We start from the raw sequence: 55,386 nt of genomic DNA on the forward strand, positions 1-55,386 counted from the left end.
GAAGCCGGCGCGAATCCCTCACGCAGTAGCAATCCGCAATCGCGGCGATTGCTCGCGAATCGGCAGATTCGCCATGGCCGCTAGCAACGCCAGCGCCATGTCCGCGTACCACATCCACGTGTAGTCGCCGAAGGTTTCCAGCGCCACGCCACCGAGCCAGGCGCCGAAGAAACCGCCGATCTGGTGCGAGAGCAAGGTGAGGCCAAACAGCGTGCCGAGATGACGCGGCCCGAACAGCTTGCCGACCAGCCCGGCCGTCGGCGGCACGGTCGCGAGCCACGTGAATCCGAGCGCCGCGGCGAAAATGTAGAACGTCATCGGCGTCGGCGGCGAGATCAGATACAGCGCGATCATCAGCGCGCGGCTGCCGTACATCGCGGCCAGCAACCACTTCATGCGGTAGTGCTGCCCCAGATAGCCGACGATCAAACTGCCGGCGATGTTGAACGCGCCGATCAGCATGAGCGCGGCCGCCGATACGCTGGCCGGCAATCCGCACAGCGCGACTTCACCCGGCAGGTGCGTGACCAGGAAGGCGATGTGCACACCGCAGGTGAAGAAGCCGATGTGCAGGCACCAATAGCTGCGATCACGTAGTGCGATGCGCAATTGCGCGCGCAAGGAAAGCTCGTGCCCGGCTTCTGGAGTCGCAGCCGGACCGGCCGGAGCATTCACCGCCGCTTGCGATGGCTTGCGACGCAGCGACCACGCCAGTGGTAACGCCAGCAGCGAGGACGCGGCGAGACCGAACATCGTCATCGCCCAGCCTGCCGCCGTGATACCGAATTGCACCAGCGGCGCGAACACGAACTGTCCGAGTGAGCCGCCGGCATTGATCACCCCGGCCGCGAACGAGCGCCGCTCCGGCGCCAGACGCGATGCCGTGGCGCCGATCAGGATCGAAAAGCTACCGGCGCCGGCACCCGCGGCCGTGAGCACGCCGAGCGTGATCACCAATCCCCATTGCGACTGCAGGAACGGCGTGAGCGCGAGCCCCACCGCCAGCAACAACGTACCGGCCCACACCACACGCACGGGGCCATGGCGATCGGCGATCGCGCCGAACACCGGCTGCACCGCGCCCCAGACGAACTGACCAACCGCGAGCGCGAAGCTGATCGATGCGATGCCGAGACCGCTGCTGTCGTGGATCGGCGCGACGAACAGACCGGTGGTCTGACGCGCGCCCATGGTGAGCATGAGGATCGCGCTGGCGGCCACCAGCAGGCCCCAATGCGCGCTGGGCTTCGCGTGCGCGCCCACGCCCGTGGGCGCACTCACGATGCATGCTCCGCGGCCGTCGACAGGCGTTCGTGCAGCGCGTTCAAGTCGTGATGCAAGCGTTCGATTCCGTCCTGGCCGAACAATGCTTCCACGCGTTTCTGCGTGCGGCGCCAGTGTGGTAACGCCGCATCGATCCGCTTGCGCCCGGCCGGCGTGATCTCGATGACGCGCCGGCGCGCATCGTCCTCGGCGCGGCGCTCGCGCAGCCATCCGGCCTCGTACAGCGGCTTCAGATTGCGGGTGAGGGTGGTGCGGTCCATGCCCAGTTCCTCGGCAAATTCGCCCAGCACCTTCGGCTCCCTGGAGGCGCGCTTGAGGATCGAATACTGGTTTAGGCTCAGGCCCAGCGGCGCCAGCTCGCGATCGTAGAACTGCGACACCTGGCGCGCGGTGCGGCGCAGCAAGAAACAGGTGCAGTGACTAGGAGGAGAAGCGGTCATCGGCGGGTCTCGGCTTCGATGGCCGCATTTTATGTGTATATGCACCTATTTCGTCAAGAAGAACCGCGGTCAGCTCCAGGACCGCCGAGAGATTCGGTCCAAGAGCTGCCGCGGCGGGGGGCGGGTGGCCGGATCAGAAGAAGATGCGAACACCTCCGCTGACACTGCGTCCGGGCAGCGCGACGACATCCTTCAGGAACGAGGTATGCACGTGCGCTTCCTGATTGGTGAGATTGCTGCCATCGACGAACAGTTCCCAGGCGAGCCGGCCGCCGTCGAAGTGATAAGCGGCGTGCGCATCGACCAGGGTGTAGCCGTCGGTCGGTGTTTCGTTGGCGGCGACCTTGTCCTGCTTGTTGTAGCGGGTCGCACCAAGCGAGGCACGCCAGCCGTTGTTTTCCCAGCGCAGCTGCGCGCCGAGGCGCGAAGGCGCGATGCGCGGCACGTTGCCGCCGCCATCGGCCAGCGTCGCGCGCACCGTGTCGCCGAACGTGCGCAGATCCCACCGGCCATTGTCGTTGTCGGCGAGATGGAAGGTGGCTTCACCCTCGAAACCGCGGAACGTCGCGTCGCGCTGCGACCACTGCCGGATCGGCAGGAATTCGTCTTCTTCCTCGAAGTGCCACTGTTCGCCGGTATCGACGAGATAGATGAAGTCCTTGAAGCGGTTGTAGTAGGCCGACACCTTCGCGTCGACGAAGTCCGACTTGTATTGCAGGCCGAATTCGATCTGGTTCGCGGCCTCCTTGTCGAGATCGGGATTGCCGATTTCATAGGCGAGCGTGGCCAGATGCGGGCCGTCGGCGAACAGTTCTTCCTCGGCGGGCGCGCGTTCTGCGTGGTCGAGGTTGACCGTCAACCGCCAGTTCTCGTCGAGCTTGAAACCGCCGGCGACCGACAGGCTGACCGGCGTGAAATCACGCTTGTCCAGACCGTCGGGCTCGGCCTTCACCTTGTCCACGCGCGCGCCGAGATCGAGCTGGAATTCCTTGCCCGAATCCATATCCCACGACTTGCGCGCCACGCCGAACACGCCGAGTGCGCGCGTCGTGGTCCTCGGCACGAACGATTCCTCGCCCACTGCGGAGAACGTGCCGTCACTGCCTTGCAGGCCGACCGCGCCCTTCCAGCCATTGCTGGCGCTGTAGGAGGCTTCGAGGCGGCCTTCGTTGGCGTCTTTCTTGAACGTGGTGCCCGGTTCGTCGCCTTCGAATTCGATGTGCTTGTAGTCGGTGTGGCTGAAGCTGAAACGCAGGCCGCTGCCTTCGCCCCACGGATCGGTCAGGCCGCCCTTGAGGTCGTAGCGGTTTTGCCGCAGTTGCAGATGCACGCCGCGTTCGCCCGCGGCGAGATCGCCGGCTTCGCCGGGATTGCCGTAGTCGTCTTCGAAGCGCGAAACGGACATGCCGACGAAACCCCAGTCGCCCAGCAGCGAGCCGCCGACGGAGCCCGTTTTGGTATCGATGAAGGAATTGGGCTGCTTGCCGTCTGGCGTGTCGTAGTCCTTGGCGTTGCGATATACGGCGTCGGCATGCAACGCGAAGCGATCGTTGCCGCCGTCGATGCGCGCCATGTCGGTGCTGCCGCTCTGGTCGCCGCCGTAGAAGCGCGCTTCGGCACGGCCGCTGAAACCGCCTTCGATCGGCGCTTCGGGAATGCGGCCGTCGACGACGTTGACCACGCCGCCGATCGCGCCCGTGCCGTAGAGCAGGGTGGATGGGCCCTTGAGCACCTCGATCTGATCGGCGAGGAAGGATTCCACCGCCGGTGAATGGTCCTGGCTGACCGTGGACACGTCTTCGGTCGACATGCCGCTGCTGAGTACCTCCACGCGCGGGCCGTCGAGGCCGCGCAGGATCGGCCGGCCGACGCCGGGGCCGAAGTTCGAGCTCTGCACGCCGGGAATGCTGGAGATGGTTTCGCCCAGGCTGGCGGCGCGGTTTTCGTCGAGGCGTTCGCCGGCCAGGACGTCGGTCGGCTTGCTCAGCTGGGCGGCGGTGTCGCGCAGCGGGCTGGCGGTGACGATGACCGAATCCAGGTCCTTGACGTGGCGACCCTTGGCCGCATCTTGGGCATGCCGCGTGTCACTGGGCGGGGAGGCACCTTCGTCAGCCGGCGCCGTGGAAGGGAGGTCGGCGGCGTAGGCGGGCGTCAGGATGGCGGCGAGGGCAAGCGTCAGGCCATTGCGGAGCGGGGAAGAGAGGGGGCGGGACATCAAGTGGGGTTCCGAGGAGGGAGAGACAGCGTGTTTAAAATGTTATAACATAACCAAAAGCAAAGCCGGCCCGTGCCGGAAGTCATTCATTACGAATCCGTCATGTCCTCCCGTTTCCAAGCATTGCTCGATCGCTTCGGTGCCACCGGCTCGCTGATCTGCGCGCTGCATTGCGCCTTGTTGCCGCTGGCGCTGGCGGCGATCCCGTCATTGGGGCTGTCGGTGTGGCTGGGCGATGGATTCGAGCGGAGCTTCGTGCTGTTCGCCACACTGATGGGCGCTTTCAGCTTGGTCTGGGGCTATCGCCGGCACCGCAAGGTCCGCGCCCTGGGCGTGCTCCTGCTTGGCCTGGCGGCGCTGTGGGCCGGCCTTCTCTACGATCCCTGGCATCACGGCTCGGTCACCATGCATGCGGCGGTGATGACCTTCGGTGGCACCCTGATCGGGCTGGCCCATCTGCTCAATCTGCGGCTCAACCACGGGCATGTGCACGACGCGACCTGCGCGCATTGATTCCAAATGCTTTGCATTGGAGTCAATTCCAAAGTTTGCGGAGCAAACTTCGGGCCCCGCGGCGCGGCTTCCAATCCCCGCCCCTTTGGGCGCTCCCTTACTAAGGGGACTTTTCCCCAGATACAGTCACCGGGCAGTAAAAGGCTGGCTGCGTGCTAGACTTCGCGGTTTCTGATCAGCACGTTTCCAACGAACTTCGGAGCACGAACATGGGCAAGGGCGACCGTAAGACCGCCAAGGGCAAGCGCTACAACTCCAGCTACGGCAACGCCCGTACCTCGGCGACCAAGAAGGTCGCGGGCACGGCTTCGGCCCCGGCAGCGAAGAAGACCGCCACCAAGACGGTGACCAAGGCGCCGGCGAAGAAGGTCGTGGCGAAGAAGGCCGCTTCCAAGGAGTAACGGTTTCGGCTTCGGCCGAGCTGGTGTAGTGAAGAAGCCCCGCGCCGCGGGGCTTTTTTGTGCGGAATGATCCGTCTCTCGATGCTCGCCGCCGACAAGCGAGTCCACTGTGCGCAAGATTCTTTTCATTTGCAGCCGTAACCGGTTGCGCAGCCCGACGGCGGAACAGGTGTTCGCCGATTGGCCCGGCGTGGAAACCGCGTCTGCCGGACTCGATCACGACGCTGACAATCCGCTGACGCCGGAACTCCTGCAGTGGGCCGATCTGGTATTCGTGATGGAGCAAACGCACCGCAACAAGATTTCGAAGAAATTCCGCGCCTATCTCAACGGCAAGCGCATCATCTGCCTCGATATTCCAGACGAATACGAATACATGGATGAGGGGTTGGTGAAACTTTTAAAAGTGAAGGTGCCGCGGCATTTGCCGGCGTACTAAGATTTACGGCGTTCAGCGCCAGGTTTCGAAAACATCAATCTCGTTCGGTCCCGCAGGCTGCGCAAAGCTTGGCTTCCGGAGTGCGAAGAGGCTTCTTGCATTTTTTGCACGGCGGGCCGTAGAACGATAGGCGGTGGTGCCGGATGGCGTTCACGTTCGTCTCATGAAAACCGGTCAATTCTTGATACAGCTTAAGGGCGCGTTCCCCGAAGCCATTCCTCATGGCTTCGGGCAATGTTTCCCCGTGCGTCACCCGACGCTGTTGGAGGTCCGAGGTCGCGAGTGCCAGCGCCGGTTCGATGATCTCCGCCCATTCTTTTTCGTCGAGCATGGGAATGACCATGTCGCAGCGCCAGCAATAGAGATCCTGAGGCATACAGGAGTTTAGGGCTTTCCCGAGCCTTTCTCGATCTCTGCCCACACCCGCAGCAAATTGCCACCCAGAATCTTGCGGATATCGGCATCGGCATAGCCGCGCGCCTGCAATCCGGCGACGAGATTGGGATAGTCCGCGACGGTGCGCAGCGTGTCCGGCAGTTCGCCGTCGACGCCATCGAAGTCGGAGCCGATGCCGATGTGGTCAACGCCGATCAGTTTGACGCCGTAGTCGATCTGATCGAGCACGGCATCGATCTTCGTTGCCGGCGCCGGATGCGTGGCGGACCAGGCCTTTTCGAAGGCATCACGATCCTCTTCCGGCTTGCCGGCCGCCTTCAGTTCGGCATTGCGCTTGTTGAAATCGTTGATCGCGCGGAAGTGCGCCTGCGTGTCGGCCGCACCCTTCGGATTGACGAATGCGATGCCGAACGGAATCTGCACCACGCCACCTTTCGCCGCGACAGCTTTCGCAAGCTCATCGCTGATGTTGCGCTCGAAATCCGGCGTGAAATGCCGGAACGCGGAATGGCTGGCGATCACCGGCACGCGGCTGAGTGCGATCGCATCGCGCGCCGACTCGTCGGAAATGTGCGAGACGTCGACCATGATGCCGAGCCGGTTCATCTCCGCCACCACCTGCTTGCCGAACGGGCTCAGGCCGTGCCACTTGCGTTCCACGCCATACGAGGAATCGGCGATGCGGTTGGCGGCGCTATGGGCGAGGGTGATGTAGCGGACGCCGCGATCGAAGAAGAACTTGAGGTTGCCGATGTCGTCGCCGATCGGTGCGCCGTTCTCCATGCCCAGCGGCAGTAGCACGCGATCGCCCTTGCGCAGGCTATCCACATCCTTCGGCGAGCGAAGCAGCGCGAACTTGTCGGGATGGCGTTCGACCAACGCTTCCACGGAATCGATCATGGTGTTGGCGATCTGCCAGGCGCTGCCGTCGACATCCTGCTGGGCCGAGGTGTAGATCGACATGAAGGCGACATCGAGCCCGCCCGCGCGCGCCTTCGCGTAGTCGAACTCCCGGCCTTTCGCTCCGTTCTTGTCGGTACTGGCTCCCAGGTCCATCCAATGCTCGGTCAACATGCCGGGCGCATCGATGTGGGTGTCGACGATCACGGCATGCTGCGCCAGCGCGCGCGCTACGTCCGAGCCGGTGTTGTCGGCCGCGAAACAGATGGCCGGGAGGAAAAGAAGCGGAGCGATCAAAAATGCACGGTGCATGGCGGGTTCCAGCTCAAGATGAGGTCAGCAATCGTCCATCGGCATAGACGCTCGCGGCGAGCCTGCCGCCGAGCCAGTAACACAGTTCGGCCGGTTGCCGGATGCGCCAGCGCACGAAATCGGCGCGCAGGCCCGGATGCAGCACGCCACGGTCGTCCAGGCCGAGCGCGCGCGCGGCATGGGTCGTGGCGCCGCGCAATGCCTCTTCCGGTGTCAGACGGAAATGCGTGCAGGCCAGCTGCATCGCCTGGCGCAACGATTGCAACGGCGAAGTGCCGGGATTGCAGTCGGTGGCCACCGCCATCGCCACGCCTTGCGCGCGGAATTCCTCCAGCGGCGGCAATTGCGTTTCGCGCAGCACGTGGAAGGCACCCGGCAACAGCACTGCGACGGTGCCGGCGCGAGCCATCGCGGCGACGCCCGCCACCGAGGTGTATTCGACGTGATCCGCGGACAGGCCACCGAATTCAGCCACGATTTCGGCGCCGCCGCCGTCGCTGAGCTGGTCGGCATGCAGTTTCACCGGCACGCCGAGCGCGCGCGCGGCGGTGAAGACGCGCCGTGTCTGCTCCTGATTGAAGCCGATGCGCTCGCAGAAGCCGTCGACGGCGTCGACCAGGCCTTCGGCATGCAGGCGCGGCAGCCAGTCGACGACAGCGTCGATGTAGGCGTCGGCACGTCCGGAAAATTCCGGTGGGAGTGCATGCGCACCGAGGAAACTCGTGCGCACGCCGATGCCGAGTTCGTCGGCGACACGCTTGGCGACGCGCAGCATCTTGCGCTCGTTTTCGTAGTCCAGGCCGTAGCCGGATTTGATCTCGAGCGTGGTCACGCCGTCGTCGCGCAGCGCGCGGGCGCGTGGGAGCGATTGCGCGAGGAGCGCGTCCTCGCCGGCTTCCCGCGTGTGCCGGACGGTGGACAGGATGCCGCCGCCGGCGCGCGCGATCTGTTCGTAGCTCGCGCCCTGCAGGCGTTGTTCGAATTCGCCGGCCCGATCCCCGGCGAAGACCGTGTGGGTATGGCAATCGATCAGGCCGGGCGTGATGCAATCGCCGCCGGCGTCGATCGCCGTGGAGTCGTCGACATCCGCGGGCAATGCGGAACGAGGGCCGACGAAGCCGAGGATGCCGTCGCGCCAGGCCAGGGCGCCGTCTTCGATCAGGCCATAACCGGCGTCGCCGTCGAGGGTGACCAGGGTTGCGTTGACGATCAGGCCGTCCTTGCGTTCAGTCGCCACCGCCACCTCCGTCACCGCCGCCATCGCTACCGCCGTCCCCCGCGGCATCTGAATCGTGTCTGCGGTATTCGCCGAAGCCATCGCCGCCGGTTCCGGTTCCACTGCCGTCGCCGCCGCCATCGGATCGTTTGCGCCGCGAACCCGAAGAGCGCACGACGAAGATGAAAAGGAGCACGGTCAGTGCCAGGAAAGCAATCAGAACCGTGAACGTGGTGGCCGCGGTCATGGGTGTGCGCGATCTCCGAAAGCGTTAGCCTAATCCATCCGTTCCCCAAACGCAGGAGCAAGCATGCCGACGCCGCAGCGCTGGACGCCACGAGGCTGGACCGATGCGCCGAACGCCGCGGGCTGGCAGCTGCCAGGCATCGCCAACCTGCACTCGCATGCCTTCCAGCGCGCGATGGCGGGCTTGGCGGAGCGGCGGACCATCGAAGCACGACCGGCCCGACCTGGCGACGCGCAAGATTCGTTCTGGACCTGGCGCGAGACGATGTACCGCTTCGCCGCGCGCTTCGATCCGGACACGCTGCATGCCGTGGCGTCGCAGCTCTACGTCGAAATGCTGGAGGCGGGCTACACCACCGTTTGCGAGTTCCATTATCTGCATCATGCGCCGGATGGGCGGCCCTACGACGATCCGGCGGCGATGTCGCGGGCGCTGATCCGTGCCGCGCACGACACCGGCATCCGCCTGACGCTCTTGCCTGTGCTGTACATGAGCGGCGGATTCGACGGACGTCCGCTCACCGAGCGGCAGCGTCGTTTCGGTCACGATGTCGATGCATATCTGCGGCTGCTCGATGGGCTGCGCGCGGAAGTCGGTGATGCCGTGCGTGTGGGGTGTGCCCTGCACAGCCTGCGTGCGGTGCCAGCGGATGCGATGCGCACGGTGTTGGCGGCCTTGCCGCGCGACAGCCGCGTGCATATCCACATCGCCGAGCAGATCGGCGAGGTGCAGGATTGCCTGGCGGTCCGCGATGCGCGTCCGGTGGAATGGCTGCTGGACAATGCCGAGGTCGACACGCGCTGGACGCTGGTGCACGCGACCCATCTCACGCCCGACGAGGTGCAGGGTATCGCCCGCAGCGGTGCGACCGTGGCCTTGTGTCCGACCACGGAAGCCAATCTCGGCGACGGTCTGTTTCCCCTTCGCGATTACCTGGATGTGCGTGGTGCCTGGGGCATCGGCTCGGATTCGCACATTTCGGTGTCGCCGGTGGAGGAGTTGCGCTGGCTCGAATATGGCCAGCGCCTGGCGACGCGGCATCGCAATATCGCCGTTGGCAACGATTCGCCAAGTGTCGGCGAGACCCTGCTGCGCGAGGTGACGAAGACGGCGGCGAACGCGACGGGATTCCAGGGCGTCGATGATGTCGTCGTGCTGGATGCGCAATCGCCGCAGTTCGCGGGCGCCACCACCGAGGATGCCGTCGATCGCTGGATTTTTAGCGGCAATCGCAATCCTGTGCGCGAGGTCACGGTCGCCGGCGTGCGGGTCGTCGCCGAAGGACGACATCAGCATCGCGATGCCGTTGCCACCGGGTATGCGGATGCGATGCGCCATCTGATGGGGTAAGCGGTCCCGGCTAGCCCACACGGCTGACCAGGGCGAAAGGACCGCCTGAAAAAAATCGCCCCGGCCCGCGACCAATGGAGAAAGGGCCCCAGAACGCGTCGTCATGACCGGAACCGACATCGAGCAGGCTTTCGCCGAGATGCTGCGCGACAACCAGGCCGCACTGGTGCGGCTGGCGCGTCGTTATGCCGGGCCGGACGACTACCGGGACCTGCTGCAGGAGATGCATCTGCAGCTGTGGCGCAGTTTCTCCGGATTCGATGGTCGCGCGCAGCTCGGAACCTGGGTCTATCGGGTGGCGCTCAACACAGCGCTCAGCCACGCGCGGAAACCGAGACGCGAGCACCAGCCTTTGGAGGAAGCGGTCAAGCACGGCGACAGCGGCGACCCACGTGATCCGATGAGCGTGCTCGACGCGTTTCTCGCCGGTCTGGATCCGGTGCAGCGCGGCGTGCTGATGCTGGATCTCGAAGGGCTGTCGCGCGAGGAGATCGCCGATGTGATGGGGCTGACGCCCAATGCCGTGGCCATCCGCATGACGCGGCTGCGCCAGGCGTTCGAGGCGCGATTCCTGGAGGATCGATGATGAGCGGAAAAGCGATGGATTGGAGCCAGATCCAGCAGCAATGGCGGCGCGATTCCGCCGTGGCTCCCGCGATGTCGCTGGCCGAAGTACAGGCGCAGGATCGCGTGCTGCACAAGCAGATCCGTGCGCGGGACAGGCGGGAAACCGTGGTGGCCATCGTGGTGGCGCTGTTCTTCGGCTACGTCGCTTGGAGCGAGGCGGGCCGCCATGCCTGGATGGGCGCTGCTTTTGCGGCGGAATTGGTGTTGTGGGCGATCTGGGTGCCGTTTCGATTGCGCAAAGCCCGCCGCGATGCGCCGGAGCCGCGTCACGATCTGCCGTTGCGGAGTTATCTCGTCCATCAGCGCGACATGTTGCTGGCGCAGGCGCGAATGCTGGAGCGAGCGTGGCTCTGGTATGTCATGCCGTGCATGGTCGGCGTGATCGGTCTGACCCTGTCGCATGCGGATGGCGTGTGGACGGTGAAGAACGACATGGTCGGCATGAGTATCCGTCTCGTCTTTTTCTCTTATATCGCTGGCGTGATCGCGCTCGGTGTCGGCGTCGCCTGGCTCAACAGGTATGTGGCACGAACAAAACTGCGCACGCGCGCCGAACAACTCGATCGCCATCTCGAATCGCTTTCACCGGAGGACGTGGAATGAAACGTATGACCGGATTGTCATTCCTGCTTTTGTACGGCTTCACCTGCTGTGCCGTGGCCGCGGACGATCAAGCGATGGCTTGGGCTCGTGAACAGCAGGACAAGGGCGGCCTCGCGGGAGCGGTCGTCATGGAGGTGCATGGCAAGGATGTCGCCACGCATGGATTCGGTGTTGTTCGTCCTGGCTTGGATGCCAAGCCGGGTGCCGACACGCAATTCCAGATCGGCTCCGTCACCAAGGTGTTCACCTTCATGCTGCTGGCGGAGATGGCCGCGCAAGACAAGGTCGACGGGTCGACCACGATCGGATCGTTGCAACCGGAATGGAAGTTACGGAACCCGGAGGTCGCGAAGATCACGCTGGATGCGCTTGCCACGCACAGCAGCGGTTTGTCCCGCCTTCCCGCGAATCTGGCGCCCGCTGATCCGCAGGATCCGTACGCCGATTACGACAATGCCGCATTGCGAGCCGGTATGGAGACGACGCGCGCGGGACAACCGCTGGGACATTTCTATGCTTATTCCAACTTCGGTGCCGGTCTGCTTGGCTGGTTGCTGGGCGAGGTGGATGGCAAGGGCTATCGCAAGGCCTTGGAGGATCGCGTGATCGAGCCGCTCGGTCTGCGCCATACCGCTTTTGCACCAGGCGAGAATGCCGCGATCGCCATCAGCGGCGGCAAGCCGGTACCGATCTGGCATATGGATGCGCTGTCCGGCGCCGGCGCGCTTTGGAGCAGTGGCGGTGATCTCGCGCGACTGCTGCAGGTATTTCTTGGGACGATACGTTCGCCGTTGCATCAGGATTTGCAGCGCGACCTCGATATCGTGGTCGAAGAGGCCGATGGCTTCTCGTTGAGCCGCGTCTGGCATGTCGGGCGCGCGGGAGGGGCGCCTGTGTACTGGCACAACGGTGCGACCGCGGGGTTCCACAGCTTCGTCGGATTTCGTCCCGACGAAAAGCGCGGCATCGTTGTGCTCGTCAGCGGCGATGCGGATCCCACAGCAGTCGGGTTGGCTGCATTGGGTGTCAAGTCCGTCGCACCGAAAGCGCGGGTGATTGATCGTGGTGTGGCCGGCCAATATGCGCTGGACACGGTGGGGCTCGGCATCTTCGAGCGCGACGGTCTGCTGATGGCGCAATTGGCGGGGCAGCCGGCATTGCGATTGCATCCGCTCGACGGCGATTGGTATGCGCTATCGGAGGCGGATGCCGGTTTGCATGTCGTCCGCAAGAGCGGCCGGGTGCGAGCGGTGGAGCTAGCGCAGAACGGCAAGACGCAGGTGTTCGCGCGGACCGGAGACGTCGCGAAAACCACGTTGCGCCGCGAAATCACTCTTGAACCGGAGGTTCTGCAAGCCTATGTCGGCAAGTACAGCTTCGCGCCGCAGGTAGTGCTGACGGTGAAACTGGAGAGGGGACAATTGCAGGCGCAGCTCACGGGGCAGTCATTCCTGCCCTTGTTCGCGAGCGAGCGCGATCGCTTCTTCTACAAGGTGGTGGACGCGGAGCTCGTGTTCGAGCGCGATGCACAGAAGCGTGTCGTGGCCGTGGTCCTGCATCAAGGCGGCGCCGTGCAGCGAGCCGTGCGAGAACAGGCTGGCGAAACGCCCTGATTTCCCGATTTGGCTCGCTAACTCGCCTGCGCGAACAGATCATCCTCGTCGCGCAGGACGCCTTCCAGCGTCAGCAGGAAGCGTTTGGTCGGCAAACCGCCGCCGAATCCGGTGAGCGAGCCGTCGCTGCCGATCACGCGATGGCAGGGCAGCACGATCGGGATTGGATTGCGGCCATTTGCTGCGCCGACTGCGCGGGTAGCGGTTGGCTGGCCGATGCGGTGCGCCATCTGCGCGTAGCTCCAGGTTTCGCCCCAGGGAATTTCCGCGAGCGTGCGCCAGACCTGCATCTGGAACGGCGTGCCGTGCGGGGCGAGCGGCAGGTCGAAGTCGCGGCGCTTGCCGGCGAAGTATTCGCCGAGCTGTGTACGGGTGACTCGCAGGACGTCGTCATCGCCCTCGTGCCAGCGTTCGTCACGTTTGAACGGATGCCAGGGATGCTCGAACTCGATCATGCGCAGCCCGTCGTCCGCGCTTGCAAGCAGCAGTTGTCCCACCGGACTGTCGATGTGCTGATACGTGATCATGCCGCCTTCCGGGATTTCTTCGTGGACTTGGGTGTGGGAGCCGTTTCACCGCCGGATGCGGTTTTCGCGATGGCACCGGTGATCGGTACCGGCATGCTGTCGCGCCACAAGTGGATGACGGAGTACGCACGCCACGGGCGCCAGGCTTCCGCGCGCGCGCTCAAGGCGCGTGCGCTCATGCGCGAACCATCGATCGGGACGGCTTTTTGCAGCACCAGATCTTCCGCGGGAAACGCATCGGGATGGCCGAGCGCGCGCATCGCGATGTAGTGCGCGGTCCAGGGACCGATGCCGGGCAGGGCAGTCCAGCGCGCGACGAAATCCTCGAGCGTGCGGTCGACGCGGAAATCGACGCGGCCATCGAGCAATGCGCGTGCGAGCGTGCGCACGGTCTCGGCGCGCGTGCGCGTGAGGCCGATGACGGTGAGATCGGCGTCGGCCAGCGTTTCCGGCGTCGGGAACAGGTGCGTCAAGCCATGCGCGGCATGTTCGGCCGGCAATGGCGTGCCGAAATGCTGCGCGGTACGCGCGGCGAACGTGCGCGCGGCGGCCACGCTGACCTGTTGTCCGAGGATGGCGCGCACGGCGATCTCGAAGCCGTCCCAGCCGCTGGGTAGCCGCAGTCCCGGCCGCTTTTGCAGCAGGGGCGCCAGACGCGGGTCCCGCGACAGCGCATCGGCGATCGCATGCGGATCCGCATCGAGATCGAACATGCGGCGTAGACGGTTGACGATGTCGAGCAGGCGCGAAGCAAGCGGCGCATGCAGTTCGAGCTTGAGCGCGTGATCGGTGGCATCGCCACGAACATCGCCGCGCTGGGGCCACGCACTGACGCGCAGCCATCCGGGCGGCATGCCCGCGCCTTCGGCGGGAATGGCGCGGGCATAGCTGACTTCATCCACTGTTTCCACGCCGGGCAGCGCACGCCCGCGCAGGAAGGACAGCATCGAGGCGAAATCGTAGGGCGGGCGAAGGCCGAGGCGAAGCGTCAGGGTTTCGTTGCCGGATTCGATCGCCGCCGCCGGCTTGCGTCGCAGATCGCGTGGCGCCATGCGATAGGCATCCTTGAACGCGGCATTGAATCTGCGCAGACTGCCGAATCCGGCGGCGAGCGCGACGTCGGTGATCGGCAGATGCGTTTCGGTGAGCAGTTGCTTGGCGAACAGTAACCGGCGCGTGGTGTGCACGCCGACCGGCGCCGCGCCGAGTCGCTCGACGAACAGGCGGCGCAGCTGGCGTTCGCCGAGGTTCACACGATCGGCCAGGGCCGATAGCGGCTGGTCGGCCAGGAAGCCCTGGTCGAGCAGTTTCAGGGCGCGGGCGAGCGCGGCGTCACCACGGCGCCATGCGCCGTCCGAAGGCGACAATTCCGGACGGCAGCGCAGGCAGGGGCGATAGCCGGCTGCTTCCGCCGCCGCCGCCGAGCCGTAGTACACGACGCGTTTCGCCCACGGCGCCGGACAGACAGGGCGGCAGTAGATGCGGGTGCTGAGGACGGCTGTGAAGAACAGCCCATCGAAGCGCGGGTCGCGGCTCAGGCGGGCCTGTTCACAGACATGCTCGGGCGGGAGCGTCTCGGGAGCGTGGGTAGTCATGCACGCAGGTTAGCACCGGTCCGGGGAGTGGACTCGCCGGATTCGGACATGGGGTGAGGAGTCGCGTCTAGCCGACGCCCTATCGGCATCGGCTGCGGCTCCGAACGCCCGGCCATGGATGGTCGGGCCGGGCAGTCCGAAGCCGATCATGCCGCGCCATGGACGGCAATCGAAACGTATTAAATGTGCTCAGTGCTCACGCAACGCCGGCAACGATGGCGCGATGTCGCCATCATTGCGCACCGGTGTGATGCCCACCAGCTTCGCCAGCAACGGATACACGTCGACGTTGTCGAACGGCGCGATCAGCGCGCCGCGCTTGAACGCCGGCCCGCGCGCCAGGAACAACGCATGCATCGACGGCAGCGCCGGATCGTAGCCGTGCGATCCGCGCGCATGCGTCACTTCCTTGGCGCGCTTGGCGACGGCTTCGCGCGGGCCGGCATCCCAGCCTTCGTGCATCTGGCAGATGATCGGTGGAATGCGCGGATGCGTGCCGAAATGCCAGCCGGGAGGAAGTTCGCCCTTGCGCCAGCAATCGTAGTGGTCATGAGGGCCGAGCAGTTTGCGTTCGACTGCATGCTCGAAACCCGGATTCGGTGCGATGCCGATCACCTGGCCGATCGAGACGACGGCCGCTTCCTGCATCGTCACCATGTCTTCCACCGCGATCGCGTGCCCCGGCGCGACGGTCGCCATGCCGTGATCGGAGACGACAATCAGATTGGTGCGATCGAGCCGTCCGCGTGCGGTCAGGCCGTCGAGCAGGCGTCCGATCGCGGCATCGGTTTCGCGGATGGCGGCGATGGTTTCCGGCGCATCCGGGCCGTTTTCATGCGCGACCGTGTCCACCTTGTCGAAATACAGCGTGATCACGCGCGGACGCTGCGCTTCGGGCAAGTCGAACCAGCCCAGTACCGTATCGACGCGCGCGGCAGCGGGCATTTCCTTCTCGAACGGTTTCCATTGCGATGGCCGGATGCCGGCGATCGCTGCCTCGCTGCCGGGCCAGAACATGGTCGCGCTGCGAATACCCGCTTTCTCGGCGCTTACCCAGATCGGCTCGCCGCCCCACCAGCGGCCATCGCCGACGGCCTTGCGATCCGACTGCTTGAAGCCGCCGAGTTCCGCATCGCGCATCGTGTTGTGGATGATGCCGTGGTGGTCGGGGCGCAGGCCGGTGACGATGCTGTAGTGATTGGGGAACGTCAGCGACGGATAGGACGGATTCATCCACCGCGCACGCACGCCTTCGCTGGCGATGCGCGCGAGGTTGGGCGTGATGCCGCGCTCGAGATAGTCGGCGCGGAACGCATCGATGGAAATGAGCAGGACGGTGTCGGCTGCGGGAGTGGCGGCGGTGCGGGGCGTGGTGGTGCACGCCGAGAGCGATGCCGCGACCAGGAGAAGGGTCGCGAACAGGCGGGAAAGGAAGTTCATCGCGACATGATAAACGCTGCCGGATGTCGGTCCGGAGACAGGTGCCATTGTCACGATTCGGGGTCGGCATGACTTCCGTCGCATGCCCGCGACCGGCATGCGGCGGACAGTCGACGATATCGATCATGCGGAGACCGGCTATGCGAACCGAAGCGAGATGGTTGCCGACCCTGGCAGGCGTAATGCTGATCGGCTTGGCCTGGGTGCTGAAGGCGTCCGCAGCCGAGCCTGGGCCGCCGCCGGCCGCCCCGGCGATGTCGGCCGCCGAATGCGAGGTCTGGATGCGTGAGCGCAGCTTCGCGCAATCGGTGGCCGACCATGATGCGGGTGCGTTCGCCGAGCATCTGCATCCTGGCGCGGTGTTCATCGGCGGCCCGCAACCGTTACGTGGCGCGAAGGCGGTGGCCGAAGGTTGGGCGCCATTGGTGAAAGGAGAGAAGGTGCGGCTGCGCTGGCATCCCGAGCAGGTCGTCATCGGCGGCGCTCCGGACATCGCCCTGTCGATGGGGCCGTACTGGCTGGAAGACCCGCGCCCGGGCGCCGACCCGCGCTACCGCAGCGGCCGCTTCATCTCCACCTGGAAACGCGATGCGGACGGAACCTGGCACGTGCTGTTCGACGGCGGTGGCGGGGGCGAGGCCAAGCCCGCCACCGAGGTCGAGATCGCCGCGCTCAAGGCGGCATTGCCAGCGACTTGCCCGCGTGCGTGACTGAGCGCACGTCCTCCATTTCCGCTCAGCCGCCGTTGTGCGGGCCGGGCGTAGCGTCGAGACATCCGGCGGCGCTGTCGCCGTGCCTTTCCTCCACATCGATGCGAGGTGCGAAATGAAACGACCAGCTTTTCCGCAATTGCTTCTGCTGCTTCTGATTGGCGGCTTCGCGGGCATGTCCGCCGCCCAGACGCCGGCTCCGGCGACGACGGCCGACGACGGCGCGACTGCCATTGGCACGAGCGCCACCGACAACGTCAACAGCCGCAACTGCCTGCAGGACACCGGCTCGCGCATCACCGCCAGCGCCAATGCGAAGGCGCGCAAGGCGGGCAAGAAAGAGCGCGAATGCGCCAACTCGCCGGGACGTTCGTACTCGAAGGACGATATCGACCGGACCGGTCAGACCGATATCGCCTCGGCGCTGCGTCAGCTCGATCCATCGATCCGCTGAGCTTCGCGATTCCCGCACCTCCAACGCCCGGCTTCGTGCCGGGCGTTTTCTTTGAAGTGCTCCCGGACGCTTAGTCCAATAGTTTCAAAGCGGCTTCGAGCACTTCGTCGCGTCCGGCGCGGATGCCGGCGAGCGTCGGTTCCACGGCAACATCCGGCATGGTGCCGATCGCGTGATAACGCGTGGTCCCATCGTGATGCGTCACCTTCATCCCAGTGAAGATGATGTGGAAACCGGACGGCGCATTGATCGCGGTGATGTTGCCGTCCACGCCGCGCGTGGTGGAACCCATGATCGTTCCCAGATGCTGATCCTGCGCATAGCCGGTGATCAGTTCGGCCTGGCTGATGGTGCCGCCGTTGGCGAGGAACACGGCGCGTCCGCCGAAATGCGGGGCCTGTGGTTCCAGATTCCAGCCTGTTTCCTCGTCATATCCAGCCAATTCTCCGAAGGGGCCGATGTACTGAGGAACGTGTACCCACTTTCCTTGTTCTTTCGCCTTCAGCAGGTGCGCGAGCAGTCTCCTGGTCACCTGAAAGTCCTTGGGATAACCGCGAATGTCGAAGATCAGCCCTCGTGCCTTCGAGAGCTTGTCCAGATGTGCGTTGAATATGGGAAGGTCGACACGGGCCACATCGAGGTACCAGAGCCCCGGTTTGAGTTCGGCGATGGCGGCCGGCCGCGGCAGCGGCGGTGCTTGCGATGCATCGAAGCGCAGCGTCGCCTCGGCGATGCCGCCGTCGGCGCGTTGCAGAGAAAACGTGCGTGATTCTCCCAGTGGGCCGGACAGGAGCCCATCGATGGCCTTCCATGGACGCGAGGATGGCTGGCCGGCCGCGAGTGATTCGAGCTGCGGTCTCGCTTGCGCGATGTCGACGCCATCGATCGCCGTGACCACATCGCCAACACGCACGCGGTCGGGCACGGCTGAGGCCACCACGACCCATTGCCCGCCGATCGGTTCAATCTCGATCGGAAGTAGACCGCGCTTGCCGGCGGTGAGGTCGGTCACCGTGCCGTGCGCGTCCTGTGTGGGCACGACGAGCGTTTGCAGGGTGCGCCTGTGCAATGCGCGCGTGTCGGCGCCTTCGGCGTCGGACAGCGAACGCGGGAGCTGCGCGCCCCAGTCGGCATCGATCACGTCCCAGTAGGGATAGAAGTGCGCGAACACGCTCCAGGCCACGACGATGTCGGCTTGCCTGACATCGACGGAAGCGATGTTCTTTTTGGGATCGGGAAGTGCCGCCAGACGCGCCTTCAGCGCACTCAACGCCGCAGCGCGCTCGGCCGCGGGCTTCGCGCGCGCGTCGGACAACGTCAATGCCACTCGCGCCTTCAATCCCGCACCGAGCTTGAATTCGGCGGTTTTTCCGGCCATCGCCGGCGCGTCGAACAGTTGTCCGTTCGACAGGTCGCCTTTGAGGCGCATCCGCAAGGCACCCGTATCGCGTTCCGATGCATCCCAGGAGAGGTCGATATTCCGCGTCACACCGCCGGTCAACCACCAGGCCTTGGAAGAGGCGTCCGTGGCCAGGCGCAGTGTGGGAATGTCGATCGGCGTCCAATGGCCGGCACCGTCGTCCACTTCCAGAGTCAACCGCCTCAGGGCCGCTTCGGGAGTCTTGGTGTCGCCTAACTGCATCGTGAAACCGACGAACACCGCTCTGGCATCGGCATCCACGCGGCCGATGATTTCATGCGATTGCCAATCCGTTCCGGGCTTGGCGCGCGCGGAGCTGTTGTCGAAAAAACCCGCCTGATCGCGTTCACGATCGACGCGCAGCCAAAGTCCCAGCGCGTCCGCCTTGAAGGGCGACAACGGTTTGATCTCACCCCGCAGGCGCAAGGTCTTTCCACGCAGGGCATGTCCATCGAGATGGGTGGCCAGGGCCGTGAAATCCGAGCCCGCCTTGAGGCGCGCCGTGCGCTCGCTGCCGTAGATACGACCGATGTCGGACGGGAACCCGGAATACCGCCAGGCCACCAGTGGCGGCACGTTGTCGACGGGCGGGGCAGGGAAGGCATCGCTCTCGCGTGCGATGTCGATACCCGGGCCGAGCGGATCGAACAAGGCACGCAGGCGGGCCTGCAGATCGGTCTCGTCGCGGGCGGCACGGGCTTCCGCGACGCCGAGCACCGCCAACCGGTTCCAGTCGACATCCTGGGCCGAATCGCCAGGGTAGAAGTAGCGGACCACGCCGTAGAGTCTGGCGAAGGCGGCCACGCGCGCGTCGCGCTCGGTGTCGGTCGATGGCGTGGGATCGGCCGCGCTTTGCGTCGAGAAGAATGCGAACAACAGAAGCAGAGTGCAGGCGAAACGTCTTCCGATGAGGCTCATGCGGCTCTCCGATGCCTGGTGTCGAGTGTTCCCGGTGGCGCCTGATCCAGGGCGTTCCGGGGAACTGTGACAAACCTTGCATGCGTTCAGTTCCCGCGCGGCCAACATTGGCTGTGGTTTGGCGGCGACGCGGACAGACACTCATAATTGCGGTTCACGACTTCGCGGACCCTGATTCCATGAGCACTCGCATCGATCCATCCCGCCAGATCCGCGCCCCGCGCGGCGCGACGCTGACCTGCAAGAGCTGGCTCACCGAAGCGCCGTTCCGCATGATCCAGAACAACCTCGATGCTGAGGTGGCCGAGAATCCGGCCGAACTGGTGGTCTACGGCGGGATTGGCCGCGCCGCGCGCGACTGGGAGTGCTTCGACGCCATCCTGCAATCGTTGAAAACACTCGAGGAGGACGAAACCCTACTCGTGCAGTCCGGCAAGCCGGTCGGCATCTTCCCTACGCATCCGGACGCGCCGCGCGTGCTGATCGCAAACTCGAACCTGGTGCCGGCATGGTCCACCTGGGAACACTTCAACGAGTTGGATAAGAAAGGGCTGATGATGTACGGCCAGATGACGGCCGGTTCCTGGATCTACATCGGCTCGCAAGGCATCGTGCAGGGCACCTACGAAACCTTCGTCGAGATGGGGCGCCAGCATTACGGCGGCGATCTGACCGGCAAGTGGATTCTCACCGCCGGCCTCGGCGGCATGGGTGGCGCGCAGCCGCTGGCGGCATCGCTGGCCGGTGCCAGCAGTCTCAACATCGAATGCCAGCAGTCGCGCATTGATTTCCGTCTCAAGACCCGCTACGTCGACGAGCAGGCCGATGATCTCGACGACGCGCTCGCGCGCATCGAGAAATACACGAAGGCCGGCGTGGCGAAATCCATCGCATTGCTCGGCAATGCCGCGGAAATCCTGCCGCAGCTGGTGGAGCGTGGCGTGCGGCCGGATGCGGTCACCGATCAGACCAGCGCGCATGATCCCGTGCATGGCTATCTGCCGGTCGGCTGGACTGTCGAACAATGGCTCATCGAGCAGAAGCAGCATCCGGAAAAGGTGCGCGATGCCGCCAAGAAATCGATGCGCGTGCATGTCGAGGCCATGCTCGCCTTCCAGAAGCAGGGCGTGCCGACATTCGATTACGGCAACAACATCCGCCAAATGGCGAAGGACGAAGGCTGCGCCAACGCGTTCGACTTCCCGGGCTTCGTGCCGGCGTACGTGCGTCCGCTGTTCTGTCGCGGCGTCGGCCCGTTCCGCTGGGTGGCGCTGTCCGGCGATCCCGAGGACATCTACAAGACCGATGCCAAGGTCAAGGAACTGATTCCCGACGACAAGCATCTGCACAACTGGTTGGACATGGCGAGGGAGCGCATCAGTTTCCAGGGATTGCCGGCGCGCATCTGCTGGGTGGGATTGGGGCAGCGCCACAAGCTCGGCCTCGCGTTCAACGAAATGGTGCGCAATGGTGAACTGAAGGCGCCGGTCGTGATCGGCCGCGATCATCTCGACTCCGGCAGCGTCGCATCGCCGAACCGCGAAACCGAAGCGATGAAGGACGGCAGCGATGCAGTCTCCGACTGGCCGTTGTTGAACGCGATGCTCAACGTCGCCGGCGGTGCCACCTGGGTCTCATTGCATCACGGCGGCGGCGTGGGAATGGGGTATTCCCAGCACGCCGGTGTGGTCATCGTCTGCGACGGCAGCGAGGCCGCCGACAAGCGCATCGCGCGGGTGCTGTGGAACGATCCCGGTACCGGTGTGATGCGGCATGCCGATGCCGGATACGAGATCGCGCAACAGTGCGCGAAAGAGCAAGGGCTGAAATTGCCGATGGAGCGCTGATCGGAGCGCTGACCGTGGAGGCGAACCGCGGGTTCGCCTTCATCGTTCGATCGATGGACTGAGTGGTCGCTTCAGCTTTTTTCGTATTTCCAGTTGCGGCCTTTTCCTTCGGCGATCCATTCGACGGATTGCGCGACGCGTCGTTCGCGGGTCTCCTCACGCTTGGCCTCGACGATCCATTCGATGTAGTCGCGCTGCTTGCTCGGCGGGAACTTGCCGAAGTGCGCCTTGGCCGAGGGGTTCTTCGACAGCGCCTTGGTCAAATGGTCGGGAACTTGCAGCGGCGGCTTCGGCTTATGTTTTTTGGGGCCGGGGCGCTTCGCGCCGGCATCGATGGCCTTGGCGGCCTGCTTGAGCTGAGCGATCAGGGTGCGTTTGGATGGCAAGTCGGAGATCGCAGTGATTCGACCGTAGTGGCCCATGGCCTCGCCGGTTTTGTCCACCGCCTGTTTTTCCGCGCCATCGCCAGTAGCACCCAGCATAGGCACGGCGAAGGCGGCATGCTGCTTGAACGCGGACATGCCGGCCAAGATTCGGCCACCGTGGGTGAAATGCGGAAAGCCCCATTTGATGGTCTCTTCGACGTCCGGGCAGGCCTCGTGCACGATGGCGCGCAAGTGTTCGAGGATGGGGCGGGCGAAGGGCGCGGACCTGGCGATGTAGGCGGTGATCCGGTCATCGCGAGTGGGCATGGACAGGTCTCCGGCGGATACGATGTCGAGGTGGATTCTACGAGGACCGGATCAGCCTGGCGCAGGCTGTGAGACGGATGGAGCGATAGAATCTGGCTTCCTTGTCGCCCCTGCGCAAGCCGGAGAGCGAACTGGACATACCGAAATAGGACGGCACTACAGCCGCGATGGCGTGCATGCATGATCACAAGGAGGGGGGATGATCGTTCCACAGTACTGGGCTGAAGCCAGGTCGCAGCATCGCAAGGGGAAACAGCGGGTCACGGTTCGCCGGTTCGGCTGGTCCGACGAAAGTCAGGAAGCCGCGCAGGCGCATGCCGATGCGCGAGTACGCGAAGCCATGGAGCAGGTACTGGCCGGCAAGGAAACGCGGCGTCTCGATCACAAGATTCCTTACAACGGTGCCGAAGGCTTGCCCATCCGCGAGGAGATCGTCGATCGGCACGGGGATGTGGTCATCACCCGCAACAGCTACGGTGCCCTGTGTCTCAACACGCCGGATGTCCTGTTCGCCGACATCGATTTCGAGGATCCGGGGCCCAGTGCGCGCCTGTATGGCTGGTCCATTCTGTCGATGGTCATGGTCGCGATCGCGATTGGAATCTGGAGGGGATCGATCCTGATCCCGGTGATCTTGATCATTCCGGCCGTGCTGATCGGCCAGGGCATCGCGATCCGTGTGCAACGCAGCTTGTGGGCCAGGGGAGGCGGGCCGGAACTGCGCGCGCAACAGCGGCTGGATGCATTTCTGCAATCAAACCCGGATTGGCGCATATCCAAATACAGCACCCCGGGAGGTTTGCGGCTCCTGGCCCTGCACCGCACATTCACACCGAACGAACCCGCGGTGCAGGCCTGCTTCGATGCGCTGGGCGCGGACAGCATCTATGCGCTGATGTGCAAGCAGCAATCGTGTTTCAGGGCACGGTTGACTCCGAAGCCCTGGCGCATTGGCATTCATTTCCACATGCGGCCTCGCCCCGGCGTCTGGCCGGTGAAGCCGGAACACCTGGAAGGACGCCGCCGATGGATTCGTGAATACGAGCATGCTTCCCTTGCCTATGCCGCATGTCGTTATGTCGGCGAAGCGGGAGAGGGCGCGATCGATGAAAAAGCGGACGAAGTCCGCAAGCTGCACGATCGTTTGTGCAAGGCGCGGGAGGGTCTCGCGATCGCTTGATGCTGCGCAACAGCAACGCTGTTCCGGCATCTGAAGATAACCGTTCGTCATGTCTTGTTCGCTGCATGACGCATGCGTTCCGAATCCGAAAGTTACATCGCGTTACAAATGCATCTTTTCGAATTCTTGACACGCGCGGTTTCCCCGCTAACCTGCTTTTTACATGCCGCGCGAATCGCCCTGCTACAAGTTGCGCCACTTCAAGCGGGGAGTCTGTCATGCGCATCAGCATCATCGGAGCCGGCTTCAGCGGAACCGCTCTCGCGACGGAACTGGCGACGCCGAACGACTCCGATCTCGACGTCTGCCTGGTCGGCGTGCGCAATACGTTCGGGCGCGGCGTGGCTTATGGCGAATCACGGCCGGAACATCTTCTCAACGTGCGGGCGCGGCAGTTGGGCGCGAGCGTGGACAACCCCGGCGAATTCGCCGACTGGCTCAACCTCACCGAGCGCGGACGTGACAGCTTCCTGCCGCGATTGGCGTATGGCGAATACCTGCAGGATCGTCTGCAGTCGGCGCAGGCGCTGTCGTCGAATCTGACCTGCCTGGAATACGAGGCGATCATGATCGAGCGGCAGCCAGGTGGCTTTCGCATTCATCTCGCCGACGGCAGTGATTTCTTCAGCGATCGCGTCGTGCTCGCGCTGGGCGCGCTGCCGCCGCAGCGGTTGGCCGGAGTCGGGCCGCGGCTGGCCGCACATGCGCGCTACATCGGTTGGCCGTGGCAGGACGGCGCGATCGACCGCATCCCGTCCGATGCGCGTCTGTTGATCGTGGGCACCGGTCTGACGATGGCGGACGTGGTGGCGACGCTGCGCCGCCGCGAACATCGCGGTGCGATCACGGCGCTTTCGCGACATGGCCGTCTGCCGCAACACCATCTGCCCGACCCGAGCCCCGTGATCGAGTTGCCTCCACACCTGCGTCGCGCATTGGCGACGCGCGACGTCGGGCAGTTGTTGCGCGCGATCCGCTCGCTGGCGCCGGTGGTGCACGACTGGCGCAGTGTGATCGATGCCCTGCGACCGCACACCCAGGCGTTCTGGACGAGCCTGTCGCCGGTGCAGCGTGGGCGTTTCGTGCGGCATGTGCGCTCGTACTGGGAAATCTTCCGTCATCGCCTCGCCCCGCAAGTCGCCGCGGAGCTGGACGAACTACAGGTGAGCGGCCAGTTGCGGATCAGGGCAGGGCGCTTGTTGCGCGCGGGACTTTCCACAGACGGAAGCGGTGTCGACACGTTGATCCGCGATCGCGGGCAGACACGCATGAACAGCGAGCACTACGATTATCTGATCCGTGCGACCGGGCTGGACACGGACATCTCCCGTACCACGCATCCCTTGATGATGCACCTGCGCGAATCGGGGCTGGTGCGCGCCGATGCGTTCGGACTGGGCGTGGAGACGTCGGCACGGTACGAAGTGATGGACGCTTCCGGTCGCACCGTGTCCGGGCTGTATTGCCTGGGGCCGTTGCTGCGCAGCCGGCTTTGGGAGATCACGGCCGTTCCCGAACTGCGCGCCTCGGCGCGGGAACTGGCCACGCACTTGCTCGAAAGCGAACAGGCGAGCGCGCGCCCACGACGCGCGGCGGCGGCCGGCCAGCGCGTGGTGAAGGCATAGCGATAGCGCCTCACCTCCCGAGGGTGGCCGCCGCAGCTGCCCTTCCGGGCAACGGATTCCCGCTCGCGGCGTTCCCGCCGGATATAGGCCGGGCTATAGGCCGGTTGGCCCATGCGCCCACGGAAAACTCCCTCTAAGATGCGCAGCGCTGGGTACACGGCCGGGGCCGTGCCGCGATGTCTTCCTCAAGACCGGAGTGATCATGAAGCCGTTGATGCTGATGTTCGCCGCTGTACTCGCCACGACCGCTGCTGTCGCGCAGGCACGCGATGCGGAACAGGACAAATCCGAAATCCTGCGCGTGGAAGCCGCACTGTGCCGTGCTTTCGAGCAGGGCGACGCGAAGGCCTTGCGCGAATCGCTGGACGAGACGTTCACGCTGACCGATTCGCGCGGCGTGGTCACGGACCTGTCGCAGAACCTCGCCGAGGTCGAGAAGCGCGATCCGCTCTACACGGAATTCCGCAATCACGACCAGAACATCCGTCTGTACGGCGATGCCGCCATCGTCACCGGCATCACCACGGTGAAGGGACGTTCCGGCGAGACCCAGTTCTCCGGCGATTTCCAGTTCACCGACACCTGGGTCTATCGCGGCGGACATTGGAAGATGGTGGCCAGCCATGCGAGCCGTTTGCAGAAATAATGTCGTCGTCGGCCCGTGCGTGCCGATTAGACGGGCGCTGAGGCTCCGAAACTAGCGGATTCACCGACGGTTGGCATTGTCGAATCCGCTTCGCCATACACTTGAGTCTCTCTCCCATCGCGGCCGCTGCATCGCGGTCCTGTCCCGGTAGCTCGCTTGCGTACCTCGAAGCTCCTTTTCCCATTGGTGGTCGGCCTGGTTCTCATCGGCTGTCGGCAGCAGGCGCCTGCGCCCTTGCCGCTGCAGAAGCCGCTGACGGTGCCCGCCAACAGCGGCGAGGACAGCGGCGCGTTGAGTAGCGACGCCAAGCCGGCCAAGGCGGCGCGCGTGGACGTGCTCAAGGGCACCGATTGGCCGCCGATCCGGATGACCTCGGGAGAGGCTTCCATCAGCTGTGAGGCCGACGATCCTCTGCCGGAAATCAAGATCGATCCGCCCGACGTCGTGCAGCAACAGGGGACGCCGGCGCCGACTCCGAAGCCGGACGCCAAAACCGCGACCGCCGGCGATGAAAAGAAGGACGAGGGCGGCACCGCGGGCGAGAAAGAAGACACCGAGGAGCAAATCGCACCGCCGAAAGGGCTGCTCACCGATCTCGATTTCAAGAGCATTTCCGACGCCATGGCGTCGTGCCGCGAAACAGGCCAGGTACGCGCGCGTTACAAGGGCAAGATCGGCAGCGATTTCACCGCGCTCGTGCAACGCGTGGCGGCGATGGCCGATCGCCTGCATATCGGGCGTCGCATCCTCGACATCGATTCCACCGGCGGTCGCGTCGAGGACGCGATGCCGGCGGGCGATGCCATCGCCGAATCGCAATGGACGATCCGCGTTCGCGAGAACGCGATCTGTCACAGCGCCTGTGTCCTGGTGCTGGCCGCTGGCGACGATCGGCAGATCGCCGGACGTATCGGCATCCATCGCATGATCCGCGTCGGCTCGAAGGCGAACACGCGCGCCGAGCTGAGTCAGGAATTGCGCGAGGTCTATGGCGAAATAAAGGACTATCTCGAACGCAACGGTGCTTCCGCCGCTGTGGCCGATCTGATGATGACGGTGCCCAATCGCAGTCTGCGCCTGCTCACCGACACCGAGTTGAAGGAGTACGGGCTTTCCGGCGCCAACGCGGTGCAGGACGATCTCGACCGCATCCGCCTCGCGCGTCGCTGCGGCGATGATTTCGTCAAGCGCAGGGACGCCTATCAACGCGCCTACGACACCGAATGCACGGCGGCGGACAAATCTTCTCCGCACGATCTCGAATCGTGCGCGCAGCCGCTGCGTGAACGCTACGGATTCCCGGATGAGAAATGTCTGGCGGAAAGTCCGATGGCCGTGATCCCGCTGCAGCCAGCAAGCGCCACGAGCATCAATCCCTGACGCGAATCTCCGTGTCGCCGGTCTGCACGGTCTGGCCGGCGCGGATCTTGCAGGTCTTGCGTAGTTCGACCGCACCGTCCACCCGCACCAGCCCCTCGGCGACCATGGCCTTGCCGGCACCGCCGCTGTCGCAAAGGCCGGCGAGTTTCAGCAGCTGGTTGAGCTCGACGTAGTCCCGGTCAAGCTGGAAATCGATGTGGTGCATGGAAAGGAAGAAAGGCGAATGGATTCCACAGTGTCGCAGTGCGCCGCGCCGGATGCACGAAAAGACATCGGTAGCGGTTATTTCTGCAATATGTGACCAATTTCACGTGGGCGTGGTCGGCGGCCTTGTCGTAGACTCGCTGACCTCCGCACCCTTTCGCAAGGAATGTTCATGAAGCTTAGCCGCCTTCTCCTGCCCCTGGCTCTGCTTGGCTGTATCGGAAGCGTTTCCGCGCAGCAGGCCCAGCCCTCGCGTCCGGCGCCGGCACAGGGCCAGCAGGCCGCCGCGGCGAAGCCCGCGCAGCCCGCATTGACTCCAGAGCAGCAGGCGCAGCTCGCCAAGCAGAACGCACAGATGACCCAGGCCGCGCAGCAGGTCATCCAGATGGTCGATGGCAATCGTATCGGCGAGATTTGGGATTCCGCCTCGGCGACGATGAAGCGCGCGGTGACGCGCGACGAGTTCGTCAAGCAGGTCACCATCGATCGCAACAAGCTCGGCAAGCCCGCCGGACGTGGACAGGCCGTGGTGACGCGCTCGCAGTTCCGGGCGGGCGATCGCGTGCCGGAAGGGCTGTATCTGAACATCGCGGTGCCGACCAAGTTCGCCAATGCGCAGCAGCCGGTGCGCGAGCTCGTGTCCTTCCGTCTCGATGAGGACAAGACCTGGCGCGTATCGGGTTACAGCCTGCGCTGATCGGTAGCGGCTTGAGCATCGAAAAAGGGCGGACTGGTTCCGCCCTTTTTCATGGCCGTGAGGATGGCGCGGCTCGAATCACTCCTGTTCGAAGCGCGCGATTTCGTCGATCAGGCTTTGCGTCTTGCGGATGCTGCCGCCGACGGCGCTGTCGTCGAGGCGCTTGCCGAGCTGGCCGTGGCTAGGATGGTGCGCCCAGCGATGGAACCACCAGGTCGCGAGCAGTCCGGGGACGCCGATGCCCAGGCCGATCCAGATCACGGAAGGCGCGCGGGCATACAGATCGCCGCCGCCGAGCCCGGCCAGCACCATCAGCACCGGCACCCACAGCACCCACCAGGACAGGCCGGTGATCATGCCGTTGCGCATGTAGAACTTGCGCAGCGCGGTCAGCTGTTTCTGGATCTCCAGCACCGGCGCTGCGTAGTCGATGGCGGAGATCTTGGCGAGGGTGCCGCCAGCGAGCGCGATCGTGACCACGCCGTAGAGATGGACGATCACGCCCGCGATCACCACAGATGCCGTCTCCGGCTGCCGCGACCAGAGCGCGGCCGCCATCAGCACGAACAGCAGGCCGAACAGGATCTGCGCGATCTGTCCCCAGAACAGCGGGCGCAGGCGCGAGCGTGCCTTGTCCAGCCGGCTGTCGCGGAACAGCTGCAGGTTGATGGCGTTGTGCTGTTGCAGGCGGCGGTCCAGGGACTGCCAGGTGGCTTTCAGTTCGTCGAGTTCCATGAGGGTTTCCATTGCGGTTCGTGCGAATCCTTGTCGGAATGTGTTGGAGCGGAATCAGATTTCGTTGCGGATGCGTTGCTTGAGGCGGCTGATCTTGGTGGTGACGTTGCTCTCGCCGATGCCGAGGATTTCGGAGATTTCGCGGGTGCTGTGGTCTTCCAGGTACAGCAGCATCAGCGCGCGCTCCAGCCGCGGCAGTTGCCTGATGAAGCGGTGCAGGGCGCGGACGCGCTGGCCGGCCTCGAGATCGACGCCGTGTTCGTCGGCGACATCGTGCAGGGCGTCGTCGAACGCGACGGAGTGCCTGTCGCGGTGGGCGCTGCCGCGCACGTGCGAGATCGCCACATTGAGCGCGATCCGGTACATCCACGTGGAGAAGGCATGTGATGCGTCATAGCGGGGATAGGCGCGCCACAGCTGCGTCGCGATCTCCTGCGCGAGATCGGCACGATCCTCCGGGCCGAAGGCGTAGGTGCTGGCCACTTTGAGCACGATCCCGCGATGCGCCTCGAGCAGGGCGCCGAACCGCTCCTTGGCATCTGTCGTCATGACGGCTGTCTGTTCCATGCGGGCTGGCGTGGTCCTGGTGATTGTGCGGGCTTGAGCGCGTTGGTTTAAGCGCGCTGGCTTGAACTTGCTGGTTTAAGCAGGTGATTCGCGGGGAGGGGCGATTTGTCACAGCGATGTGCCACGCCGACGGGGTGTGGGCGCTGTTTGCGCATGAGAATCAATCTCGTTAAAATCGCAGCCAGCCCGCGGTCTACGCCAGCCGATTCGTCCCCTGACGCGCCGATTCCCTCGACCCGGAACATTGATGTCGACTTCCCCGCACGCAGCCTCCCGGATTCCGCGGGTGCCGCCGGCTCCGCCGGCTGAGGGACTTCCACGAGCGCGGCTGCGTCGGTGAGCACGGCCGGGACGCACAAGCAGGTCGTCGCGGAACGCAAGCAGCGTCGCGGCGTGCATCCCTGGACCGTGGTCGCGCGTGTGTTGGCCGCGCTGGTCGGCGGATATTGGGTAGCTTGGAGCAGTACCGCGTTCCTGACGCTGGTCTTGCCGATGTCGCGGCCGAATCGCGTAATCACGGCCAGTCTGTGGTGCTTCGCGATCTGGGCGGCGGCGGCGATGTATGCCTTCGCCGCGCGCAGCAATTGGCGCGCGTGGTGGGTGTTGCTGTCGATCGGTGGCGTTCTGTATGCGATCGCGCTCGTTTTCGGCGCGCAGGCGATGCGGCCATGATCCCGATGGACAAGCGACCCGGACGCGAGAAGGAGAAGCCGTGAAGAACAGCTTCTCGCAAAGCATGGCGTGGCTGCACACCTGGGCCGGGTTGGTCGTCGGCTGGATGCTGTTCGTGATCTTCGTCGGCGGCACCATCGCCTGCTTCGATACCGAACTGGATCGCTGGATGCGTCCGGGCATGGCCGCAGAAGCGCCTGCGCGACCGGCTGTCGACAAGCTCGTCGCCGAGTTGGAAAAAACAGATCCGGAAGCGCACGCCTGGTATCTGTATCTGCCGAGGGCGCGCTTCCCGGCGATGAAGGCCGGCGCCTATCACGATGACGGCCGCTTCGAAATCCACGCCTACGATGCGGCGACCGGCGCGAAGCTGCGCGACACCGCCGGCGGCGAGTTCTTCTTCACGCTGCACTACAACCTGCACGCCGGCACGATCGGCATGTACCTGGTCGGGCTGGCCGGCATGATGATGCTGGTGGCGATCCTGACCGGGATCGTCATCCACAAGCGCATCTTCAAGGATTTCTTCCTGTTCCGTTTCCGCGGCGGCGGACAGCGCGCCTGGCTCGACGGTCACAACATCACCGGCGTGCTCGGCCTGCCGTTCCACTTGATGATCGCCTACACGGGCGTCGCGATCTTCGTGGCCTCTTACATGACGGCTGGCTTGCAGGCCGGCTATCGTGGCGATGCCGAGAAGTTCTACAAGGAGGCGGCGCCGTATACGCATCGCGAGGAAATGCACAGGCCTCCGCCTTTGCGCGCGCCCTTGCAACCGATGATCGACGATGCGCGCAAGCGGCTGGGCGCCGATCCCTGGATCATCGCCATCGAGCACCCGAACGATGCGTCCACCGTGGTGAACGTTGCGCTCGATCACAGCCGTCACGTGGCGTGGAACTATCGCTCCGTTTATTACGACGGCATCACCGGTGCGTACATGGCCGGAGGCCAGCAACCGAGCGGGGGCTATCACACCTATACCTTCCTCGGCGGCCTGCACATGGTGCAGTTCGGCGGGATGTTGTTCCGCTGGCTGTATTTCCTGCTCGGATTGTCCGGATGCGTGATGCTGGCGTGCGGCATGCAGGTCTGGGTGGAGAAGCGCGCCAGGCGCGTGCGCGAGGCAGGTGTCGTGTCCGGCTATGGGCTGGTGCGCGCGCTCAATATCGGCGCGGTGGCGGGCATGCCGCTGGCGGTCGTGTCGATGCTGTGGGCGAATCGTTTGCTGCCGGATGGGATCGCGGAGCGGGCGACGCAGGAAATCCGCATCTTCTGCGCGGCGTGGATCGTCTCCGCGTTGTGGGCATGCCTGCGCCTGAGGCGCGGCAATCCGTGGCGCGAGCTGTTCTTCGTGACGGCGCTGCTCTGTCTTGGTCTTCCGCTGTTGTCGATGGCGGTAGCGCCGGAGGGATCGTTGCTGCACACCGTTCCGGCAGGCGCCTGGGCGGTGGCTTCCGTGGATTGGGTACTGCTGGCCTTCGGCGCGGCTTTTGCGTGGCTGGCGCGACGCGCCAGTCGAGTCGAAGACAAGCAGCCGGACATACTTCGAAGCCGCGCGGAGGCATCGGCATGAATCCGTATTGGCTTTGCGCCGGCCTGTCCATCGCCGGTTGGGCAGGGATCAGTCTTGCGCAGCCGCGGCATCATCTGGCGACGTTCGGTCGCGAGGCGGGCCGCTTGCGTGGCCGCGCCTTCGGCGCGCTGGGCGTACTGCTGCAAATGGCATCGTTCGTGCTGCTGGTGCGCCGCGGTGGCTGGGAATTCGGTCCGGTGTTGTGGACGGTGCTGCTGTGTCTCGGTGCGCTGGCGTGGGTGCTCGCGCATGCGCTCGATGCGCGTCGCGCGCCGTGGGTGCTATTGCTGGCGCCGGCTTGCGCGTTGGCGACGGGCTGGCTCTGATCGCGATTGCGGCGACGTTTCGGGGTTGGCGAGACGTTGCAGGCGTGCGCCCTGATCATGCAGCGCATCACGTAGCGCCGCCGGTGCTCGGATCTCGAAATCGAATGGCAGGCGTGAGAGTTCGCGCGCGAACCAGCCCAGATCATCGACTTGTGCGAACAGGACGACGCCATCGCCGTCGGGCTCGAAGATGCCGATCGTCTCGAACAGCGCTTCTTTCACCGTCGCCAGATCGGCGGCCAGGCGCACCTCGATGGCATAGGCACGCGGCAGCGAGGCGAGGGAGAAGGCCAGATAGCCGAGCGCGTCGAATCCTTCCGGACGCCTGAAGCTTCTCGGCAGTAATCCAACCGCTTCGATACGGTCGAGACGGAATGAACGCACGTCCTCGCGCAGATGGCAGTGACCGACCACATACCAGCGCCCGCCGCGCCAAGCCAGGCCGTAGGGATCGAAATCGCGCTCGGTGGCGCCGCGCTGCGTCGTGCGGTAGTGCAGGTGCACGCGCTGACGTGACTGCGCTGCGGAACTCAGGGTCATCAGTGCCATGCTGCTGCCCGGCACGGCCGTGCCGGGCGACAGGTCCAGCGAGACGGTCTCGTCGATGGCGCGCACGCGCCGCTTGAGCGTGGTCGGCATGACGCGCTCCAGCTTCGCTTGCGCGCTGGCGACAGCGGGCGCGGCGTCGGTGAGTCCGAGGCCGCGCGCGGCCAGCAGTCCGACCGAGAGGGCCAGCGCCTCGTCGTCGGTGAACATCATCGGTGGCAGCTTGAATCCAGCGACCAGGGCATAGCCGCCGTAGCGCCCGCGTTCGGCCACGATCGGGATGCCGATCTCTTCCAGCATGGCGATGTAACGGCGCAAGGTGCGGCCGTCGACGTCGATGCGGCGCGCAAGCTCCGAGCCCGACATGCGGCCATGGGCCTGCAGCAGTTCGAGCACGGCGAGGACGCGGAGAGTGGGGCGCTCCATGACGGTAGCGTAGCAACAAATTAGGTCTTAAATCGGCCTAATTAGATTCTAGCCTGTTTCCATCACGGCGCCGGGGCGCTTGCCGCTGACGGCGCCTATCGCCGTCCCTTCGATGGGTTCACGCACAGGAGTCGCTCTCATGCGTCATTCGTTCCGTCTTGTTCACGCTGTCGTTTCCGCCATGTTGCCGCTTGCCGTCGCCGGGATCGCCGAGGCCGCGCCGCAAGCAAAAGCATCGGTGCCACAAGTCGTCGCGCCGGATCAGTCGGCTTCCGTTCGCGACTTCGATTTCCTGCGCGGGCATTGGTATGTGCGCAACAAGCGTCTGCCGAAGCAGTTGCAAGGATCGAACGAGTGGGTGACCTCCACCGGTACCCTGATCGGCGTGCCGTTGCTGGATGGCATGGGCAATTACGACGAATTGCGTTCCGATGAGACCGGCGCGCTGGGAGTTTCGGTCCGGTTCTACAACAAGCAGGCTGGATCATGGAGCGATTACTGGATCGCCAATCGCGACGGCGTGATGCAACCGCCGGTGCATGGCCGCTTCGTCGACGGCGTGGGCAGGTTCGAGGGCGAGGACACGCTGCAAGGCAAGCCCATCCTCGTGCGTCAGCTGTGGACAGGAATCACGACCGCCACGCCACGTTGGGAGCAGGCGTTCTCCGGCGACGGTGGCAAGACCTGGGAAACGAACTGGGTGATGGATTTCGCACGCACGCCCTTCCGTTGAGTCGCGGAAGCATCCCGACATATTCGTAAGCGAGGGAGCAGGGAATGGAACACACCGCGCATTTGTGGCTGTTCTTCGTCATGGTCTTCGGCGTGGTGTTGCTGCCGGGATTGGACATGGCCTACGTGATGGCGAGCGCACTGGTGGGCGGTCGCCGCACCGGCCTAGTGGCGACCGCGGGCGTGATCGCTGGCGGCGTCTGTCACGTGGCGATGGGCGCGCTCGGCATCATGGCGGTATTGCGGCTGGTGCCGGCGGCGTTCAACGGCGTGCTGTTGGCAGGTGCCTTGTACATCGCCTGGATCGGCTGGTCGCTGCTGCGCAGTCGCGTCACGCTCGGCGAGTTGCCGTTGCAATCACGGCAGCATTCAAAATTGTCGACGTTCCGGCAGGGCATGCTGACCTGTCTGCTCAATCCGAAGGCCTATCTCTTCATGCTCGCGGTGTTTCCGCAGTTCATCAAACCGGAATACGGAGCGCTGTGGATTCAGGCGGTGGTGATGGGGTTGATCATCGCCGTCACGCAGGCGGGCGTGTACGGGGGCATGGCGCTGGCGGGTGATCGCGTGAGGAACTGGCTGGCCTCGCGCCCGGGCGCGGATGCGCTGCTCGCGCGACTGGTGGGCGGCCTGCTGGTCGCGACCGCCGTCTTCACCGCCTACGAAGGCTGGCGCGGGATTTGAATCATTCGACGATGCCCTTGGCCTCGGCGGTCGCGAGCGTTTCGGGATGTTCGATCCTGCGCCGCCGCGTCAGTAGCGGATGCACCAGCACCGCGCCGAGGATGATGACCACGCCGATGTAGAACTGCGGGCTGAGCTCGCGCTGTTCGCCCAGCAACACGATCGCCAGCAGGATCGCGTAGACCGGCTCCAGGTTGACCGCCAGCTGTGCCGCGAATGCGCTCATGTGGCGCAGCGCCACCAGCGACAGCGCGAACGGAAACAGCGTGCAGGCCATTGCCAGTACCAGCAACAGGCTGAAATCGTGCAGGTCCGGCAGTGCGAAGACATCGCCGGCGAACGCGGGGAACACGAACGGCATCAGTGGCACGCACAAGGTGAGCAGCAGGGTGCCGGCGCCGAGTTCCAGCGCGGTGACGGTGAGCGCGTCGCCGTGTTCCACGAAGCGCTTGTTGAGCGAGCCGAACAGCGCCACAAGTAACGCCGACAGAGCGCCCACCGCGATGCCGAGATGCATGCCGGCGGGAACGCCGCCCACCACCAGCGCCACGCCGGGCAGGACCGCGATCCCGAGCAGCACGTCGCCCCAGGAGAACGGCCGCCGCGCCAGCCATGGTTCGAGCAGGGCGGTCATCGGTGTGCCGAGGGCGATGCAGGTGGCGCCGACCGAGGCGTTCGACAGTTTGATCGAGCCGTAGAAGGTCAGCCAATGCAGGGCGACCAATGCGCCGATGCCGGCGTAGGCGGCGATCAGGCGCGGCGGGAGCGCGCGCAGTCCGCGCCAGACTCGTGGCAGCAACGCCAGCGCGGCCGTCACCAACAGCATGCGCCACCACACCAATGGCAGAGCCGGCAGGGTGATCAGCTTGCCCAGGATGGCGGTGAACCCCCACAACACGACGCAGAGATGGATCTGCCACTGGGCTTTGGCTACCGGCGTCATGTCGAAGCGCTAGTCGAGGGGCGTGCATTATCGCGTACCAGCGGGTGACAATAGTCGTCATGGCAACTGAATCCGGCGCGGCGCCGCTCGCCGCCACGCATCGGCCGTTCGACCGCGGTGACGCCAAGACGCTGGCGCTGTCCGCGCTCGGCGGGGCGCTCGAGTTCTACGACTTCGTCGTCTTCGTCTTCTTCGCCAAGACGCTCGGCGTTCTGTTCTTCCCGCCGGATACCGAGGCGTGGCTGGCGCAGCTGCAGACTTACGGCATCTTCGCGGCCGGTTATCTGGCGCGGCCGCTCGGCGGCATCGTGATGGCGCATTTCGGCGATCTGGTGGGGCGCAAGCGCATGTTCACGCTGAGCGTGTTCCTGATGTCGGTGCCGACGCTGCTGATCGCGCTGCTGCCGACCTATGCGCAAGTGGGAGTGCTGGCGCCGATCCTGCTGCTATTGCTGCGAGTCGTGCAGGGCATCGCGGTGGGCGGCGAGGTGCCAGGGGCGTGGGTATTCGTCGCAGAACACGTGCCGCGCAACCGGATCGGTTTCGCCTGCGCCAGCCTCACCGCGGGTCTCACCGTCGGCATCCTGATCGGTTCGCTGCTGGCGGCGTGGATCAACACGCATTACAGCGAGCAGGAAGTGGAAGGCTGGGTGTGGCGCGTTCCGTTCCTGCTCGGCGGTGCTTTCGGCTTCATCGCCGTGTATCTGCGGCGCTGGCTGAGCGAGACGCCGGTGTTTGCCGAGATGCGCGAGCGGCGGCAGCTCGCCGAAGGCTATCCGGTGCGGGAAGTACTGGCGCGTCATCGTGGCGGTGTGGTGATCTCGATGCTGGTGTCGTGGATGCTGACCGCGGCGATCGTGGTGGTGATCCTGATGACGCCCACCCTGGTGCAGCGTTCGTTCGCCTTGCCCGCGGCGCTGGCGTTCCATGGCAACAGCGTCGCCACGGCCGCGTTGGCGATTGGCTGTCTCGTATTCGGCTGGGCGGCGGATCGTTTCGGCGTGGCCCGCGCGCTGCTGGTGGGCGCGGTTGGACTTTCGGCGAGCACTTATGCCTTGTATGCGCAACTTGCTTCCGGATCGCAGGCGCATTTCATCGAGCTGTATGCGCTGGCGGGCTTCTTCGCCGGTACGGTCGGCGCGGTACCGACGGTGATGGTGGCGGCGTTTCCGCCTTCCGTACGTTTTTCGGGCTTGTCGTTCTCCTACAACGTCGCCTACGCCATCTTCGGCGGCATCACACCGCCATTGGTCGGATGGCTGTCGCAGGTGCTGGGCGGCGTGGCGCCAGCGCACTACGTCGCATTGACTTGCGTGATCGGCGCCATTGTGGCGCTCGTGCTGTTGCGGCGGCCATTGCCGGAAACTTGAATCGAGCGGTGCGTGGGAAGCTCAGAGCAGGGTATGGAGCGCCATCGCCGCCACCGGATTGCGTTCCTTGGCGGCGCTGATGAAATAGATGAAGACATCGCGCGATGTCGTCGAGGTCGACAGTTTGGGTTCGATGCGAGGTAGATCGTCGGGTTCGCCTCCGGCGGCCCAGACGTGCGCCCGCTTTGCCCATTGCGCGAGCGCGGGAGCTTCGTATCCGGTGACGACATCGGAACGTGAGCGCATCAGCCGCGCATAGACGAAGTCGGCGGTGACATCCGCGAAGGAAGGATATTCCGTGGAATCGGTGAACACCGTCGCCATGCCATGAGCGCGGGCCAGAGCGAGATAGGAAGCATTGATGAAGTCGCCGTCGCGGACGTCGAGGACGTGTCGCAGGCTGCGCCCATCCGCTTGCTTGGGTAGCAATTCCAGGAAAGCGGCGAAATCATCGGCGTCGATCTTGCGGCCCACGTCGAATTGCCAGACCAACGGGCCGAGCCGATCGCCCAGTTCGACGATCCCGCCGATGAAATCCTCCACCTGCACACGCGTGCTCGCGAGCTTACGCGACTCGGCGATACGTCTCGGCGCCTTGGCCGAGAACATGAAGCCCGCCGGCGTTTCGTCGCGCCATTTCGCATACGTCGCCGGTTTCTGCGTACCGTAGTAAGTGCCGTTGATCTCGATGGCGGTCAGTTGCCGGCTGGCGTATTCCAGCTCGCGTCGTTGCACCAGTCCCTGCGGGTAGAAGGCGCCGCCGCGCCAGGGTGCGTAGGTCCAGCCGCCGATGCCGGTGCGGATGCCTTGGACAGGGCGCGGAGTCGAATCGAACAGTTCAGTCATTTCAATAATTCTGGACGAGTGCATAGATGCCCTGGACGACTTTCGCCATGCGCCCGTAATCGAGCTTGTCTCAGGTGTCGCCGGATAACGCCGGCTGCCGGTGATCTCAGGCCTTCCAGGGATCGTAGTTTCCGAACCACCAAAGATGGCCTTCCGGATCGCGACACGCATAGCCGCGATCACCGTGATCCCGGTCGGCGATGTCCATGACGATCTCCGCACCTGCGGCCTTGGCGCGGGCGTAATGCATGTCGATGTCCTTGACCACGACACAGGCGCTTTGCGTCTCGCGCATGCCGATCTCGTCCGGTTGCACGATCTGCCGGCCCCATTCGCTGGCGTTGTCGGCGGAACCGAGCATGATCATGCCGTTGCCGAACGTGAGCTGGGCATGCATCACGGTATCGCCATCGGCGTGGACGGCGTGCTTCTCGAAGCCGAAGGCATCGCAAAGCCAGTCGATCATTTTCAGGGCATCGCGGTAGCGCATCGCCGGGATGATGGTGGCGACGGTGTCGGCAGCCTGGGACATGGGGACCTCCGTGGCGCTGAAGCGCTGGTGATGCGGACAGGATACTCGCGTGGCGAGGATCCGATGGATGCGCCGCAGCATCCGGCCGGGACTACAATGGATTCTTTACGTCCGGATGAGGGTTGGGGATGTCCACCATGCCGCTGCTGTTGCGTTCGTGCTGCGTCGTTCTCCTGCAGGTTTCGGCCGCGTTCGTGGCCTCGGCGGCGGAAGCACGGCCGGAGCCGGTTCAAGGCAACGAGCCGATGCCGCCCGCACAGATGCTCGACTTCAACGCCTACGTGGAATCGGTGCGCCAACAGTTCAACATTCCCGGCATCGCGGTGGCTATCGTCAAGGACGGCAAGATCGTCTTCGAGAAAGGATATGGCGTGCGCAAGATCGGCGGCGACGCGCCGGTCGACGAACACACGATGTTCGCCATCGCCTCGAACACCAAGGCCTTCACCGCGGCGTCGCTCTCGATCCTGGCGGACGAAGGCAAGCTCTCGCTCGATGATCGCGTCGTCGATCATCTGCCGGGGTTCCGCATGTCCGATCCCTACATCACCCGCGAGATGCGGGTGCGTGATCTGCTGGCACACCGCAGCGGCCTTGGTCTCGGCGCGGGCGATCTGTTGTTCTGGCCTGCGACCACCTACAGCACGCGTGAAGTCGTGGAACGTCTGCGTGACGTGCCGATCAAGAACGGGTTCCGCGACCGCTACGCCTACGACAACATCCTCTTCGGCGTCGCGCAGCTGGTGATCGAGACGGTCAGCGGCATGTCCTACGAGCAGTTCCTGCGCGCCCGCGTCATCGGGCCGCTGGGCATGAGCGAAACCCGTTTCAACAGCGATTACGTGAAGCCGGGCGACAACGTCGCCACCGGCCACGCGCTGTTCGACTTCAAGGACCTCAAGCCCGTGGCGCCGCTGACGTGGTCGAACGTGGCGGGCGCCGGCGGGCTGTACTCCAGCGTGCACGATATGAGCAAGTGGATGCGTGTGCAGCTCGACGGCGGCGTGATCGAGGGAAGCGGCGATACCGCCAAGCGCCTCTTCAGCGAGAAGCGGCAGCGCGAGATGTGGTCGGTGATCACGCCCATTCCGATTCCGAAGCCCGCTGTGCCCGAATTGGCCGCCGCGGTGCCCAATTTCCTCGGTTACGGCGAAGGCTGGCAGCTGAGCGACTATCGTGGACAGAAGCTGGTCTGGCATACCGGCGGCTGGCCCGGCATGGTGTCGCGGCTCACGCTGGTGCCGTCGAAGAAGCTAGGCGTGATCGTCCTGACCAACCAGGAGATTGGCGCCGCTTTCAACGCGGTGACGTTGCGCGTGCTCGATGCCTATCTGGAGGCGCCAAAAACCGACTGGGTAGCCGCCTATGCCGCGGCCGTGGCGAAGGCCAAGGGCGACGCCGACGAGAGCTGGAAGAAGCACCTCGCCGCACGTGATGCCGCCTCCAAACCCTCGCTGCCACTGGCGAAGTACGCGGGAACCTACCGCGATGCGTGGTACGGGGATGTGGTGATCTCCTCGTCCGGCAAGGGCCTGCAGCTGCAATTCGCGAAAACCGCGCAGTTGCTCGGCGATCTCGAGCCCTGGCAGCACGACACTTTCATCGTGCGCTGGCGCGATCGCAGCCTCAACGCGGATGCGTTCCTGACCTTCGCGCTCGATCCGGATGGAAAGATCGTCGACGCGCGGATGCAGGCGATCTCGCCGCTGACCGATTTCAGCTTCGATTTCCAGGATCTGCGTCTGGTTCCGGCCAAATCAGCCGACGGCGGCAAGGAATAGTCGCTGGAAATGCGCGTTCCATGCAAAAAAGCCATGAAGCGCGGGAGATGCGTGTGCGCTGGATGAGATAATCCATGGATGCAAAGGAGTCGCGCATGATCTTCCGCTGGTTCGAATCTCTCATCGACATCTTCGCCAAGACCGGCGACGAGACACCGCCGCGCAGCGTGTGGCGCTTCTACTGGCACTACCTGCGACAGGTGAAGGGCATCCTCGCGGCGGTGTGCGTGCTGGGATTCTTCGGCGCGCTGGTGGAGGTCGCGCTGTTCGAATTCCTTGGCCGATTGATCGATCTTGCCAACGTCGCGCCGTCCGAGGACTTCTTCACGCGCCACGGCCGCGAACTTGCGTGGATGGTCTTCGTCGCCTTGATCGCGCGGCCAATACTGTTCAGCCTGCACGATCTCCTGGTGAACCAGGCTCTGGTGCCGGGTTTCACCGCGCGCGTGCGCTGGCAGCAACATCGCTACGTGGTACGGCAGAGCCTGTCGTTCTTCCAGAACGACTATGCCGGACGCATCGCCAATCGCATCATGCAGACCGGTGCGTCGCTGCGGGAATCGGCGGTGCAGGTGGTCGATGCGATCTGGCACGTGCTGATCTACACGGGAACCGCGCTGGTGCTGTTCGCGCAGGCCGATCCCTGGCTGATGGTGCCTCTGGCGGTGTGGGCGGTCGGCTACGTGGCATTGCTGGCATTCTTCGTGCCGAGGACGAAGGAGCGGTCGTGGCTGGCTTCGCAGGCGCGCTCCCGCTTCATGGGGCGTGTGGTGGACGGTTATACCAACATCGCCACGCTCAAGCTGTTCCCGCATGTCGAACGCGAGGACGCCTACGTCGCCGAAGCCGTCGCCGACAACGCCGACAAGCTGCGCAGCATGACGCGTCTGACCACGGCTATGGATTTCAGCATCACCTGTCTCAACGGTCTGCTGATCGTAAGCACGTCCGGTTTGGCGCTGTGGCTGTGGAGCAAGGGCGCGATCACCACTGGCGCGATCGCCCTGACGACAGGTCTGGTGATCCGTATCAACAACATGTCCGGATGGATCATGTGGGTGGTGAACGGCATCTTCGAGGCGATCGGCACGGTGCAGGACGGCATGCAGACCGTGGCGCAGCCGCACACGGTGATCGATCGGGAAGATGCGAAGCCGCTACAGGTCACGCGCGGCGAGGTGCGTTTCGAGGATATCCATTTCCACTACGGCAAGCAGGGTGGAGTGATCGCGGGGCTCGATCTGACGGTGAAGCCCGGTGAACGCATCGGCCTGGTCGGGCCGTCGGGCGCGGGCAAGTCAACGCTGGTCAACGTGTTGTTGCGGCTGTACGACCTGGAAGCCGGCCGCATCCTGATCGATGGACAGGACATCGCAGGCGTCACCCAGGAAAGCCTGCGCGGCCAGATCGGCGTGGTGACGCAGGATACGTCGCTGCTGCATCGTTCCATTCGCGACAACCTGCTGTATGGCCGTCCGAGCGCGAGCGAGGCCGAAGTGGAGGCCGCCGTGCGAAGCGCGCGTGCGGACGGCTTCATCGCCTCGCTGGTCGATGGCGAAGGCCACACCGGCTACGAAGCGATGGTCGGCGAGCGCGGCGTGAAGCTGTCGGGCGGGCAACGCCAGCGCATCGCCATCGCGCGCGTGCTGCTGAAGAATGCGCCGCTCCTGCTGCTGGACGAAGCGACCTCCGCGCTCGACTCGGAGGTCGAGGCCGCGATCCAGGACAACCTGGATACGTTGATGGAAGGCAAGACGGTGATCGCCATCGCGCACCGGTTGTCGACCATCGCGCGCATGGACCGGCTGGTGGTCATGGATCAGGGGCTCATCGTCGAAACCGGCACGCATGCCGAATTGATCGAGCGTGATGGTCTGTATGCGCGCTTGTGGCGGCGTCAGACCGGCGGATTCGTGGCGGTGGAGGCCTGAGGATTCCGGAGCCGGGAACTTGATTCCCGGCTGAAGATTACGCGAAACAGCCCAGGATTTACGCCGAATTTACGGGGCTGGATGGTGCGACACATATCGGCTTTACGTGCGTCCGAACGAAAATTTCACCGTGCCCGATCGGGGCAGTTTTCATTCGGAAACAAGCATGTTGTCCCAGAAATTTTCCGGCCGCCGCGTCGCTCCCATGGCGCTCGCAGCGGCTTGCGCAGGCGTTCTATCGTTCTCCGCCGCCTTTCGCGCCGATGCGGTGGCCGTCAGCGGCAGTGCCGCGCTGACCACCGATTACGTGTGGCGCGGCACCACCCAGACCCAGGGCGATCCGGCGGTGCAGGCTGGTTTCAAGATCGCCGGCGATTCCGGTTTCTACGGTTCGGTCTGGGGCTCGAACGTCGAGTTCGCACCCGAGACCCACGCCAGCAGCGAGTTCGATTTCACGGTCGGCTGGAGCGGTAACGTCGCCGAGGATTGGGCGCTCGACGTCAACGTCCTGCATTACGCCTATCCGTCGACCACCACAGACCTCAATTGGACCGAGCTCAACGGAACCGTTACCTGGAAGAGCAACTACTGGGCTTCGCTGGGAGTGTCCAACGAGGCGCTGGGTTACGACGAAAGCGGTGTCTATGGTCTCGTCGGTGCGCGCCTGCCGGTGAACGACCGGTTGCGGTTCGAAGCCACTCTGGCGCATTACGCGCTCAAGGATCTCAACGGCGATCGCCGAGACGACGACTACACGCACGGCTCGCTGAGCGCGATCTGGGCCTTCGCCAAGGCCGATTCCGGTCCGCTCATCGAGGCGCGCTTGACCGCGCACGGGACCGATTCGAAAGCGAAGGATTTCTTCGGCGACAAATACGCAGGCAGCCGCATCGAAGCGGCCCTGCAAGCGTCATTCTGAGAGGAGTAGTGCCATGCCTGGCTGGCTTGCATTGTTGTGCGGCATCGCCGTCATCGTCGCAGGTGCCTACCTGCTGTTCGTGATCCTGTTCCCCGAACGCTTCTGATCGAAGCGCCGGAAGCAAGACGTTCTCAATAAAGACGTCTCCAATGAGATTCCGTCATGACTGAAGCAGTATTGATCTTCGCGCTCGCCATCGTGCTGGGTTGGCCCCTGGGGCGTTACCTGGCCGCGGTGATGCGCGGCACTCCGATGCGCATCGATCGCGTGTTCGGGTTCATCGAGAAACCGTTGTACGCGCTATTGGGTGTTCGCTTCGACGCGAACGGCCATGCCCGCGGCATGTCCTGGCGCGGATACGCCTCGGCCTTCCTGGTCAGCAATCTGTTCGTGGGCCTGATCGTCTGGGGGCAGTTCATGACCCAGGCGTGGCTGCCGCTGAATCCGGACGCCGTTCCGAATATGCGCTGGGATCTGGCGCTGCACACGATGGTCTCGTTCCTCACCAACACCAATCAACAGCACTATTCGGGACAGGCGCAGCTGTCGTACCTGTCGCAGATGGTGGGTATCGTCGGCTTGCAAGTGGTGACGCCGATGATGGGGCTTGCCCTCGTCGTGGCCACGCTGCGGGCACTGTTTGGCGGGCGTGATCTACGCGCTGCCGGTGCCAAGACCGAGGAAGGCCATCGTGAAGTCAGCGGCGATGTCGATGTCGGCAACTACTTTGTCGATGTGGTGCGCGCGACGGTACGCTTCATGCTGCCGATCTGCCTGGTGTGGAGCGTTCTGCTCGCGAGCCAGGGCGTGCCAGCGACGCTGCAGGGTGGGCCAAGCGCCGTTCCCGTGGATACCGGCGTGGGCATGAAGGAGCAAAAGATTCCGCTCGGCCCGGTGGCGCCGATGGTGGCGGTGAAGCAGCTCGGCACCAACGGCGGCGGTTGGTACGGCCCCAACAGTGCAGTGCCTCTGGAGAATCCGACGCCGTTGTCGAATCTGCTCGAAACGCTCGCGATCATCCTGATTCCGGTGGCGGTGGCCTTCATGGTCGGGCCGTTCACGGGGCGGCGTAAATTCACGACATTGGTCTTCGGTTCGATGCTGCTGATGTCGGTGCTGTCGACCTCGATCGCTATCTGGTCGGAAGGCCATTCCGCGACGAGTACCGACATCGCATTGATGGAGGGCAAGGAGACGCGCTTTGGCGCTGACGCTTCGGCATTGTGGGCGGCGGTCACCACGCAGACCTCCAACGGTTCGGTCAACGCCATGCACGATTCGCTCAGCCCGCTCACTGGCGGTGTGGCGATGGTCGACATGCTGGTGAACGCGATCTGGGGCGGCATCGGCTGCGGCTTGCAGCAGTTCATCGTCTATCTGCTGCTGAGCGTGTTCCTCGCCGGCCTGATGACCGGCCGCACGCCGGAACTGTTCGGCCGCAAGATCGAAGCACCGGAAGTGCGGTTGTTGGCGTTGCTGATCCTGCTGCAGCCATTGGTGGTGCTCGGATTCACCGCGGTGACGCTGGCGATTCCGTCGATCACCGGCAACTCCAACCCTGGATTCCACGGCATCAGCCAGGTGTTCTACGAGTACACATCGGCCTTCGCCAACAACGGCTCGGGGTTCGAGGGATTGGGTGACAACACTTACTGGTGGAACCTGAGCTGCGTCGCGGTGCTGCTGCTAGGCCGCTATCCCGCGCTGATCGTGCCGCTGATCGTGGCCGCCAAGCTCGCGCGCAAGCGGCAGGCGCCGGAAAGCGCCGGCAGCTTGCACATCGAAACCCCGACTTTCGCGCTGACATTGGTCGCGGTGATCGCCATCCTCACGGTGCTGCAGTTCATGCCGGCGCTGGTGCTGGGGCCAGTCGCCGACCATCTGTCGCTTGCGGTGCATTGAGTAACGACGCCATGAATACAACTTCTCCACAGCAAAAGACACGCCGCGACCATCCCGCCTTGGTCGACAATGCCGCGCTACGCAGCGCCCTGCGTGACAGTTTCCTCAAGCTTTCGCCGCGCGCGCTGGTCAAGAGCCCGGTGATGGCGGTGGTCTTCGGCGGCACGCTGCTGGCCGCGATCATCACGATCGCGGGGCAGGCGCCGGCCGGCTTCGGCTGGGCGGTGACGCTGATCCTGTTCGTCACGGTGTTGTTCGGCAATTTCGCCGAAGCGATCGCCGAGGCGCGTGGTCGTGGCCAGGCGGCATCGTTGCGCCGTGCGCGCAAGGATCTGATCGCGCGCCGCGTCGATACCAAATTGCCTGGCAAAGAAAGCAAGGTTGCTGCGGCGGAACTTCGCCCTGGCGATCTGGTGATCGTCTCGGCGGGCGAACTGATCCCGGCCGATGGCGAGATCATCAAGGGCGTGGCGACGATCAACGAGTCCGCCGTCACCGGCGAATCCGCGCCGGTGCTGCGTGAGGCCGGCACCGATCGCTCCGGCGTCATCGGCGGCACCAAGGTGCTGTCCGACGAGATTCTGGTGAAGGTCACCGCAGAGCCCGGCCAGAGCTTTCTCGACCGCATGATCGCGCTCGTGGAAGGCGCCAACCGGCAGAAAACGCCGAACGAGATCGCGCTGACGATGCTGCTGGCGGCGATGACGCTCACCTTCCTGATCGTGGTGGTGACGCTGCCGGCGATCGGCGCCTTCGTCGGCGTCAAGGTCGATCCGCTGCTGCTGATCGCGCTGCTGGTGTGCCTGATTCCAACCACGATCGGCGGCCTGCTGCCGGCGATCGGCATCGCCGGCATGAATCGCGCGCTGTCCGCCAACGTGCTGGCGAAATCCGGCAAGGCTGTGGAAGTGGCGGGTGATGTCGACGTGTTGCTGCTCGACAAGACCGGCACGATCACGCATGGCGATCGCCAGGCCACCGCGTTCCATCCGATGGCCGGTGTCGACATCGAGCAACTGCGCGAAGCGGCGTTGTTGTCCTCGCTCGCCGATCCGACGCCGGAAGGCAAGTCGATCGTGAAGCTGGCCCGGGAGCAGGGCTGCGGTGTCGCCGAACCCGAGCAGGCGGATTACGTGCAGTTCACGGCACAGACGCGCATGTCGGGCGTGGATGTGGGTGGTCGCGTGATCCGCAAGGGCGCGGGAGATGCGATCGGCAAGCACGTGCTCGCGCTGGATGGTGTCGTCTCGCCTGAGCTCGAGGGCCGCGTGGCCCAGGTCGCACGCAGTGGCGCCACGCCGCTGGTGGTGGCCGAAGGCAAGCATGTGCTCGGTGTGGTGGAACTGTCGGATGTGGTGAAGCACGGCGTGAAGGAGCGCTTCGCGCGCCTGCGCGCGATGGGCGTGAAGACGGTGATGATCACCGGCGACAACCCGCTCACCGCCGCCGCGATCGCCGCCGAGGCCGGCGTCGACGATTACATCGCCGAGGCCAAGCCGGAGGACAAGCTCGCCAAGATTCGCGAAGAACAAGCCCGCGGCCGTCTGGTGGCGATGGTAGGCGACGGTACCAACGACGCACCGGCACTGGCGCAGGCCGATGTCGGCCTGGCGATGAATTCCGGCACGCAGGCGGCGAAGGAAGCCGGCAACATGGTCGATCTGGACAGCGATCCGGCCAAGCTTCTGGCCGTGGTCGAAGTTGGAAAGCAGCAGCTGATCACGCGCGGCGCGCTGACCACGTTCTCGTTGGCCAACGACGTGTCGAAGTATTTCGCCATCCTGCCGGCATTGTTCGCGGCCGCGCTGCCGCAGATCGCCGCACTCAACGTCATGCATCTGTCGAGCCCGTCGAATGCGGTGCTGGCGGCGCTGATCTTCAACGCGTTGATCATTCCGGCGCTGATCCCGCTGGCGCTTCGCGGCGTGCGCTTCAAGCCCGCCAATGCCGTGGTGCTGCTGCGCCGGAACATGCTGCTGTACGGCGTCGGCGGCGTGATCCTGCCCTTCGCCGCGATCAAATTGATCGACATGCTGCTCGTCCTGTTCGGAGCCTGATATGAATTCCTCCCTTCAACCGCTGGATGATGGCCGCGTGCTGCGCGGGTCGGTCGCTCTTGCCGCGGCAACACTGATTGGCGCCGGCCTGCTGTATTCGCTGGCCGGAACCGGTCTCGGTCGCGTACTGTTTCCCGCGCAGGCAACCGGCAGCCTCGTCGAGCGCGACGGTGTCATCGTCGGTTCCGCACTGGTGGCGCAGCCGTTCGCGGATGCGCGCTATTTCCAACCGCGTCCTTCGGCTGCGAACTATGATCCGATGGCCGCCGCCGGCAGCAACCAGGCGCGCACCAACCCGGACCTGCGCAAGCGTATCGAGGAGACGGCGGCCACGGTGGCGGCACGCGACGGCATCGCGGCGGCGGATGTCCCCGCGGAACTGGCGACCCAGTCGGGCGGTGGTCTCGATCCCGACATCTCGCCCGCCGGCGCGCGGGTGCAGATCGCGCGCGTCGCCAAGGCGCGCGGGCTGGCGCCGGACGTCGTCGCCAAGCTCGTCGATGAACATACACGCGGACAGCAGTTCGGTGTGCTGGGCGAGCCGCGTGTCAATGTGCTCGAGCTAAATCTTGCCCTGGATGCAGCGCGCTGACGACTGCGCACATCATTCCCTCTGGCTCGGGAATGATGTGCCGCGCGAACACGCCTTGTGCTTCATGGCCATGTTTCGGCGCACAATTAGCCCATGACAGATCCGCGCCAAGCCCAGGCCGACGCCCTTGTCGGTGAACTCCGCCGCCAGGGCGCGGGTCGGCTGACGATCTTCCTCGGCGCCGCGCCCGGTGTCGGCAAGACCTACACCATGCTGTCGCGCGCGCGCGAGCTGAAGAAGCAGGGTGTCGATATCGTCGCCGGCATCATCGAAACGCATGGCCGTGTCGAGACCGCCGCGCTGCTCGATGGTCTGGAGCAGATGCCGCGCAAGAAGATTCCATACCGCGGCGCCACGCTGGAAGAACTCGATCTCGATGCACTGATCTCGCGTAAGCCAGCCGTCGCGCTGGTCGACGAACTTGCCCATCGCAACGCGCCAGGCAGCCGCCACGATCGACGCTGGCAGGACGTGAACGAACTGCTCGACGCCGGGATCGACGTCTACACCACGATCAACATCCAGCACCTGGAAAGCCTCAACGACGTCGTACACCGCATCACCGGCGTACGCGTCAGCGAGACGGTGCCGGACAGCGTGTTCGATCGCCTGCGCGACATCGTGCTGGTCGATCTGCCGCCGCGCGAACTGATCCAGCGCCTGAAGGACGGCAAGGTCTACGTCCCGGAGCAGGCGCTGCAGGCCTTGCAGGCGTTCTTCTCGCCCTCGAATCTGGCCGCGCTGCGCGAACTGGCGATGCAGACCGCGGCAGACCGTGTCGACAGCGATCTGCGCGAGACGCAAGTCGCCCGCGGCCTTCCGGGCGTGAGCCTGCGCCGCAGCGTGATGATCGCGATCGACGGCCACGGGCAATCTGAGTATCTGGTGCGGATAGGACGGCGCATCGCCGAACGACGCGCGGCGCCCTGGATCGTGGTGACGGTGAATCGTGGCCGCGCGCCGAACGAGGAGGTGCAGCGGGAACTCGATCGTGCCTTCGCGCTGGCACGCAGGCTCGGCGGCGAGGCCGTGGTGCTGCACGGCAACAGCATCGTCGACGCGTTGCTGGATCATGCCGGGCAGAACGGTGCCTCCACCATTGTGCTCGGTCGCACGCGCGAGCGCCCCTGGGCGCGCATGATCAACCGCACGCTGACGCAGCAGCTGCTACAGCGCGGTGCGCATCTGGAGCTGACCATCATCAGCACGCCGGAGGCGAGGGCGCAGTCGCGGCGCCGGTTGCGCGACCAGATCGCCGTGAGCAAGTCGACCTGGAGCGATACCGCCATCGCGGTGCTGGGAAGCGCCCTGGCTACGGGATTCGCGGCATTGGCCGAGCGCTGGGTCGGGCTCGACGACCTGTCGATGGTGTTCATCGTCGCGGTGCTGCTGGTGGCCGCGCGCACGCGCATGCGTTCTGCGATGCTGGCCGCGGTCCTGTGCTTCCTCGCCTACAACTTCTTCTTCATCGAACCGCGCTTCACGTTCTTCATCGGCGCGCGCCAGGGCTTGGTCACGGTATTGCTGTTCCTGATGGCGGCCGTCGTCGCTGGTCGCCTGGCATCGCGACTGCGCCAGCAGGTGATCGCATTGCGTGCGGCGAATGCGCATGCGATCGCGTTGCAGGAGCTGGGGCGGCAATTGGCGAGCGCCGCCGATCTGGGGCAGGTGATGCAGGCCGCGCGCGCGGCTTTTCGCAGATCGCTGGATGCCGCTGTCTGGATCCGGTTGGGCGAGCGCGACGATATTCCTTCTGGCATTCCTGCGCCGAACGACAAGGATCGCGCCGCCGCCGACTGGGCGTTGCGCAATCGCCAGCCGGCGGGGCGTTTCACCGACACGCTCTCGGCATCGGATTGGTGGTTCCTGCCACTGCCGGGCGAGCACGAAGGGCGTGGCTTGTCTGGAGCGCAGGGCGTGGTCGGACTGCGCTTCGGCGAACATGCGACCACGCTCGGTGCCGAACGCCGCCGGCTCGCCGAGGCGATGGTCGACGATACCGCGCAAGCCGTGCTGCGCACGCATTTGGTCGACGATCTGGAAGCCGCGCGGGTCAGCGAGGAAACCGAGCGTTTGCGCTCGGCGCTGCTGTCGTCGGTATCGCATGACCTGCGCTCGCCCTTGGCCTCGATCATCGGCGCGGCCAGCAGTCTCGACAGTTATGGCGAGGCGATGGGGCAGGAAGATCGCCACGGCCTGCTCGAAACGATCCGTCTGGAAGGCGAGCGCCTGGATCGCTATATCCAGAATCTGCTTGACATGACGCGTCTCGGTCACGGCGGCCTGTCGCTCAATCGCGATTGGATCGGTGTGGACGAACTCATCGGGTCGGCGATGACGCGCCTGCAGCGCTACCAGCCCGGCGTGCGTTTCGATGTCGCCCTCGCCGAGGGGTTGCGGCCGATCTGGGTGCACCCGGCCTTGATCGAGCAGGCGCTGTTCAACGTCATGGAGAACGCGGCGAAGTTCTCACCGCCCGGCGAAGCGATCGGTGTCGAGGCGCGGCTGGTGAATTCCGTGGCGAATCCCGCGCAGGCGGCAGGATGGGGCACGGGACAGATATTACGCATCGATGTGCGCGATCGCGGCCCTGGCATTCCAGAAGAGGAACGCCGTCGCATTTTCGACATGTTCTATAGCGTGGAACGCGGCGATCGTGGCCGCGAGGGCACTGGCCTTGGATTGACGATCACGCGTGGCATGATTGGCGCGCACGGTGGTGAGGTCGAGGCCTTACCCGGTCTTGACGGGCGCGGCACTATCATCCGCATCACGTTACCGTTGATCGAGCCGCCACGCTCCGAAGGGCAAGACAAACCGCCGCATGGAGACCAGTAAAGTTCCGCAGGCGAATCGTCTTTCCCGGATGGGCAGGAAAAGCATGTGCTTCGAGGTACCGCATGAGCAATGAAACCACTGCTTCCGTGCCACCGGCGCGCATCCTGGTGATCGACGACGAGCCGCAGATTCGCCGCTTCCTCGACATTAGCCTGCGTTCGCAAGGATATGGCGTGGAGCTTGCCGAGAACGGCAAGGGCGGTCTGTCCGCGCTCGCCACACATGGCGCGGATCTGGTGATTCTTGATCTCGGCCTGCCCGATCTGGATGGTCATGAAGTGCTGCGCACGCTGCGCGAATGGTCGCAGGTCCCGGTGATCATGCTCACCGTGCGCGCGGGCGAAGCGGAGAAGGTGTCCGCGCTCGATGGCGGTGCGAACGATTATGTGACCAAGCCGTTCGGCATCCAGGAGCTGATGGCGCGCGTGCGCAACTTGCTGCGCCTGCATGCCGCGCCGTCCGAATCGTTGCCGCAGTTCGACGATGGTGTGCTGCATATCGATCTGGCGCGACGCGAGGTGCGTCTGTCGGGCGAGGCCGTTTCGCTGACGCGCAAGGAATTTGCGTTGTTATCACTGTTGCTGCGCAATGCCGGCCGCGTGGTCACGCAGCCGCAATTGCTGCGCGAGGTCTGGGGGCCGACGCATCAGGAGGACACGCATTACCTGCGTATCCTTGTCGGGAAACTGCGGCAGAAGCTTGGAGATGACGCTTCGTCGCCGCGTTATATCGCCACCGAACCCGGAGTGGGGCTGCGATTCATCGAGGCCACCACCCAATCCTCCTCCCGCGAGCGGGACAAGGCTTGAAACAAGAACGAGACCACTAAAACCCCTCTCCTGTGAGCAGGAGAGGGATTGGTAAGTGCGGGCTCCGCCCCTCACTCGATAGGCTGATCCAGCATCAACTGACGCACGAACCGCACCGGCGGCGCACCGTAGGACAGCACCTTGTCGTTGTAGGCCTTCAGGTTGAACTTGTCGCCGAGCTTGGCCTCGACCGCCTTGCGGGTGTCGAAGTGTTCCTGCACGCCGACGAAATATGTCGGCAGCTGCGTCGACGACAATTGCGCGCGTACCCACTTGCCGGCCGCTTCGCGTTCCTGCTGGAACGCCTGCTTGGTCATCAGCTCCATCGCCTGCTCGCGCGTCCAGCCGTCCACATGCACGCCCTGGTCGAGGATGGCGTTGGAAATCGTGCGCAGATAGAACTTCAGCTGCACCAGCTTGAACAGCGGGTCGCCGTTGAGATAACCGGCATCGGTCATCATCTTTTCGGTGTAGACCGCCCAGCCTTCCGCGAACAGGCCCGAGCGCAGTACCGCCCGCAGCGTCGAGGGGAACTGCGCCGAGTGCGCGCCCTCGAGGTAATGCCCGGGCATCGCTTCATGGATCGATAGCAGGTGGATCATGCGATTGTTGTATTCGCGCAGGAACGATTCGACCTGCTCGTCGCTCCAATCGTCCGGAATCGGGGAAATCGCGTAGTAAGTGTCCAGGCCCTTGTCGAGGGGGCCGGGAGAATCGCAGTAGGCCACGGAGAACCCACGCTGGAATTCCGGCATCAGGATGATCTTGACCGGATCGTTCGGTACGGTGACGAGATTCTTCTCGCGCGTGAAGGCGGTCGCCTGCGCCAGCGTTTCCTTGGCGAAATCGACCACCTGGTCGCGCTTGGGATGCTCTTGATAGGCGAGTTCGAGCGCGGCCTCGATCGCCTTCTGCTGCTGCTCGGGCGTGGGCTGCGCCGGCATCTCGGGCGCGGTGGGCTTGTCCTTCAACACCGTCTGCGCGATGCCGTACATTTCCTCGCGCACGCGCTTCATCTCGGCTTCGGCGCGCTGGCGGATTTCGGTGCGCGAGAGCGCTGAATTGAGCGAGAACTTCAGTTTCTGATCGTAGTTCGCCGCGCCGATGCGGAAGTCGCCCTTGGCGTTGGGAACGAGCGTCTTGTCGAGCCAGGTCTGCTGTTCGGCGACGGCTTTGCGCAGGGCGGCCACCGCGTCGTCGAGCTTCTTGCGATCATCGCCCGAGAGCTTGTCGGCGTTTGACGTGATGAACTGGTCGATCAGTTCCCGTAGGCCGTTGTTCTGCTTCGCCACGGTTTCGGCGTGGATCTTGGGCACGCGCGCGGGATCGAGGTTCTCGCGCATCTGCGCGAACAATTCCGGGATCTTGCCCATGCGCACGGTCGCGGACTTCAGCCGCTCCGGAATCGGCGCGAATTCGCGCGCCATCAGGTTGTAGATCGCACCGCCCGCCAGGCCGCTGTAGATCTGCGGATCCCAGGCCCAGCTCTGCAGGGTTTCGGTGCTCCAGATGTCGCCCTGCAGCTGGTTGCGCAGGATCAGTGCGTCGACCTGGTTCTCGCGCGAAAGTTGCTTGGCGTCGATGGCATCCAGTTCGGCGATGAGTTTCTTGTTGAAATCCAGCGCCTTCTGTCGGCCGGCGGCGCTGAGGTCGTCGACTTCACTGTCGAAGCGATGGTCGCCGACCTGGGTGGCATTGATCGGGTTCAACTGCAGCCAGCCTTCGAGCCAGCGCTTGGAGAGATCGGCGAAAGCGCGATCGGCCTGCGAAGGCTGCGCGGCTGTGGCGGATTCGGGCTTCCCGCTATCGGCGGGCGCGGCATTCTGGGATTGCGGCTGGCAAGCGGCCAGCGCGACGGTCAGAAGGGCGAGAGGCAACAAATGTTTATGCATTGCAGGTTCCGGAAGCGACGAATGGGGCGCGGACGCGAGCGCCGGCGCGCGGCCGATAGCCTGCGGCAGCGCGTGCGCGGCGCGCAAGTGCAATAGGTGCGACCGGAAGTCCGAAAGCGTATCTTGTAAGCCCCATGACTTGCTGGAGAGGGCATCATGAAATATCAGGGGAGCTGCCATTGCGGCGCGATCGCTTTCGATCTCGACGGCGACGCCGGCAAGGTCGATGAAGCGATCGATTGCAATTGTTCGATGTGCCGCCGGAAAGGCGCCTTGCTCGCCGCGTTCCCGCGCGAAGCGCTGACGTTGACGACGCCGGAAACCGAGATGGGCACCTATACCTTCAACAAGCATCACATCCAGCATCATTTCTGTCCGAAATGCGGCGTTGCGCCTTTCAGCGAAGCCGAGAATCCGAAGACGGGCGCCAGAATGATGATGGTGAACCTGCGTTGCCTGCCGGAAGTCGATCTGTCGGCCGTGAAGGTGACGCATTTCGATGGTGCCAGCTACTAGCATTCCTGAAATGCCGTTTGATTGTTCCGATATCCCTGGGGGAGAGGTGGTGGCGATCCGGGCGCGGATGGCCTCGGCCCATGCGAACCAACAGGAGTGGGCAACCCCGTTCGTCGGTATCGAACGTTGGCAGTGGCGGTGCGCCATCAGGCGTGGACTTCGGGAGAACAAAGTGCGCGACACGGTGAAGTGGGTCGTACCGTTGCTAGCGATGGGCTTGCTCGTCGCTTGCAGCAAGAGTGATGAATCGGCGGCGCTGGGTGGAGGCTATGCGGCAGCTCCTTCCGCTCCGATGCGCGAAGTGGCGATGGCGGATGCCGCCGCGAATGGTGCGGCGAGCACCGCTCGCGAAAAGGCCATGCTGGCCTACGAGCACGATGTCGAGATCCGCCTGCCCGCCGGCGAGATTCCGGCCCGCCTTCAGGTCGCGCAGGCCGCCTGCAACAACAGCAAGTTCGGCGAATGCGTCGTTCTCAACGTCAGCCAGCGCGGTGGTGACGTGATGCCGGGCGGCAGCCTGACGGTGCGGATCGTACCGGCGGGTGTCGAACCGATGATCAAGCTGGCCAGCGCGGACGCCGAACTGGGTAATCGCAGCACGCGTGCCGAGGATCTGGCCGTGGTCGTGCGCGACAACAACGTCGCGCAGACGCGGCTGCGCAAGGAACTCGAACGCTTGCGGGAATTCCAGGAACGCCGCGATCTCGCCGTCGCCGACATGATCGCGCTGTCGAAGCAGATCGCGGAATCCGAAGCACAGCTGGAAGCGGCCGAGCAGGAAGGCGCGCAGCACAAGCGCAGGATCGATACGCAGCTGTTGACCTTGAACTTCCAGCCGCCGGGCGGGGAGAGCGGTCGTAGCGAGATCGGACAGGCGTTCCGCGATTTCGGAGAAATCCTGTCCTCGGGCACGGCATGGCTGATTCGCGCGTTCGCGTTCCTGATTCCGCTGGCGGTGTTGCTGACCGTGCTGGTGATCGTGGTGCGACGGATACGCAGGCGCAAGCATAAGTAAGCGAGACTCATCGCACACCGCTCTGGTTTCGCCGCGGTGACGTGTAACGGGTTCGGGCGGCCCAAGTGGTGCGTGCCGATCCGCTCCGGACTCACTCGTCCTCGTCGTTCTCGAATTCGACCAGCGCATCGAGATCGAACGCCAGCACTTCTATCGCGTCGCGGACCTTGCGCTCGGTGGAAGGATTGGGCACGTCGATTTCGATCTCATGGACCTGCGGCCCTTCGACGTCGCTGAGTCCGGCGGAGCTGGAATCGGCATCGTCCATGTGCGGCATCAGATCGTCGATCTCCTCCACGTGCTCGATGCCGTCCAGGCTTTGCAGCAGGTTCATCACCGCGCGCACGGTATCGTCGCTGCCGGTGAGTCGAATGCGGAGCAGGGACATGTCCTGACCTCGTCCATCGTGGGGTGGTCGCAGGCTAGGCACGGTAGGGCTAAGCCGGTGTGATGGCTGGTGTTGGCAGGCCGTACGGGCGGTCGCGCCGGGACAATCTGCAAAAACTTCGTTAGGCTGCATCCCCGGGGGGATTTTTTTCCATCGGGGAGAGTGGCATGAGGTCGATTCGCAAGGCGGGCCGTGGGGCGGGAACGTTGACCCTCGGATTGATCGCCGCCGCCATGGCGGCACCGGCAGCAGCGCAGGAAGCCGCAGCCGCGGCATCGCAGGGAGAGGAGACGCAGGCGAAAACGCTCGGCACCGTCAGCGTGCTGGGTTCGCGTCGTGTGCAGCGTTCTTCGGACACGGAAACACCGGTGCCGGTGGACGTGATCCCGATGGAGAAGGCGGCCGAGCAGGGCGCGCAGTTCGATCTGGCGCAGACGTTGCAATACACCACCCCTTCCTTCACTTCCACCCGCCAGACCGGCGCGGATGGTGCCGACCTGATCGATGGCGCCGCGTTGCGTGGCCTCGGCTCCGACCAGACGCTGGTGCTGGTCAACGGCAAGCGCCATCACACCGTCTCGCTGGTCAACATCTACGGCGCGCGCAATCGCGGCAATACCGGCACCGATCTCAATGCGATTCCGCTGCTGGCGATCGATCGCGTCGAGATCCTGCGCGATGGCGCCGCGGCGCAGTACGGTTCCGACGCCATCGCCGGTGTGATGAACATCGCGCTCAAGCGCCGGCCCGGATGCGAGACGATCGTCGGCTGGGGCCAGTATTCGCGCGGCGACGGTGACAACTGGCTGGCGTCTGCGTATTGCGGCCTGGAATTCTCGATGGGCGGCGGCCTGTCGGTGACCGGTGAATGGCAGGATCGCGGCCGCTCCAACCGCTCGA

General features: G+C 64.7%; 56 protein-coding genes (2 of these 56 only partly in view). 34 read left to right on the forward strand and 22 right to left on the reverse strand.

What is annotated here, in order from left to right; genetic code table 11:
- Window positions 1–2, forward strand: partial view of a transcriptional repressor gene (locus LG367_RS13060; protein WP_226469700.1) — a 2-nt sliver only. Its footprint begins 496 nt before the window's first position; a 2-nt sliver of its 498-nt coding sequence is all that appears in the window; its start codon lies off the left edge, out of view; the stop codon is cut by the window's left edge — 2 of its three bases fall inside, at window positions 1–2.
- A 16-nt stretch (window positions 3–18) separates the two neighbouring features.
- On the opposite strand, the gene LG367_RS13065 is transcribed toward LG367_RS13060, so the two are convergent.
- The 3 genes from LG367_RS13065 to LG367_RS13075 form a co-directional block, all read right to left on the reverse strand.
- Window positions 19–1,200 carry an MFS transporter gene (locus LG367_RS13065; protein ID WP_264179921.1) on the reverse strand — a complete coding sequence of 394 codons (1,182 nt, stop codon included), beginning with the start codon at window positions 1,198–1,200 and terminating at the stop codon, window positions 19–21.
- 77 nt (window positions 1,201–1,277) lie between these two features.
- Window positions 1,278–1,724: a MarR family winged helix-turn-helix transcriptional regulator gene (locus LG367_RS13070; RefSeq protein ID WP_226469702.1), complete on the reverse strand. Its 447-nt coding sequence runs from the start codon at window positions 1,722–1,724 to the stop codon at window positions 1,278–1,280.
- A 133-nt stretch (window positions 1,725–1,857) separates the two neighbouring features.
- Window positions 1,858–3,939: a TonB-dependent receptor gene (locus LG367_RS13075; RefSeq protein ID WP_226469703.1), complete on the reverse strand. Its 2,082-nt coding sequence runs from the start codon at window positions 3,937–3,939 to the stop codon at window positions 1,858–1,860.
- Window positions 3,940–4,041: 102 nt separating this feature from the next.
- Here LG367_RS13075 and LG367_RS13080 point away from each other — a divergent pair, with 102 nt between their 5' ends.
- The 3 genes from LG367_RS13080 (at window position 4,042) to LG367_RS13090 (ending at window position 5,292) form a co-directional block, all read left to right on the forward strand.
- Window positions 4,042–4,452 (forward strand): MerC domain-containing protein, encoded by a 411-nt coding sequence (locus LG367_RS13080; protein WP_226469704.1) that lies wholly within the window; start codon window positions 4,042–4,044, stop codon window positions 4,450–4,452.
- Between the two features lie 152 nt (window positions 4,453–4,604).
- Window positions 4,605–4,853 (forward strand): 30S ribosomal protein THX, encoded by a 249-nt coding sequence (locus LG367_RS13085; protein ID WP_226469705.1) that lies wholly within the window; start codon window positions 4,605–4,607, stop codon window positions 4,851–4,853.
- Between the two features lie 109 nt (window positions 4,854–4,962).
- Window positions 4,963–5,292, forward strand: a complete 330-nt coding sequence (locus LG367_RS13090) for a low molecular weight protein tyrosine phosphatase family protein (RefSeq protein WP_425490969.1) — start codon at window positions 4,963–4,965, stop codon at window positions 5,290–5,292.
- 34 nt (window positions 5,293–5,326) lie between these two features.
- Here LG367_RS13090 and LG367_RS13095 read toward each other — a convergent pair whose 3' ends face one another.
- Genes LG367_RS13095 through LG367_RS13110 form a run of 4 tightly spaced genes read right to left on the reverse strand, consistent with a single transcriptional unit; the run spans window position 5,327 to window position 8,363 of the window.
- Entirely contained in the window at window positions 5,327–5,635 is a 309-nt protein-coding gene (locus LG367_RS13095) for a hypothetical protein (protein ID WP_226469706.1), read from the reverse strand.
- Window positions 5,636–5,676: 41 nt separating this feature from the next.
- Window positions 5,677–6,900: a dipeptidase gene (locus tag LG367_RS13100; protein ID WP_226469707.1), complete on the reverse strand. Its 1,224-nt coding sequence runs from the start codon at window positions 6,898–6,900 to the stop codon at window positions 5,677–5,679.
- A gap of 13 nt (window positions 6,901–6,913) precedes the next feature.
- Window positions 6,914–8,137, reverse strand: a complete 1,224-nt coding sequence (gene hutI / locus LG367_RS13105) for an imidazolonepropionase (protein WP_226469708.1) — start codon at window positions 8,135–8,137, stop codon at window positions 6,914–6,916.
- Entirely contained in the window at window positions 8,127–8,363 is a 237-nt protein-coding gene (locus tag LG367_RS13110; RefSeq protein ID WP_226469709.1) for a hypothetical protein, read from the reverse strand. Before LG367_RS13110 ends, hutI begins: the two co-directional genes overlap by 11 nt.
- Before the next feature lie 63 nt (window positions 8,364–8,426).
- Between LG367_RS13110 and LG367_RS13115 the strand changes: the two genes are divergently transcribed.
- From LG367_RS13115 to LG367_RS13130, 4 genes are all read left to right on the forward strand, one after another.
- On the forward strand, window positions 8,427–9,713 hold the full coding sequence (locus LG367_RS13115; protein WP_226469710.1) for a formimidoylglutamate deiminase: 1,287 nt from the start codon (window positions 8,427–8,429) through the stop codon (window positions 9,711–9,713).
- Between the two features lie 103 nt (window positions 9,714–9,816).
- Complete coding sequence (locus LG367_RS13120; RefSeq protein ID WP_226469711.1) at window positions 9,817–10,299, forward strand: RNA polymerase sigma factor; 483 nt, start codon at window positions 9,817–9,819, stop codon at window positions 10,297–10,299.
- Window positions 10,296–10,943, forward strand: coding sequence for a hypothetical protein (locus tag LG367_RS13125; protein WP_226469712.1), 648 nt, complete (start codon window positions 10,296–10,298; stop codon window positions 10,941–10,943). Before LG367_RS13120 ends, LG367_RS13125 begins: the two co-directional genes overlap by 4 nt.
- A gap of 74 nt (window positions 10,944–11,017) precedes the next feature.
- Window positions 11,018–12,556, forward strand: coding sequence for a serine hydrolase (locus LG367_RS13130; RefSeq protein WP_226469713.1), 1,539 nt, complete (start codon window positions 11,018–11,020; stop codon window positions 12,554–12,556).
- Between the two features lie 17 nt (window positions 12,557–12,573).
- Here the strand turns inward: LG367_RS13130 and LG367_RS13135 are convergent, their stop codons facing one another.
- The 3 genes from LG367_RS13135 to LG367_RS13145 all read right to left on the reverse strand — a co-directional run bounded on the left by LG367_RS13135 (window position 12,574) and on the right by LG367_RS13145 (window position 16,118).
- The gene (locus tag LG367_RS13135) at window positions 12,574–13,083 is read right to left on the reverse strand and encodes a methylated-DNA--[protein]-cysteine S-methyltransferase (protein WP_226469714.1); all 510 of its coding nucleotides are present in this window, start codon (window positions 13,081–13,083) and stop codon (window positions 12,574–12,576) included.
- Window positions 13,080–14,678, reverse strand: coding sequence for a DNA-3-methyladenine glycosylase 2 family protein (locus tag LG367_RS13140; RefSeq protein ID WP_226469715.1), 1,599 nt, complete (start codon window positions 14,676–14,678; stop codon window positions 13,080–13,082). The genes LG367_RS13135 and LG367_RS13140 overlap by 4 nt, the downstream gene beginning before the upstream one ends.
- Before the next feature lie 189 nt (window positions 14,679–14,867).
- Complete coding sequence (locus tag LG367_RS13145; RefSeq protein WP_226469716.1) at window positions 14,868–16,118, reverse strand: alkaline phosphatase family protein; 1,251 nt, start codon at window positions 16,116–16,118, stop codon at window positions 14,868–14,870.
- 161 nt (window positions 16,119–16,279) lie between these two features.
- On the opposite strand from LG367_RS13145, the gene LG367_RS13150 reads away from it, so the two are divergent.
- The gene (locus LG367_RS13150; RefSeq protein WP_226469717.1) at window positions 16,280–16,828 is read left to right on the forward strand and encodes a YybH family protein; all 549 of its coding nucleotides are present in this window, start codon (window positions 16,280–16,282) and stop codon (window positions 16,826–16,828) included.
- A gap of 115 nt (window positions 16,829–16,943) precedes the next feature.
- A complete protein-coding gene (locus tag LG367_RS13155) occupies window positions 16,944–17,282 on the forward strand; it encodes a hypothetical protein (protein WP_226469718.1) in 339 nt (112 codons plus the stop codon).
- A gap of 70 nt (window positions 17,283–17,352) precedes the next feature.
- On the opposite strand, the gene LG367_RS13160 is transcribed toward LG367_RS13155, so the two are convergent.
- On the reverse strand, window positions 17,353–19,620 hold the full coding sequence (locus tag LG367_RS13160; RefSeq protein ID WP_226469719.1) for a S41 family peptidase: 2,268 nt from the start codon (window positions 19,618–19,620) through the stop codon (window positions 17,353–17,355).
- Window positions 19,621–19,799: 179 nt separating this feature from the next.
- Between LG367_RS13160 and hutU the strand changes: the two genes are divergently transcribed.
- Window positions 19,800–21,467, forward strand: coding sequence for a urocanate hydratase (hutU, locus tag LG367_RS13165; RefSeq protein ID WP_226469720.1), 1,668 nt, complete (start codon window positions 19,800–19,802; stop codon window positions 21,465–21,467).
- A gap of 71 nt (window positions 21,468–21,538) precedes the next feature.
- On the opposite strand, the gene LG367_RS13170 is transcribed toward hutU, so the two are convergent.
- Window positions 21,539–22,159, reverse strand: a complete 621-nt coding sequence (locus LG367_RS13170; RefSeq protein WP_226469721.1) for a YdeI/OmpD-associated family protein — start codon at window positions 22,157–22,159, stop codon at window positions 21,539–21,541.
- Window positions 22,160–22,343: 184 nt separating this feature from the next.
- Window positions 22,344–22,604 (reverse strand): hypothetical protein, encoded by a 261-nt coding sequence (locus LG367_RS13175; RefSeq protein ID WP_226469722.1) that lies wholly within the window; start codon window positions 22,602–22,604, stop codon window positions 22,344–22,346.
- A gap of 6 nt (window positions 22,605–22,610) precedes the next feature.
- Here LG367_RS13175 and LG367_RS13180 point away from each other — a divergent pair, with 6 nt between their 5' ends.
- From LG367_RS13180 to LG367_RS13195, 4 genes are all read left to right on the forward strand, one after another.
- The gene (locus LG367_RS13180; RefSeq protein WP_226469723.1) at window positions 22,611–23,339 is read left to right on the forward strand and encodes a hypothetical protein; all 729 of its coding nucleotides are present in this window, start codon (window positions 22,611–22,613) and stop codon (window positions 23,337–23,339) included.
- 218 nt (window positions 23,340–23,557) lie between these two features.
- On the forward strand, window positions 23,558–24,964 hold the full coding sequence (locus tag LG367_RS13185) for an FAD/NAD(P)-binding protein (RefSeq protein ID WP_226469724.1): 1,407 nt from the start codon (window positions 23,558–23,560) through the stop codon (window positions 24,962–24,964).
- A gap of 202 nt (window positions 24,965–25,166) precedes the next feature.
- Window positions 25,167–25,610 carry a nuclear transport factor 2 family protein gene (locus LG367_RS13190; protein ID WP_226469725.1) on the forward strand — a complete coding sequence of 148 codons (444 nt, stop codon included), beginning with the start codon at window positions 25,167–25,169 and terminating at the stop codon, window positions 25,608–25,610.
- 156 nt (window positions 25,611–25,766) lie between these two features.
- Entirely contained in the window at window positions 25,767–26,990 is a 1,224-nt protein-coding gene (locus tag LG367_RS13195; protein ID WP_226469726.1) for a COG3904 family protein, read from the forward strand.
- Here LG367_RS13195 and LG367_RS13200 read toward each other — a convergent pair.
- Entirely contained in the window at window positions 26,980–27,195 is a 216-nt protein-coding gene (locus LG367_RS13200; protein WP_226469727.1) for an RNA-binding S4 domain-containing protein, read from the reverse strand. The two genes, LG367_RS13195 and LG367_RS13200, sit on opposite strands and share 11 nt — an antisense overlap.
- Window positions 27,196–27,366: 171 nt before the next feature.
- Here LG367_RS13200 and LG367_RS13205 point away from each other — a divergent pair, with 171 nt between their 5' ends.
- The gene (locus tag LG367_RS13205; RefSeq protein ID WP_226469728.1) at window positions 27,367–27,891 is read left to right on the forward strand and encodes a DUF4019 domain-containing protein; all 525 of its coding nucleotides are present in this window, start codon (window positions 27,367–27,369) and stop codon (window positions 27,889–27,891) included.
- A gap of 78 nt (window positions 27,892–27,969) precedes the next feature.
- Here LG367_RS13205 and LG367_RS13210 read toward each other — a convergent pair whose 3' ends face one another.
- Window positions 27,970–28,638 carry a serine/threonine protein kinase gene (locus tag LG367_RS13210; RefSeq protein WP_226469729.1) on the reverse strand — a complete coding sequence of 223 codons (669 nt, stop codon included), beginning with the start codon at window positions 28,636–28,638 and terminating at the stop codon, window positions 27,970–27,972.
- Between the two features lie 42 nt (window positions 28,639–28,680).
- Window positions 28,681–29,175, reverse strand: a complete 495-nt coding sequence (locus LG367_RS13215; protein ID WP_226469730.1) for an RNA polymerase sigma factor — start codon at window positions 29,173–29,175, stop codon at window positions 28,681–28,683.
- 354 nt (window positions 29,176–29,529) lie between these two features.
- On the opposite strand from LG367_RS13215, the gene LG367_RS13220 reads away from it, so the two are divergent.
- Genes LG367_RS13220 through LG367_RS13230 form a run of 3 tightly spaced genes read left to right on the forward strand, consistent with a single transcriptional unit; the run spans window position 29,530 to window position 31,767 of the window.
- On the forward strand, window positions 29,530–29,865 hold the full coding sequence (locus LG367_RS13220) for a DUF3649 domain-containing protein (protein ID WP_226469731.1): 336 nt from the start codon (window positions 29,530–29,532) through the stop codon (window positions 29,863–29,865).
- Between the two features lie 40 nt (window positions 29,866–29,905).
- Window positions 29,906–31,441 (forward strand): PepSY-associated TM helix domain-containing protein, encoded by a 1,536-nt coding sequence (locus tag LG367_RS13225; RefSeq protein WP_226469732.1) that lies wholly within the window; start codon window positions 29,906–29,908, stop codon window positions 31,439–31,441.
- On the forward strand, window positions 31,438–31,767 hold the full coding sequence (locus LG367_RS13230; protein ID WP_226469733.1) for a DUF3325 domain-containing protein: 330 nt from the start codon (window positions 31,438–31,440) through the stop codon (window positions 31,765–31,767). Before LG367_RS13225 ends, LG367_RS13230 begins: the two co-directional genes overlap by 4 nt.
- Here LG367_RS13230 and LG367_RS13235 read toward each other — a convergent pair.
- Window positions 31,723–32,739, reverse strand: coding sequence for a helix-turn-helix transcriptional regulator (locus tag LG367_RS13235; RefSeq protein WP_226469734.1), 1,017 nt, complete (start codon window positions 32,737–32,739; stop codon window positions 31,723–31,725). The genes LG367_RS13230 and LG367_RS13235 overlap by 45 nt on opposite strands.
- Before the next feature lie 139 nt (window positions 32,740–32,878).
- On the opposite strand from LG367_RS13235, the gene LG367_RS13240 reads away from it, so the two are divergent.
- Complete coding sequence (locus LG367_RS13240) at window positions 32,879–33,472, forward strand: hypothetical protein (RefSeq protein WP_226469735.1); 594 nt, start codon at window positions 32,879–32,881, stop codon at window positions 33,470–33,472.
- 44 nt (window positions 33,473–33,516) lie between these two features.
- The gene (locus LG367_RS13245) at window positions 33,517–34,155 is read left to right on the forward strand and encodes a LysE family translocator (RefSeq protein ID WP_226469736.1); all 639 of its coding nucleotides are present in this window, start codon (window positions 33,517–33,519) and stop codon (window positions 34,153–34,155) included.
- A 1-nt stretch (window position 34,156) separates the two neighbouring features.
- On the opposite strand, the gene LG367_RS13250 is transcribed toward LG367_RS13245, so the two are convergent.
- The gene (locus LG367_RS13250; RefSeq protein WP_226469737.1) at window positions 34,157–35,098 is read right to left on the reverse strand and encodes a DMT family transporter; all 942 of its coding nucleotides are present in this window, start codon (window positions 35,096–35,098) and stop codon (window positions 34,157–34,159) included.
- Window positions 35,099–35,157: 59 nt separating this feature from the next.
- Here LG367_RS13250 and LG367_RS13255 point away from each other — a divergent pair, with 59 nt between their 5' ends.
- A complete protein-coding gene (locus LG367_RS13255) occupies window positions 35,158–36,468 on the forward strand; it encodes an MFS transporter (protein WP_226469738.1) in 1,311 nt (436 codons plus the stop codon).
- 21 nt (window positions 36,469–36,489) lie between these two features.
- On the opposite strand, the gene LG367_RS13260 is transcribed toward LG367_RS13255, so the two are convergent.
- Both LG367_RS13260 and LG367_RS13265 read right to left on the reverse strand, forming a co-directional pair.
- Window positions 36,490–37,314 carry a DUF72 domain-containing protein gene (locus LG367_RS13260; protein WP_226469739.1) on the reverse strand — a complete coding sequence of 275 codons (825 nt, stop codon included), beginning with the start codon at window positions 37,312–37,314 and terminating at the stop codon, window positions 36,490–36,492.
- 106 nt (window positions 37,315–37,420) lie between these two features.
- On the reverse strand, window positions 37,421–37,846 hold the full coding sequence (locus LG367_RS13265; RefSeq protein ID WP_226469740.1) for a VOC family protein: 426 nt from the start codon (window positions 37,844–37,846) through the stop codon (window positions 37,421–37,423).
- Between the two features lie 128 nt (window positions 37,847–37,974).
- Here LG367_RS13265 and LG367_RS13270 point away from each other — a divergent pair, with 128 nt between their 5' ends.
- From LG367_RS13270 to LG367_RS13310, 9 genes are all read left to right on the forward strand, one after another.
- Window positions 37,975–39,627, forward strand: coding sequence for a serine hydrolase (locus LG367_RS13270; RefSeq protein WP_425490970.1), 1,653 nt, complete (start codon window positions 37,975–37,977; stop codon window positions 39,625–39,627).
- Between the two features lie 95 nt (window positions 39,628–39,722).
- A complete protein-coding gene (locus tag LG367_RS13275; protein WP_264179914.1) occupies window positions 39,723–41,558 on the forward strand; it encodes an ABC transporter ATP-binding protein in 1,836 nt (611 codons plus the stop codon).
- Window positions 41,559–41,724: 166 nt separating this feature from the next.
- Window positions 41,725–42,477, forward strand: a complete 753-nt coding sequence (locus LG367_RS13280) for a TorF family putative porin (protein WP_226469741.1) — start codon at window positions 41,725–41,727, stop codon at window positions 42,475–42,477.
- 13 nt (window positions 42,478–42,490) lie between these two features.
- On the forward strand, window positions 42,491–42,583 hold the full coding sequence (locus LG367_RS13285; protein ID WP_226469742.1) for a potassium-transporting ATPase subunit F: 93 nt from the start codon (window positions 42,491–42,493) through the stop codon (window positions 42,581–42,583).
- 56 nt (window positions 42,584–42,639) lie between these two features.
- Window positions 42,640–44,379, forward strand: a complete 1,740-nt coding sequence (gene kdpA / locus LG367_RS13290) for a potassium-transporting ATPase subunit KdpA (RefSeq protein ID WP_226469743.1) — start codon at window positions 42,640–42,642, stop codon at window positions 44,377–44,379.
- Between the two features lie 11 nt (window positions 44,380–44,390).
- Window positions 44,391–46,436 carry a potassium-transporting ATPase subunit KdpB gene (gene kdpB / locus LG367_RS13295; protein ID WP_226469744.1) on the forward strand — a complete coding sequence of 682 codons (2,046 nt, stop codon included), beginning with the start codon at window positions 44,391–44,393 and terminating at the stop codon, window positions 46,434–46,436.
- Window position 46,437: 1 nt separating this feature from the next.
- Window positions 46,438–47,028: a potassium-transporting ATPase subunit KdpC gene (gene kdpC / locus LG367_RS13300; protein WP_226469745.1), complete on the forward strand. Its 591-nt coding sequence runs from the start codon at window positions 46,438–46,440 to the stop codon at window positions 47,026–47,028.
- 93 nt (window positions 47,029–47,121) lie between these two features.
- Window positions 47,122–49,866, forward strand: a complete 2,745-nt coding sequence (locus LG367_RS13305) for a sensor histidine kinase (protein WP_226469746.1) — start codon at window positions 47,122–47,124, stop codon at window positions 49,864–49,866.
- A gap of 62 nt (window positions 49,867–49,928) precedes the next feature.
- Window positions 49,929–50,675, forward strand: coding sequence for a response regulator (locus LG367_RS13310; RefSeq protein WP_226469747.1), 747 nt, complete (start codon window positions 49,929–49,931; stop codon window positions 50,673–50,675).
- A 71-nt stretch (window positions 50,676–50,746) separates the two neighbouring features.
- Here the strand turns inward: LG367_RS13310 and LG367_RS13315 are convergent, their stop codons facing one another.
- Window positions 50,747–52,567, reverse strand: coding sequence for a DUF885 domain-containing protein (locus LG367_RS13315; RefSeq protein ID WP_226469748.1), 1,821 nt, complete (start codon window positions 52,565–52,567; stop codon window positions 50,747–50,749).
- Between the two features lie 156 nt (window positions 52,568–52,723).
- On the opposite strand from LG367_RS13315, the gene LG367_RS13320 reads away from it, so the two are divergent.
- Together LG367_RS13320 and LG367_RS13325 are read left to right on the forward strand one after the other, a co-directional pair.
- Complete coding sequence (locus LG367_RS13320) at window positions 52,724–53,083, forward strand: GFA family protein (RefSeq protein WP_226469749.1); 360 nt, start codon at window positions 52,724–52,726, stop codon at window positions 53,081–53,083.
- Between the two features lie 172 nt (window positions 53,084–53,255).
- Window positions 53,256–54,098 (forward strand): DUF4349 domain-containing protein, encoded by an 843-nt coding sequence (locus tag LG367_RS13325; protein WP_226469750.1) that lies wholly within the window; start codon window positions 53,256–53,258, stop codon window positions 54,096–54,098.
- A gap of 91 nt (window positions 54,099–54,189) precedes the next feature.
- Here the strand turns inward: LG367_RS13325 and LG367_RS13330 are convergent, their stop codons facing one another.
- Window positions 54,190–54,486, reverse strand: coding sequence for a hypothetical protein (locus LG367_RS13330; protein WP_226469751.1), 297 nt, complete (start codon window positions 54,484–54,486; stop codon window positions 54,190–54,192).
- 167 nt (window positions 54,487–54,653) lie between these two features.
- Between LG367_RS13330 and LG367_RS13335 the strand changes: the two genes are divergently transcribed.
- On the forward strand, window positions 54,654–55,386 hold the 5' end (the start) of the coding sequence (locus LG367_RS13335) for a TonB-dependent receptor plug domain-containing protein (RefSeq protein ID WP_226469752.1). 1,691 nt of this gene lie beyond the right edge of the window; 733 of the gene's 2,424 nt are visible here — the first part of the coding sequence; it begins with the start codon at window positions 54,654–54,656; its stop codon lies off the right edge, out of view.

It is taken from the genome of Luteimonas panaciterrae, assembly GCF_020511115.1.
GTDB lineage: Bacteria > Pseudomonadota > Gammaproteobacteria > Xanthomonadales > Xanthomonadaceae > Luteimonas > Luteimonas panaciterrae.

Excerpts from the sequence above, each read along its gene's own strand:
- LG367_RS13065 (WP_264179921.1), bottom strand. The coding sequence starts at position 1,200 with ATGCTCACCATGGGCGCGCGTCAGACCACCGGTCTGTTCGTCGCGCCG.
- LG367_RS13070 (WP_226469702.1), bottom strand. The coding sequence starts at position 1,724 with ATGACCGCTTCTCCTCCTAGTCACTGCACCTGTTTCTTGCTGCGCCGC.
- LG367_RS13075 (WP_226469703.1), bottom strand. The coding sequence starts at position 3,939 with ATGTCCCGCCCCCTCTCTTCCCCGCTCCGCAATGGCCTGACGCTTGCC.
- LG367_RS13080 (WP_226469704.1), top strand. The coding sequence starts at position 4,042 with ATGTCCTCCCGTTTCCAAGCATTGCTCGATCGCTTCGGTGCCACCGGC.
- LG367_RS13095 (WP_226469706.1), bottom strand. The coding sequence starts at position 5,635 with ATGGTCATTCCCATGCTCGACGAAAAAGAATGGGCGGAGATCATCGAA.
- LG367_RS13100 (WP_226469707.1), bottom strand. The coding sequence starts at position 6,900 with ATGCACCGTGCATTTTTGATCGCTCCGCTTCTTTTCCTCCCGGCCATC.
- LG367_RS13110 (WP_226469709.1), bottom strand. The coding sequence starts at position 8,363 with ATGACCGCGGCCACCACGTTCACGGTTCTGATTGCTTTCCTGGCACTG.
- LG367_RS13115 (WP_226469710.1), top strand. The coding sequence starts at position 8,427 with ATGCCGACGCCGCAGCGCTGGACGCCACGAGGCTGGACCGATGCGCCG.
- LG367_RS13120 (WP_226469711.1), top strand. The coding sequence starts at position 9,817 with ATGACCGGAACCGACATCGAGCAGGCTTTCGCCGAGATGCTGCGCGAC.
- LG367_RS13125 (WP_226469712.1), top strand. The coding sequence starts at position 10,296 with ATGATGAGCGGAAAAGCGATGGATTGGAGCCAGATCCAGCAGCAATGG.
- LG367_RS13130 (WP_226469713.1), top strand. The coding sequence starts at position 11,018 with ATGGCTTGGGCTCGTGAACAGCAGGACAAGGGCGGCCTCGCGGGAGCG.
- LG367_RS13135 (WP_226469714.1), bottom strand. The coding sequence starts at position 13,083 with ATGATCACGTATCAGCACATCGACAGTCCGGTGGGACAACTGCTGCTT.
- LG367_RS13140 (WP_226469715.1), bottom strand. The coding sequence starts at position 14,678 with ATGACTACCCACGCTCCCGAGACGCTCCCGCCCGAGCATGTCTGTGAA.
- LG367_RS13145 (WP_226469716.1), bottom strand. The coding sequence starts at position 16,118 with ATGAACTTCCTTTCCCGCCTGTTCGCGACCCTTCTCCTGGTCGCGGCA.
- LG367_RS13155 (WP_226469718.1), top strand. The coding sequence starts at position 16,944 with ATGAAACGACCAGCTTTTCCGCAATTGCTTCTGCTGCTTCTGATTGGC.
- LG367_RS13160 (WP_226469719.1), bottom strand. The coding sequence starts at position 19,620 with ATGAGCCTCATCGGAAGACGTTTCGCCTGCACTCTGCTTCTGTTGTTC.
- hutU (WP_226469720.1), top strand. The coding sequence starts at position 19,800 with ATGAGCACTCGCATCGATCCATCCCGCCAGATCCGCGCCCCGCGCGGC.
- LG367_RS13170 (WP_226469721.1), bottom strand. The coding sequence starts at position 22,159 with ATGCCCACTCGCGATGACCGGATCACCGCCTACATCGCCAGGTCCGCG.
- LG367_RS13185 (WP_226469724.1), top strand. The coding sequence starts at position 23,558 with ATGCGCATCAGCATCATCGGAGCCGGCTTCAGCGGAACCGCTCTCGCG.
- LG367_RS13190 (WP_226469725.1), top strand. The coding sequence starts at position 25,167 with ATGAAGCCGTTGATGCTGATGTTCGCCGCTGTACTCGCCACGACCGCT.
- LG367_RS13200 (WP_226469727.1), bottom strand. The coding sequence starts at position 27,195 with ATGCACCACATCGATTTCCAGCTTGACCGGGACTACGTCGAGCTCAAC.
- LG367_RS13205 (WP_226469728.1), top strand. The coding sequence starts at position 27,367 with ATGAAGCTTAGCCGCCTTCTCCTGCCCCTGGCTCTGCTTGGCTGTATC.
- LG367_RS13210 (WP_226469729.1), bottom strand. The coding sequence starts at position 28,638 with ATGGAAACCCTCATGGAACTCGACGAACTGAAAGCCACCTGGCAGTCC.
- LG367_RS13215 (WP_226469730.1), bottom strand. The coding sequence starts at position 29,175 with ATGACGACAGATGCCAAGGAGCGGTTCGGCGCCCTGCTCGAGGCGCAT.
- LG367_RS13230 (WP_226469733.1), top strand. The coding sequence starts at position 31,438 with ATGAATCCGTATTGGCTTTGCGCCGGCCTGTCCATCGCCGGTTGGGCA.
- LG367_RS13235 (WP_226469734.1), bottom strand. The coding sequence starts at position 32,739 with ATGGAGCGCCCCACTCTCCGCGTCCTCGCCGTGCTCGAACTGCTGCAG.
- LG367_RS13240 (WP_226469735.1), top strand. The coding sequence starts at position 32,879 with ATGCGTCATTCGTTCCGTCTTGTTCACGCTGTCGTTTCCGCCATGTTG.
- LG367_RS13245 (WP_226469736.1), top strand. The coding sequence starts at position 33,517 with ATGGAACACACCGCGCATTTGTGGCTGTTCTTCGTCATGGTCTTCGGC.
- LG367_RS13250 (WP_226469737.1), bottom strand. The coding sequence starts at position 35,098 with ATGACGCCGGTAGCCAAAGCCCAGTGGCAGATCCATCTCTGCGTCGTG.
- LG367_RS13255 (WP_226469738.1), top strand. The coding sequence starts at position 35,158 with ATGGCAACTGAATCCGGCGCGGCGCCGCTCGCCGCCACGCATCGGCCG.
- LG367_RS13260 (WP_226469739.1), bottom strand. The coding sequence starts at position 37,314 with ATGACTGAACTGTTCGATTCGACTCCGCGCCCTGTCCAAGGCATCCGC.
- LG367_RS13265 (WP_226469740.1), bottom strand. The coding sequence starts at position 37,846 with ATGTCCCAGGCTGCCGACACCGTCGCCACCATCATCCCGGCGATGCGC.
- LG367_RS13270 (WP_425490970.1), top strand. The coding sequence starts at position 37,975 with ATGTCCACCATGCCGCTGCTGTTGCGTTCGTGCTGCGTCGTTCTCCTG.
- LG367_RS13275 (WP_264179914.1), top strand. The coding sequence starts at position 39,723 with ATGATCTTCCGCTGGTTCGAATCTCTCATCGACATCTTCGCCAAGACC.
- LG367_RS13280 (WP_226469741.1), top strand. The coding sequence starts at position 41,725 with ATGTTGTCCCAGAAATTTTCCGGCCGCCGCGTCGCTCCCATGGCGCTC.
- LG367_RS13285 (WP_226469742.1), top strand. The coding sequence starts at position 42,491 with ATGCCTGGCTGGCTTGCATTGTTGTGCGGCATCGCCGTCATCGTCGCA.
- kdpA (WP_226469743.1), top strand. The coding sequence starts at position 42,640 with ATGACTGAAGCAGTATTGATCTTCGCGCTCGCCATCGTGCTGGGTTGG.
- kdpB (WP_226469744.1), top strand. The coding sequence starts at position 44,391 with ATGAATACAACTTCTCCACAGCAAAAGACACGCCGCGACCATCCCGCC.
- kdpC (WP_226469745.1), top strand. The coding sequence starts at position 46,438 with ATGAATTCCTCCCTTCAACCGCTGGATGATGGCCGCGTGCTGCGCGGG.
- LG367_RS13305 (WP_226469746.1), top strand. The coding sequence starts at position 47,122 with ATGACAGATCCGCGCCAAGCCCAGGCCGACGCCCTTGTCGGTGAACTC.
- LG367_RS13310 (WP_226469747.1), top strand. The coding sequence starts at position 49,929 with ATGAGCAATGAAACCACTGCTTCCGTGCCACCGGCGCGCATCCTGGTG.
- LG367_RS13315 (WP_226469748.1), bottom strand. The coding sequence starts at position 52,567 with ATGCATAAACATTTGTTGCCTCTCGCCCTTCTGACCGTCGCGCTGGCC.
- LG367_RS13320 (WP_226469749.1), top strand. The coding sequence starts at position 52,724 with ATGAAATATCAGGGGAGCTGCCATTGCGGCGCGATCGCTTTCGATCTC.
- LG367_RS13330 (WP_226469751.1), bottom strand. The coding sequence starts at position 54,486 with ATGTCCCTGCTCCGCATTCGACTCACCGGCAGCGACGATACCGTGCGC.